This window comes from Dechloromonas hortensis (genome assembly GCF_009469765.1).
Taxonomy (GTDB): domain Bacteria; phylum Pseudomonadota; class Gammaproteobacteria; order Burkholderiales; family Rhodocyclaceae; genus Azonexus; species Azonexus hortensis.
This window is the reverse complement of sequence record NZ_SSSQ01000001.1, coordinates 1-55892: the sequence shown is the minus strand read 5'-3', so window position 1 is coordinate 55892 and position 55892 is coordinate 1. Positions and strand designations below refer to the sequence as shown.

Annotated in this window: 55 protein-coding genes, 1 tRNA gene and 1 pseudogene (1 of these 57 running past the window's edge); 37 read left to right on the top strand and 20 right to left on the bottom strand. The window is 62.3% G+C overall.

The features are described 5' to 3' along the window. The 5 genes in view from GH663_RS00285 to glyQ are tightly spaced (at most 2 nt apart) and all read right to left on the bottom strand, a layout consistent with a single transcriptional unit that may run on beyond the window. Positions 1-136, bottom strand: partial view of a M48 family metallopeptidase gene (locus GH663_RS00285; protein WP_153129766.1) — the 5' portion only. Its footprint begins 584 nt before the window's first position; the window shows 136 of its 720 coding nt (coding positions 1-136); its start codon is at positions 134-136; its stop codon lies beyond the left edge, outside the window. After that, positions 114-866, bottom strand: coding sequence for a lysophospholipid acyltransferase family protein (locus GH663_RS00280; protein WP_153129765.1), 753 nt, complete (start codon positions 864-866; stop codon positions 114-116). The genes GH663_RS00285 and GH663_RS00280 overlap by 23 nt, the downstream gene beginning before the upstream one ends. Further along, positions 863-1408 carry a D-glycero-beta-D-manno-heptose 1,7-bisphosphate 7-phosphatase gene (gene gmhB / locus GH663_RS00275; protein WP_066885192.1) on the bottom strand — a complete coding sequence of 182 codons (546 nt, stop codon included), beginning with the start codon at positions 1406-1408 and terminating at the stop codon, positions 863-865. The genes GH663_RS00280 and gmhB overlap by 4 nt, the downstream gene beginning before the upstream one ends. After that, complete coding sequence (gene glyS, locus GH663_RS00270; protein ID WP_153129764.1) at positions 1405-3540, bottom strand: glycine--tRNA ligase subunit beta; 2136 nt, start codon at positions 3538-3540, stop codon at positions 1405-1407. The genes gmhB and glyS overlap by 4 nt, the downstream gene beginning before the upstream one ends. Before the next feature lie 2 nt (positions 3541-3542). Further along, positions 3543-4487: a glycine--tRNA ligase subunit alpha gene (gene glyQ / locus GH663_RS00265; RefSeq protein ID WP_066885186.1), complete on the bottom strand. Its 945-nt coding sequence runs from the start codon at positions 4485-4487 to the stop codon at positions 3543-3545. 148 nt (positions 4488-4635) lie between these two features. Between glyQ and GH663_RS00260 the strand changes: the two genes are divergently transcribed. From GH663_RS00260 to GH663_RS00250, 3 genes are all read left to right on the top strand, one after another. Then, on the top strand, positions 4636-5250 hold the full coding sequence (locus GH663_RS00260) for a TetR/AcrR family transcriptional regulator (protein ID WP_211371028.1): 615 nt from the start codon (positions 4636-4638) through the stop codon (positions 5248-5250). After that, the gene (locus tag GH663_RS00255; RefSeq protein ID WP_153129762.1) at positions 5247-7466 is read left to right on the top strand and encodes a PEP/pyruvate-binding domain-containing protein; all 2220 of its coding nucleotides are present in this window, start codon (positions 5247-5249) and stop codon (positions 7464-7466) included. The genes GH663_RS00260 and GH663_RS00255 overlap by 4 nt, the downstream gene beginning before the upstream one ends. Positions 7467-7781: 315 nt before the next feature. Then, a complete protein-coding gene (locus GH663_RS00250; protein WP_153129761.1) occupies positions 7782-8477 on the top strand; it encodes a transglycosylase SLT domain-containing protein in 696 nt (231 codons plus the stop codon). A gap of 5 nt (positions 8478-8482) precedes the next feature. Here the strand turns inward: GH663_RS00250 and lnt are convergent, their stop codons facing one another. From lnt to miaB, 5 genes are read right to left on the bottom strand one after another with little or no spacing between them, the layout of a single operon-like run. After that, positions 8483-9919 carry an apolipoprotein N-acyltransferase gene (lnt, locus tag GH663_RS00245; protein ID WP_246181460.1) on the bottom strand — a complete coding sequence of 479 codons (1437 nt, stop codon included), beginning with the start codon at positions 9917-9919 and terminating at the stop codon, positions 8483-8485. Between the two features lie 10 nt (positions 9920-9929). Next, the gene (locus GH663_RS00240) at positions 9930-10781 is read right to left on the bottom strand and encodes a CorC family transporter (protein WP_066885172.1); all 852 of its coding nucleotides are present in this window, start codon (positions 10779-10781) and stop codon (positions 9930-9932) included. A 5-nt stretch (positions 10782-10786) separates the two neighbouring features. After that, a complete protein-coding gene (gene ybeY, locus GH663_RS00235) occupies positions 10787-11152 on the bottom strand; it encodes an rRNA maturation RNase YbeY (protein ID WP_343029819.1) in 366 nt (121 codons plus the stop codon). A gap of 55 nt (positions 11153-11207) precedes the next feature. After that, on the bottom strand, positions 11208-12230 hold the full coding sequence (locus GH663_RS00230) for a PhoH family protein (RefSeq protein WP_153129758.1): 1023 nt from the start codon (positions 12228-12230) through the stop codon (positions 11208-11210). Next, positions 12211-13548 (bottom strand): tRNA (N6-isopentenyl adenosine(37)-C2)-methylthiotransferase MiaB, encoded by a 1338-nt coding sequence (gene miaB, locus GH663_RS00225; RefSeq protein WP_153129757.1) that lies wholly within the window; start codon positions 13546-13548, stop codon positions 12211-12213. Before miaB ends, GH663_RS00230 begins: the two co-directional genes overlap by 20 nt. A gap of 128 nt (positions 13549-13676) precedes the next feature. Here miaB and GH663_RS00220 point away from each other — a divergent pair. Continuing rightward, positions 13677-13753, top strand: a tRNA-Met gene (locus GH663_RS00220). A gap of 99 nt (positions 13754-13852) precedes the next feature. On the opposite strand, the gene GH663_RS00215 is transcribed toward GH663_RS00220, so the two are convergent. From GH663_RS00215 to ahpC, 3 genes are all read right to left on the bottom strand, one after another. Further along, on the bottom strand, positions 13853-14344 hold the full coding sequence (locus tag GH663_RS00215; protein ID WP_153129756.1) for an acyl-CoA thioesterase: 492 nt from the start codon (positions 14342-14344) through the stop codon (positions 13853-13855). A gap of 110 nt (positions 14345-14454) precedes the next feature. After that, positions 14455-16008, bottom strand: a complete 1554-nt coding sequence (gene ahpF, locus GH663_RS00210) for an alkyl hydroperoxide reductase subunit F (protein WP_153129755.1) — start codon at positions 16006-16008, stop codon at positions 14455-14457. 138 nt (positions 16009-16146) lie between these two features. Next, entirely contained in the window at positions 16147-16710 is a 564-nt protein-coding gene (gene ahpC / locus GH663_RS00205; RefSeq protein WP_066884825.1) for an alkyl hydroperoxide reductase subunit C, read from the bottom strand. Positions 16711-17015: 305 nt separating this feature from the next. Here ahpC and GH663_RS00200 point away from each other — a divergent pair, with 305 nt between their 5' ends. The 25 genes from GH663_RS00200 (at position 17016) to GH663_RS00080 (ending at position 42169) form a co-directional block, all read left to right on the top strand. After that, positions 17016-17282, top strand: coding sequence for a chaperone NapD (locus GH663_RS00200; protein ID WP_066884822.1), 267 nt, complete (start codon positions 17016-17018; stop codon positions 17280-17282). After that, a complete protein-coding gene (gene napA / locus GH663_RS00195; protein WP_153129754.1) occupies positions 17279-19792 on the top strand; it encodes a nitrate reductase catalytic subunit NapA in 2514 nt (837 codons plus the stop codon). The genes GH663_RS00200 and napA overlap by 4 nt, the downstream gene beginning before the upstream one ends. A 70-nt stretch (positions 19793-19862) precedes the next feature. Next, positions 19863-20300, top strand: a complete 438-nt coding sequence (locus tag GH663_RS00190) for a nitrate reductase cytochrome c-type subunit (RefSeq protein WP_066884816.1) — start codon at positions 19863-19865, stop codon at positions 20298-20300. A 6-nt stretch (positions 20301-20306) separates the two neighbouring features. Next, complete coding sequence (locus tag GH663_RS00185) at positions 20307-20933, top strand: NapC/NirT family cytochrome c (RefSeq protein ID WP_439329134.1); 627 nt, start codon at positions 20307-20309, stop codon at positions 20931-20933. 223 nt (positions 20934-21156) lie between these two features. Further along, entirely contained in the window at positions 21157-21456 is a 300-nt protein-coding gene (locus tag GH663_RS00180) for an HU family DNA-binding protein (RefSeq protein WP_066884810.1), read from the top strand. Between the two features lie 57 nt (positions 21457-21513). Beyond that, entirely contained in the window at positions 21514-21888 is a 375-nt protein-coding gene (locus GH663_RS00175) for a hypothetical protein (RefSeq protein ID WP_153129752.1), read from the top strand. A 38-nt stretch (positions 21889-21926) separates the two neighbouring features. Continuing rightward, positions 21927-23090, top strand: coding sequence for a UbiH/UbiF family hydroxylase (locus GH663_RS00170; protein ID WP_153129751.1), 1164 nt, complete (start codon positions 21927-21929; stop codon positions 23088-23090). A gap of 9 nt (positions 23091-23099) precedes the next feature. Continuing rightward, a complete protein-coding gene (locus tag GH663_RS00165) occupies positions 23100-23804 on the top strand; it encodes a DsbC family protein (protein WP_153129750.1) in 705 nt (234 codons plus the stop codon). A gap of 774 nt (positions 23805-24578) precedes the next feature. Further along, complete coding sequence (mraZ, locus tag GH663_RS00160) at positions 24579-25025, top strand: division/cell wall cluster transcriptional repressor MraZ (RefSeq protein ID WP_066884799.1); 447 nt, start codon at positions 24579-24581, stop codon at positions 25023-25025. Next, complete coding sequence (gene rsmH / locus GH663_RS00155; protein WP_153129749.1) at positions 25022-25948, top strand: 16S rRNA (cytosine(1402)-N(4))-methyltransferase RsmH; 927 nt, start codon at positions 25022-25024, stop codon at positions 25946-25948. Before mraZ ends, rsmH begins: the two co-directional genes overlap by 4 nt. Beyond that, positions 25948-26226: a cell division protein FtsL gene (ftsL, locus tag GH663_RS00150; protein WP_066884794.1), complete on the top strand. Its 279-nt coding sequence runs from the start codon at positions 25948-25950 to the stop codon at positions 26224-26226. Before rsmH ends, ftsL begins: the two co-directional genes overlap by 1 nt. Next, on the top strand, positions 26226-27974 hold the full coding sequence (locus GH663_RS00145) for a peptidoglycan D,D-transpeptidase FtsI family protein (RefSeq protein ID WP_153129748.1): 1749 nt from the start codon (positions 26226-26228) through the stop codon (positions 27972-27974). The genes ftsL and GH663_RS00145 overlap by 1 nt, the downstream gene beginning before the upstream one ends. Next, entirely contained in the window at positions 27971-29455 is a 1485-nt protein-coding gene (locus GH663_RS00140) for a UDP-N-acetylmuramoyl-L-alanyl-D-glutamate--2,6-diaminopimelate ligase (RefSeq protein WP_153129747.1), read from the top strand. Before GH663_RS00145 ends, GH663_RS00140 begins: the two co-directional genes overlap by 4 nt. Then, entirely contained in the window at positions 29452-30822 is a 1371-nt protein-coding gene (locus GH663_RS00135) for a UDP-N-acetylmuramoyl-tripeptide--D-alanyl-D-alanine ligase (protein ID WP_153129746.1), read from the top strand. Before GH663_RS00140 ends, GH663_RS00135 begins: the two co-directional genes overlap by 4 nt. Beyond that, positions 30822-31925 (top strand): phospho-N-acetylmuramoyl-pentapeptide-transferase, encoded by a 1104-nt coding sequence (gene mraY, locus GH663_RS00130; protein ID WP_153129745.1) that lies wholly within the window; start codon positions 30822-30824, stop codon positions 31923-31925. Before GH663_RS00135 ends, mraY begins: the two co-directional genes overlap by 1 nt. After that, positions 31926-33278: a UDP-N-acetylmuramoyl-L-alanine--D-glutamate ligase gene (murD, locus tag GH663_RS00125; protein ID WP_153129744.1), complete on the top strand. Its 1353-nt coding sequence runs from the start codon at positions 31926-31928 to the stop codon at positions 33276-33278. Beyond that, on the top strand, positions 33275-34438 hold the full coding sequence (ftsW, locus tag GH663_RS00120; protein WP_153129743.1) for a putative lipid II flippase FtsW: 1164 nt from the start codon (positions 33275-33277) through the stop codon (positions 34436-34438). Before murD ends, ftsW begins: the two co-directional genes overlap by 4 nt. Then, positions 34435-35493 carry an undecaprenyldiphospho-muramoylpentapeptide beta-N-acetylglucosaminyltransferase gene (murG, locus tag GH663_RS00115; RefSeq protein ID WP_153129742.1) on the top strand — a complete coding sequence of 353 codons (1059 nt, stop codon included), beginning with the start codon at positions 34435-34437 and terminating at the stop codon, positions 35491-35493. The genes ftsW and murG overlap by 4 nt, the downstream gene beginning before the upstream one ends. Then, on the top strand, positions 35490-36881 hold the full coding sequence (murC, locus tag GH663_RS00110; protein WP_153129741.1) for a UDP-N-acetylmuramate--L-alanine ligase: 1392 nt from the start codon (positions 35490-35492) through the stop codon (positions 36879-36881). Before murG ends, murC begins: the two co-directional genes overlap by 4 nt. Continuing rightward, the gene (locus GH663_RS00105) at positions 36878-37783 is read left to right on the top strand and encodes a D-alanine--D-alanine ligase (RefSeq protein ID WP_066884770.1); all 906 of its coding nucleotides are present in this window, start codon (positions 36878-36880) and stop codon (positions 37781-37783) included. Before murC ends, GH663_RS00105 begins: the two co-directional genes overlap by 4 nt. A gap of 8 nt (positions 37784-37791) precedes the next feature. Beyond that, positions 37792-38532, top strand: coding sequence for a cell division protein FtsQ/DivIB (locus tag GH663_RS00100; protein ID WP_153129740.1), 741 nt, complete (start codon positions 37792-37794; stop codon positions 38530-38532). 4 nt (positions 38533-38536) lie between these two features. Next, positions 38537-39766 (top strand): cell division protein FtsA, encoded by a 1230-nt coding sequence (gene ftsA / locus GH663_RS00095; RefSeq protein ID WP_066884764.1) that lies wholly within the window; start codon positions 38537-38539, stop codon positions 39764-39766. 35 nt (positions 39767-39801) lie between these two features. Next, positions 39802-40977, top strand: a complete 1176-nt coding sequence (gene ftsZ, locus GH663_RS00090; protein ID WP_153129739.1) for a cell division protein FtsZ — start codon at positions 39802-39804, stop codon at positions 40975-40977. Between the two features lie 82 nt (positions 40978-41059). After that, a complete protein-coding gene (lpxC, locus tag GH663_RS00085; protein WP_153129738.1) occupies positions 41060-41974 on the top strand; it encodes a UDP-3-O-acyl-N-acetylglucosamine deacetylase in 915 nt (304 codons plus the stop codon). Positions 41975-41980: 6 nt separating this feature from the next. Then, positions 41981-42169 (top strand): hypothetical protein, encoded by a 189-nt coding sequence (locus GH663_RS00080; protein WP_153129737.1) that lies wholly within the window; start codon positions 41981-41983, stop codon positions 42167-42169. Here the strand turns inward: GH663_RS00080 and GH663_RS00075 are convergent. Next, entirely contained in the window at positions 42156-42590 is a 435-nt protein-coding gene (locus GH663_RS00075; protein ID WP_170291301.1) for a DciA family protein, read from the bottom strand. The two genes, GH663_RS00080 and GH663_RS00075, sit on opposite strands and share 14 nt — an antisense overlap. A 217-nt stretch (positions 42591-42807) precedes the next feature. Here GH663_RS00075 and secA point away from each other — a divergent pair, with 217 nt between their 5' ends. Then, positions 42808-45516 carry a preprotein translocase subunit SecA gene (gene secA / locus GH663_RS00070; RefSeq protein WP_153129735.1) on the top strand — a complete coding sequence of 903 codons (2709 nt, stop codon included), beginning with the start codon at positions 42808-42810 and terminating at the stop codon, positions 45514-45516. Positions 45517-45564: 48 nt separating this feature from the next. Beyond that, positions 45565-46791, top strand: a complete 1227-nt coding sequence (gene argJ, locus GH663_RS00065) for a bifunctional glutamate N-acetyltransferase/amino-acid acetyltransferase ArgJ (RefSeq protein WP_153129734.1) — start codon at positions 45565-45567, stop codon at positions 46789-46791. Here the strand turns inward: argJ and GH663_RS00060 are convergent. Further along, the gene (locus GH663_RS00060; protein WP_153129733.1) at positions 46788-47003 is read right to left on the bottom strand and encodes a hypothetical protein; all 216 of its coding nucleotides are present in this window, start codon (positions 47001-47003) and stop codon (positions 46788-46790) included. The genes argJ and GH663_RS00060 overlap by 4 nt on opposite strands. Positions 47004-47274: 271 nt before the next feature. On the opposite strand from GH663_RS00060, the gene ydiK reads away from it, so the two are divergent. Further along, positions 47275-48399: an AI-2E family transporter YdiK gene (ydiK, locus tag GH663_RS00055; protein ID WP_153129732.1), complete on the top strand. Its 1125-nt coding sequence runs from the start codon at positions 47275-47277 to the stop codon at positions 48397-48399. On the opposite strand, the gene GH663_RS00050 is transcribed toward ydiK, so the two are convergent. Next, positions 48355-48948 (bottom strand): class I SAM-dependent methyltransferase, encoded by a 594-nt coding sequence (locus GH663_RS00050; RefSeq protein WP_153129731.1) that lies wholly within the window; start codon positions 48946-48948, stop codon positions 48355-48357. The two genes, ydiK and GH663_RS00050, sit on opposite strands and share 45 nt — an antisense overlap. Further along, positions 48945-49328 carry a Co2+/Mg2+ efflux facilitator ApaG/CorD gene (apaG, locus tag GH663_RS00045; RefSeq protein ID WP_153129730.1) on the bottom strand — a complete coding sequence of 128 codons (384 nt, stop codon included), beginning with the start codon at positions 49326-49328 and terminating at the stop codon, positions 48945-48947. Before apaG ends, GH663_RS00050 begins: the two co-directional genes overlap by 4 nt. A 36-nt stretch (positions 49329-49364) precedes the next feature. Between apaG and rpe the strand changes: the two genes are divergently transcribed. The 3 genes from rpe to trpE all read left to right on the top strand — a co-directional run bounded on the left by rpe (position 49365) and on the right by trpE (position 52369). After that, entirely contained in the window at positions 49365-50066 is a 702-nt protein-coding gene (gene rpe / locus GH663_RS00040) for a ribulose-phosphate 3-epimerase (protein WP_153129729.1), read from the top strand. A gap of 11 nt (positions 50067-50077) precedes the next feature. After that, complete coding sequence (locus GH663_RS00035) at positions 50078-50758, top strand: phosphoglycolate phosphatase (protein ID WP_153129728.1); 681 nt, start codon at positions 50078-50080, stop codon at positions 50756-50758. Between the two features lie 123 nt (positions 50759-50881). Beyond that, positions 50882-52369 carry an anthranilate synthase component I gene (gene trpE / locus GH663_RS00030; protein ID WP_153129727.1) on the top strand — a complete coding sequence of 496 codons (1488 nt, stop codon included), beginning with the start codon at positions 50882-50884 and terminating at the stop codon, positions 52367-52369. Positions 52370-52491: 122 nt separating this feature from the next. Here trpE and GH663_RS00025 read toward each other — a convergent pair whose 3' ends face one another. The 3 genes from GH663_RS00025 to GH663_RS00015 all read right to left on the bottom strand — a co-directional run bounded on the left by GH663_RS00025 (position 52492) and on the right by GH663_RS00015 (position 54770). Then, positions 52492-53364, bottom strand: a complete 873-nt coding sequence (locus GH663_RS00025; protein ID WP_153129726.1) for a THxN family PEP-CTERM protein — start codon at positions 53362-53364, stop codon at positions 52492-52494. Positions 53365-53676: 312 nt separating this feature from the next. Further along, on the bottom strand, positions 53677-54300 hold the full coding sequence (locus GH663_RS00020) for an HAD hydrolase-like protein (protein ID WP_153129725.1): 624 nt from the start codon (positions 54298-54300) through the stop codon (positions 53677-53679). Then, a complete protein-coding gene (locus tag GH663_RS00015; protein WP_153129724.1) occupies positions 54297-54770 on the bottom strand; it encodes a GNAT family N-acetyltransferase in 474 nt (157 codons plus the stop codon). The genes GH663_RS00020 and GH663_RS00015 overlap by 4 nt, the downstream gene beginning before the upstream one ends. 226 nt (positions 54771-54996) lie before the next feature. Here GH663_RS00015 and GH663_RS00010 point away from each other — a divergent pair, with 226 nt between their 5' ends. Next, entirely contained in the window at positions 54997-55392 is a 396-nt protein-coding gene (locus GH663_RS00010) for a hypothetical protein (RefSeq protein ID WP_153129723.1), read from the top strand. A 327-nt stretch (positions 55393-55719) separates the two neighbouring features. Then, positions 55720-55892: pseudogene (locus GH663_RS21510) on the top strand (amino acid ABC transporter substrate-binding protein); the annotation flags it as partial.

Sequence of the window (55892 nt, the reverse complement as noted above, 5' to 3'; positions counted from 1 at the left end):
GTGCGCCGACGCGCAGGCCGCGATGGTCGATGGTCAGGCCGATGGTCCGCCGCTGGCTGCGCCGCAGCTGATAGGCGACGGGCTGGCCGTCGAGGACGATGCGGCGGGCGGCCTCAGGCGTTGCTGCGGGCGGCATCGCGGTAACGATGCGGCGAGATCCGGCGCATCTCGGCTTCAATCCAGGCTTCGGCCTGACGATTGACCTCGGCTTCGCTCATTCCGGTGGCGTCGAAAGCCGGGCCGATACTGACCGTGATGGTCCCCGGTTTTTTCAGGAAAGCCTGGCGCGGCCACAGTTCGCCGGCATCGTGGGCGATCGGCACGACCTTGCAGCCGACGTGGGTGGCGAGATAGGCGCCGCCCGGCTTGTAGCGTTTGGTCTGGCCGGGCGCAACGCGCGTCCCTTCCGGGAAGAGGATGACGTAGAAGCCCTGCTTCAGGCGCTCGCGGCCCTGGGTGACGACCTGGTCGAGCGCGTCCTTGCCGGCGGCGCGGTCGATCGAGATCATCTTCATGGCGGCCAGGCCCCAGCCAATCAGCGGCACCTTGAGCAGCTCCTTCTTGAGCACGAAGACGCAGTAGGCGCCGTTCGGCACATAGTCCTGCAGGGTCATCGTTTCCCAGGCCGACTGGTGCTTGGCGAGAATGACGCAGGGCTCTTTCGGCATGTTTTCCAGGCCGATCACCTTGGGGCGGATACCGAGCAGATTTTCGACGCCCCACTGGATGCCGAGCCGCCACAGCTTGCCGAGGCGGTAGCCCCACAGGCCACGCAATGCCAGCGCGGCGATGACGACCAGCGGCGCCGAGACGATGGACCACAGGATGGCCCAGGCCATGAACAGCGACGAGCGGATGACGGTCATGCCTTGCTTTCGTTCAGGATGAAGTCGACGGCGGCGGCCAGGTTGGCGAATTCCAGCGTGCCTTCCGGCAGGTTGCCTTCGGCCTTGGTCTTTTCGCCCTTGCCGGTATGCACCAGGATCGGCTGGCAGCCAAGCACGGCGCAGGCCTGCAGGTCGCGCAGCGAATCACCGATCGCCGGCACGCCCTTGAGGTCGGTGTTCATCGTTTCCGAAATACGCTTGAACATGCCGGGTTTCGGCTTGCGGCATTCGCAGTCGGAGTCGGCCGCATGCGGGCAGTAGAAAATGGCCTCGATGCGCCCGCCGACGGCGAACAGCGCCTTGTGCATCTTTTCGTGGATGCTGTTCAACGTATCCATGTCGAACAGGCTGCGCCCAACGCCGGACTGGTTAGTGGCGACGACGACGCGATAGCCGGCCTGGTTGAGGCGGGCAATCGCATCCAGGCTGCCGGGAATCGGCTTCCACTCGGCTGGGCTCTTGATGAACTGGGCGGAGTCGAAGTTGATGACGCCGTCGCGGTCGAGAATGACGAGCTTCATGCCGACAGTTTCGAAATGTCGGCGACCTTGTTCATCGCCGCGTGCAGCTTGGCGAGCAGGCCCAGACGGTTGCTGCGCAGGGCCGGGTCGTCGGCATTGACCATGACGCCGTCGAAGAAGGCATCGACCGGGGCGCGCAGCGCGGCCAGCGCCTGCAGCGACTCGGCATAGTCGCCGGTATCGAAGGCGGCATCGGCCTGCGGCACCACTTCGACCAGCGCCGCGTGCAGCGCGACTTCGGCGGCTTCCTTGAGCAGGGCGGCATCGACCCAGGCGTCAACACTGTCTTCGACCTTCTTCAGAATGTTGCCGACCCGCTTGTTGGCGGCAGCCAGCGCAGCGGCTTCGGGCAGCGCCGAGAAGGCGCGCACGGCGGCCAGGCGCTTGGGAATGTCGCCCAGGCGTTGTGGCCGTTGCGAGACGACGGCATCGACTTCCTGCGCCGTGTAGCCCTGCTCGCGCAGGCTGCCGGCGAGGCGGTCGTAGATGAAGTCGGGCAGTGTGCGAGTGGTGTGAAAACCAAAGTCAAGGGCTGCTTCGGGATGGCTCGCAATCCAGTCGTTAAAAGCTTGGCTGGCGCTATGAATCAATCGATCTACAGGCAGATCGAGATTGCCTTCGGCCAGCATACGGATGGTGCCCAGCGCATGGCGACGCAGCGCGAACGGGTCGCGGTCGCCGGTCGGGATCTGGCCGATGCCGAACATGCCGACCAGCGTTTCCAGCTTGTCGGCCAGCGCTACGACAGTACCAACTAGGTCGCGCGGTAATGAGTCGCCGGCAAAGCGCGGCTTGTAGTGGTCTTCGATGGCATTAGCGACATCCGGGCGAAGGCCATCATGCAGCGCGTAGTAACGGCCCATGATGCCTTGTAGTTCCGGGAACTCGCCGACCATGTCAGTCAATAGGTCTGCTTTCGAAAGCAGTGCTGCTTGGTCTACTTTGTGGGTCAACTCAACGTCGCGTAACTCATGTGCAATGGCGCGAGCAATTGCTGCAACACGTTGGGTGCGCTCGCCCTGGGTGCCCAGCTTGTTGTGATAGACGACCTTGGAAAGGCCGATGACGCGTGATTCCAGCGATTTCTTGCGATCCTGGTCGAAGAAGAACTTGGCATCGGCCAGACGCGGACGGACGACGCGCTCGTTGCCGCCGATCACGGCGGAAGCATCGGCCGGGCTGATATTGCTGACCACCAGGAACTTGTTGGTCAGCTTGCCTGCCGCGTCGAGCAGCGGGAAGTACTTCTGGTTGGCCTTCATGGTCAGAATCAGGCATTCCTGCGGCACGGCGAGGAATTCCTCCTCGAACTGCCCGACCAGCACATTCGGCCGTTCGACCAGCGCGGTGACTTCGTCGAGCAGCGCGTCGTCGTCGATCGGCTTGCCGCCGGCCTGGGCCGCTGCGGCTGCGAGCTGGCGGGCGATTTCGGCGCGGCGCTCGGCAAACGAGGCGATCACGGCACCGTCGCTCGCCAGCTTGGCGGCGTATTCGTCGGCGTGGGCGAAGACGACCGGATCGACCGTCGCTTCAAAGCGGTGGCCGTGCGTTTCGCGGCCCGAGTTCAGGCCGAGGATGGCCAGCGGCACGACGTCACTGCCGTGCAGGGCGACCAGGCCATGTGCCGGGCGGACGAAATTGACGCTGCTCCAGCCGTCCTGAAGCTGGTAGCTCATGACCTTGGGAATCGGCAGCGCCGCCAGTGCAGCTTCCAGCGCCTTCTGCAGGCCTTCGGCCAGCGTCGCGCCCTTGGCCAGGCTTTCGTAGAACAGCACATCGGCCTTGCCGTCATTTTCGCGGCGCAGGTTCGGTACGCAGGAGGCATCGGCGCCGAGGGCGGCCAGTTTCTTGAGCAGGGCCGGTGTGGCATTGCCGGCGGCATCGAGGCCGACGGCGACCGGCATCAGCTTCTGGACGACCGGCTTGTCGGCAGCCACTGCCGCGACCTCGGTGACGTGAGCGGCCAGTCGGCGCGGCGAGGCGTAGGCGGTGACGGCTGCGGTCGACGCGGCCAGACCGGCATTTTTCAGCGAGGCGGTCAGCGTCTGGGCAAACACTTCGCCCAGTTTCTTCAGCGCCTTCGGCGGCAGTTCCTCGACGAATAGTTCAACGAGCAGATTCTTGGCGGTCATGTTCAGGCAACTTTCTTTTCAATCTGGGCGAGCACTTCGGCGGCCCATTCCTTCGGTGCCATCGGGAAGCCGAGGCGGGCGCGGCTGTCGAGATAGGCTTGCGCCACGGCACGGGCCAGGTTGCGGATGCGGCCGATGTAGGCGGCGCGCTCGGTGACCGAGATCGCGCCACGGGCGTCGAGCAGGTTGAAGGTGTGCGCCGCCTTCAGCACCTGTTCGTAGGCGGGCAGCGCCAGTTGGGCGCCCATCAGGTGCTGCGCCTGCTTCTCGTGCGCGCCGAAGGCGTGGAACAGGAAGTCGACGTCGGAATGCTCGAAGTTGTAGGTCGATTGTTCGACTTCGTTCTGGTGATAGACGTCGCCGTAGGTCAGGCCGTCGGTCCAGACGAGGTCATAGACGTTTTCGACGCCTTGCAGGTACATCGCCAGGCGTTCGATGCCGTAGGTTATTTCGCCGGTGATCGGCTTGCAGTCGATGCCGCCGACCTGCTGGAAGTAGGTGAACTGGGTCACTTCCATGCCGTTCATCCAGACTTCCCAACCGAGGCCCCAGGCGCCCAGCGTCGGGTTTTCCCAGTCGTCCTCGACGAAACGGACGTCGTTCTTCTTGAGGTCGAAACCGAGGGCTTCGAGCGAGCCGAGATACAGCTCGAGAATATTGTCCGGCGCCGGCTTGAGCACCACCTGGTACTGGTAGTAGTGCTGCATGCGGTTCGGATTCTCGCCGTAGCGGCCATCCTTCGGGCGGCGCGAGGGCTGCACGTAGGCGGCTTTCCACGGCTCGGGGCCGATGGCGCGCAGGAAGGTGGCGGTATGGCTGGTGCCGGCGCCGACTTCCATGTCGTAGGGCTGCAGCAGGGCGCAGCCTTGGGCGCTCCAGTATTGCTGCAGACGCAGGATGATTTCCTGGAAGGTGGGCTTTTTCGTGGAACTGTTGCTGGTCGTCATCGGACGCACTCGAAAAGACGGAAGACCTTGAATTTTACAAGCTTTTAGCGGCCTTGGTCAGAGTGGCGCAAAGCTTGAAAAATAATGAACGTCGTTCAATAATTAACGAAGTTATTTTATTGAGGACGCCAATATGCCGATCCATCGCATGCCCCAAACTGGTGACGAGCCGCCTGGCCGCCGCGAGCGCAAGCGCCAACAACAACTCGACCATATTGCCGATACCGCCTGGGCGTTGTTCGAGGCCGAGGGCTTCGAGGCGGTGACGATGGAGCGCATCGCCGAGGCGGCCGATCTCTCCAAGGTCACGCTGTACCGGCATTTCCCGGTCAAGGAAGCCTTGCTGCGCCATGTCTTTCATCGCGAACTGCGCGCCGCCTGGCCGGACATCCAGCCGGAACTGGCCTGGGCGGCGCCGGGGCGAGCGCGGCTGGCCCGTTTTCTCGAATTGCAGGCGGCGTGGTGCGAGAGCCGGCGCGCATTTCTGCTGCCCTACACCCGCTTTCGCCTGAGTGATTCCCGGCTGCCGGCCGAAGGGCGCGAGCGCAGCGGCATGGAAGCGATCTTCAGCGAGCTGATCGCCCAGGGCCAGGCGGCCGGCGAATTCCGCGCCGACCTGCCGGTCGCGCTGCTGGCGATGCATTTGCAATTTGCTCATCTGGCGACGCTGCTGCGCTGCCTGACCGACGATCGCCTGGCGCTGGCCGACGAACTGGCGACCATGCTCGATCTGGTCTGCAACGGCATGGGAGGGCGGTCATGAGCCCGGAGATGGGGTTGGTTCCGGCGACGGCTGCCGCCGATGCGCCGCCGCAGGTGGTCGGTGGCAAGGGGCGCCAGCTCGGGCGGTTGCTGCGCTACGGCCTGCCGGTGCCCGACTTTTTCGTGATTCCCGCCGCCTGGAGCCGGCAGCGCGGCGCCGGTGTGCCGCTCGAACTGCAGCGGCTGTTGCAGGCCGAACTGACCGCACGCGGCTGGCTGGATAAGCCGCTGGCCGCGCGCTCGTCGGCGCTTGGCGAGGATGCGGCAGCGGCGTCGTTCGCCGGCATCTACCGCTCCTGTCTGAATATTGGCGATTTTTCGGCGTTGACCGCAGCGATTGCCGAGGTCTGGGCTTCGCTCGATACGCCGACCGCGGCGGCCTACCGGCAGCGGCTGGGCATCGCTGGCGACGTGGCGATGGCCGTCGTCGTCATGCCGCTGCTGGCGGCAGAGGCCTCGGGCATCGCCTTCACCTGCGACCCGGCCAGCGGCCGCGAGGATCGGATCATCGTGCACGCCAACTGGGGCCTGGGCGAAAGCCTGGTCGGCGGCGAGGCGGCGGGCGACGAGTATGTCTTCGCCGAGGACAGCAGCGATACCTGGCGCTTGATCGAAACGCGGATCGGCAGCAAGGCGACGATCAGCCGGCCAGCCGCGGCGGGCGGCACCGTGCGCGAGTCATTGCCACCGGCAAAGGCGCAGGCGGCAGTGTTCGACGCCGGGCAGGCGGAGCGCCTGGTCGCACTGCTGCGCGATGCGGCGGTCGCCTGCGATTTCGTGGCGCCGTTCTACGATTTCGAATGGGTCTGGGACGGTGGGCAATTCTGGCTGACCCAGGCCCGGCCGGTGACGCGGCGCCCGCACTACACCTACCCGGCCCTGCGCGGCCAGCCAGCGCTCTGGACGCGCGGCAATACCTGCGAAATCATGCCCGAGCCTCTGCAGGCGATGGACTGGAATTTCTCGCGGCGCGGCTGCAACGATCTGCTCGAACAGGGCTGGAAACTGGCCGGCTACCCGCTGCTGCCCGGCGTCCAGCGCGCCGGACTGTTCGATGGGCGGCTCTACCTCGAAGCCTCGATCCTGCAGTGGGAGGCCTGGGACGGCATCGGCCTGCTGCCCGAGCGCTTCAATGCCCTGATGGGCGGCCATCAGCCGGTTATCGCGAGCACGCCGCCGAACTGGCGCGAACGTCTGGGCCGGATCGCCAACACGCTGCGTTACCTGCGCCAGGCGCCGGCGATGGGGCGGCGGGGCGATGCGGAAGTCGCCCAGGCGCGGGCCATTGCCCGGCAACTACGGGATGTGCCCCTGCCGGAGTGCAATGAGGAGATCACGGCCTTGCTACTGCGCGTGCTCAAGCCCGCCCGTGAGTTTGCCGGCATGTTCTTCCTGCAAGGCTCGGGGGGCGGCAGCCTGAGCCTGCTGCTCGACACGCTGGAGCGCGCTTTTCCCGGCGAGAGCGCGGCGCTCGGGGCGGCGCTGCTGGCCGGTGGCGAGCCGAGCGTGACGGCCGAGCAGGGGTACGCCTTGCTCGACCTGGCCCGCCAGGCAAAATCGGCCAAAACCGGCGGTCGACCGCAGGACGACCCGGAATTCGCCGCGGCCTTCGCCGCCTTTCTCGACCGCTATGGCCATCGCGGCCATTACGAGACCTACCTGCGCAGTCCGCGCTGGCATGAGGAGCCCGAACAACTACTCGAGCAGTTGCCGGCGCTGGCCGAGGTCGACGCCGCCGCGCTGCGTGCCCGCATCGCCGAACGCAGCGCGCGGTTCGCCCGCTGGCAGGCGACCGAGGCGCGCGAATGGCTGGCACTGGCGCCGGCTGGCCAGGCGCTGCCGGTGCTGCGGTCGACCGATGAAAAACCGGCAAAACCGGACGAGGCGGGAGGTTTCCGTGGCGTCGCCACCGGGACCGGCGTGGCGCGTGGCCGGGTCCGCCGGCTGCGCCATCCATCCGAGGGGCTGGCGCTGCAGCCGGGCGAGATTCTCGTCGCGCCGTCCACCGATCCCGGCTGGACGCCGCTGTTCCTCAAGGCCGGCGGCCTGGTCGTCGAAACCGGCGGTTACCTGTCGCACGGCGCCATCGTCGCCCGCGAATTCGCCTTGCCGGCAGTGGTCAATCTGCCCGGTATCGTCGACCAACTGAGGGATGGCGAATTGATCGAGGTCGATGGCATCGCGGGCATGGTCCGGCGTCTGGTCGAGGTGGTCTGAGGGGCGGCGGGCGATCTTTTTTTGTCCGCGCCGAGATGCACCGGGAGCCTGTCGACATGCGGCCTGGCGCCCGGTGTGTTGGTGTTTGTGCAACATTTTTAGGCGATGCCTGGCCGGTGTTTGTTGACAATATTCAATTAAATCAATAGAGTGCGATTCGTGTTGCGGTGCAACATCGGTTTTTCCGGCGCCAGCCCTGGTGCCTTGCGGGTTTCGGCCTCTTGCCACTTTCCCCCGCCCTCGCCGATGTCGTACCCCCTGTAACCGTTCGCTGCCGGAGAAGTTTTCGGTAGTGGCAACAGTGAAGGAGGTCGCATGTTCGCTTCGACTACTCTCTCTCCCGCCGTACAGCGGGTCTCAACAGTCGTTTATGTCCTGCTCCAGAAATTTCTGATGGCGGCCGGGCTGGTTTTTGTGTTTGTGCTGCTCGGTTTGCTGAGCGGTTATCTGAATCTGTCGGACAGCCTGAAGTCGGCTGCCCCGGTCAGTGAAGCGGCAGCCGTTGCCGCCACCGAAGAGCCGGAAAGCCCGTCGCCCGAGGCAACGCCCTCGGCTCTCAATCCGCGGATGCGCGGTGCGCTGGATTACGTTTCCCGGCGCTACCGGGTGTCCACCGACGCCTTGCAGCCGATCTTCGCGACGGCGCAGACGGTCGGCCGCGAGTTGCACCTCGACCCGCTGCTGATCATCGCGGTGATCGGCGTCGAGTCCGGCTTCAATCCCTTTTCGCAGAGCGTGTTTGGCGCCCAGGGCCTGATGCAGGTCGTGCCGCGCTTCCATCTCGACAAGTTGCCGGATGAAGCGGCTCCCGCCGCCTTCCTCGACCCGGTGACCAATGTCCAGGTCGGGGCGCGCGTGCTGAAAGAATCGATTAGCCGTAACGGCGGGCTGGAAGATGGCCTGCAGCAGTTCGGCGGTGCCAGCAACGACCCGGAACGGCGCTACTCATTGAAAGTGCTGGCCGAGAAGCAACGCCTGGAACAGGCGACGCAACGCCTGCGGACGACCTGAGGCCGTCAGCGTCGGCGTGACGGCAGCTGGCTGAACAGCAGACAGAGGCCGGCGAGCAGCAGGAAGGCGTAGTTGCCGACGCGGGCGTAGGGCGTCAGGCCCTGATGGGCGCGCACTTCGCCGCGCAGCACGCCGGTGGTGAACGGCGGCAGCACCGCCTGCACCTTGCCGCTGGCCGAGACGATGGCGGTCATCCCGGTATTGGTCGCCCGCAACATCGGGCGGCCGGTTTCGGCGGCGCGCATCTGGGCGATCTGCAAATGCTGCGGCTGGGCCAGCGAATGGCCGAACCAGGCAGTGTTCGACAGGTTGGCCAGGATGCCGGCCTGGGTCAGCACGCCGATCAGCTCTTCGCCGAAAACATCCTCATAGCAGATGTTGACCGCCACCTTCTGGCCGGCGACGGCGAGCGGCGGCTGGTTTTCCGGGCCGCGTGAGAAGGACGACATCGGAATGTTGGCGTGCGCCATGAACCACGCAAAGCCGGGCGGAATGAACTCGCCGAAGGGCACCAAGTGGCGCTTGCTGTACACCTGGGTCGGCGAGATGCCGAGGCTGACGGCGCTGTTCCAGTAGGCATCGGGGTCGCCGCTCAAGGTGCCGGTAATCAGGTCGCCGCCATGCGCCCAGACGGCCTTTTGCAGGCGTTCGACATACATCGGCGGCAACTGGTTGAAGAAGATCGGCAACGCCGTTTCCGGCAATATGGTCAGTTGGGCCGGGTTCTGCTCGATCAGTTGCTGGTAAAGGCTCAGCGTGCGCAGGAAGGCTTCCGGCCGAAACTTCATTTCCTGCGGCACATTGCCCTGGATCAGCGCGACGCTGACCGGTTCGCCGACCGGCGTCGTCCACGGCAGCTGGCGCAGCACGAAGCCGCCGATGATCAGCAGTGTCGCGAAGATCACCCCGGTCCGCCAGCGGACGAGCAGGGCGCCACTCAGGGCGACGAGCAGTGACAAGCCATGGACGCCAAGCAGCGGCGCGAAGCCGCTCAAGGGGCTGGGTGCGGCTTGCGAATAGCCGAGGGCGAGCCAGGGAAAGCCGGTGAAAATCCAGCTTCTCAGCCAGTCGACCGCAGCAATCAGCGCCGCGAAGCAGAGCGCCTGCCGCCACAAGCCGTTCGGCTGCCAGCGTTTGAAAATGCCGCCGGCCAGCATCGGGAACAGCGCCATCACGGCACAGAACAGGAAGGCGGCCGGTCCGGCCAGCCACCACGGCATGCCGCCGAAGACGGAGAGGCTGACGTAAACCCAGGAAACGCCGGTCAGGAAGAAGCCGAGGCCGAACGCCAGGCCGCTCAGGGCCGCCTGTCGCGTCGTTCCGGCGCTGCGCAGCAACTGGAAGAGGCCGAGCCAGATCAGCGGGGCCAGCCAGAACAGGCCGAAAGGGGCGAAGCACAGCACGCCGGCGACCCCGGTGGTCGCGGCGATGAGGTAGCGCACTGCCGGGTGTCTAGCCAGTAAAGTCTTCAGCACCGGCTTCGGATTTGGGCGGCGGGGTAACGAGCAGCGTGTACAGGCGGCGGCTGTCGGCGCGCAGGACCTGGAAGCGGACGCCTTCGATGTCGACGATCTCGTTGCGTTTCGGGACGCGGCCGAGGTGACGGAGGACCAGGCCGCCGACGGTATCGAATTCCTCGTCGGAGAATTTCGTCGTGAATGCCTCGTTGAAGTCCTCGATTTCGGTCCGTGCCTTGACCCGGTAACGGCCGGAGGCGTCGAGGCGGATGTTGTCGTGCGCTTCATCGAAGTCGTATTCGTCCTCGATGTCGCCGACGATCTGTTCGAGCACGTCCTCGATGGTGACCAGGCCGGCGACGCCGCCGTATTCATTGACGACGATGGCCATGTGGTTGCGCGAAACGCGGAACTCGCGGAGCAGCACGTTCAGCCGCTTCGATTCGGGGATGAAGACAGCCGGGCGCAGCCAGTCGCGCAAATCGAAACTCTCTTCGGTGTGGATGCGCAGCAGATCCTTGGCGAGCAGGATGCCGAGCACCTTGTCGCGGTCGCCATCGACCACCGGAAAGCGCGAGTGGGCGGCTTCGATGACGACGGGGACGATTTCGCTCATCGGGTCATCGACGTCGATGACGTCCATCTGGGCCCGCGGAATCATCACGTCGGTCACCCGGGTGTCGGAAGCGGCCAGCGCACCTTCAATGATGGTCAGCGCATCGGCGTCCATCAGGTTGCGCTCGTAGGCGGCGTGCAATATTTCAAGTAGCTGCTCGCGATCTTCAGGTTCGCGCAGCAGCAGGGAGGTCAGTCGTTCGATAAAACTCGGTTTACTGTCACTATCCATGATGTTTAAACCGCATACGGGTCTGGATAACCCATCGCGGCGAGAATCTCCCTTTCTTTATTTTCCATGGCCTCGGCATCATCGTCATTGTCATGATCCCAGCCCTGCAAATGCAGCATACCATGCACCACCAAGTGGGCGTAGTGGGCGGCCAGCGGCTTGTTCTGCTCGGCCGCTTCGCGCGCCACGACGCTCGGACAGATGACCAGGTCACCCGTCACCAGCGGTTCGGTGTCATACGGAAAGGACAGTACGTTGGTCGCGTAGTCCTTGCCGCGGTACTCGTTGTTCAGTGCCTGCCCCTCGTCGGCGTCGACCAGGCGGATGGCGATTTCGCCGCCGCCGATCAGCGCGGCCCGTGCCCAGCGCACGAAATCTGCCCGTAAGGGTAAGCCCTCGCGGTTACAGGCATATTGCACCGACAGGTTAAGGCGTTTGCTTGGCGTGGGATTCATAGGCGGCAACGATGCGGGCGACCAGCGGGTGGCGGACCACGTCTTCCTTGGTAAATTCGGTAAAGGCCAGGCCGCGCACGCCCTTCAGGATGTCGTGCGCTTCGCGCAGGCCGCTCTTTTGCCCCTTGGGCAGGTCGATCTGGGTGATGTCGCCGGTGACGACGGCCTTGGCGCCGATGCCGATGCGAGTCAGGAACATTTTCATCTGTTCCGGCGTCGTGTTCTGCGCCTCATCGAGAATGATGAAGGCGTGGTTCAGCGTCCGGCCGCGCATGAAGGCGAGCGGGGCGATCTCGATGGCGCGCTTTTCGTAGAGCTTGCTGACCCGGTCGTGGCCCATCAGGTCGTACAGCGCGTCGTAGAGCGGGCGCAGGTAAGGGTCGATCTTCTGGGTCAGGTCGCCGGGCAGGAAGCCCAAGCGTTCGCCGGCTTCGACCGCCGGCCGGGTCAGGATGATGCGCTCGACCAGGTCGCGTTCGAAGGCATCGACGGCGGAAGCGACGGCAAGATAGGTCTTGCCGGTGCCGGCCGGACCGATGCCGAAGGTGATGTCGTGTTCCTGGATCGCCTTCAGGTAGGCGACCTGGCGCGGCGTACGGCCGTGCAACTCGGTCTTGCGGGTGACCAGTTGCGGCCCGTCGACCGGGCCTTCGGCCTTTCGCGAGATGCGGCGGACCGGGGCGTTGATCAGCTCGATCAGGCCGAGCTGGATTTCATCGACCGACAGCGGCTCACGCGCCATGCCGTAGAAATGGCGGATGGCGTCGGCGGTCAACGCGGCTTTTTCGCCGGAAATCGAAAAGCGCTCGTTGCGTCGGCGAATGACGACATCGAAGCCGGTTTCGATCTGCCGGATGTTCTCGTCGAGCGGGCCGCACAGATTGGCCAGCAACACGTTGTCGACCGGCGCCAGTGTGACTTCCGCTGGCTTGCTTTTCGGGGCGGTTCTGGTGCCAGCCGTTGGTTTTATGGCATTACTCTTCTCGGATGACAATTTCGCCCCTCAGGCTGTGCGGCAAGGCCGACGTGATGCGGACATCGACGAAGGTGTTGATCAGCCGCGGATTGCCGATGAAGTTGACGATACGGTTGTTGTCGGTGCGCCCGGCCAGTTCGTGGGCGTCCTTTTTCGAGACGCCTTCGACCAGCACGCGCTGGATGCTGCCGACCATGGCCTGGCTGATTACCTGCGCCTGCTCGTCGATACGTTTTTGCAAACGCGACAAGCGAGCCGATTTGACTTCGGCCGATGTCGAATCGTCCATCTCGACGGCCGGGGTGCCGGGACGCGGGCTGTAGATGAAGGAGAAGGAGTTGTCGAAGCCGACATCGTCGATCAGCTTCATCGTCTTCTCGAAGTCCTCATCCGTCTCGCCGGGGAAGCCGACGATGAAGTCGGAGGACAGCGAAATGTCCGGCCGCGCCGCGCGCAGCTTGCGGATGATCGACTTGTACTCGATGGTCATGTAGCCGCGCTTCATCGCCGCCAGCACGCGGTCCGAGCCGGCCTGGACCGGCAGGTGCAGGTGCGAGACCAGCTTCGGTACCTTGCGGTAGGTCTCGATCAGGCGATCGCTCATTTCGCGCGGATGCGACGTCGTGTAGCGGATGCGCTCGATGCCGGGAATTTCGGCGATGTACTCTATGAGCAGCGCCAGATCGGCCTTCTCGTCAGTTTCCGCCATGTCGCCGCGATAGGCATTGACGTTCTGGCCGAGCAACGTCACTTCGCCGACGCCGTTGGCGGCGAGGCCGGCCACTTCGGTCAGCACGTCGTCGAACGGGCGCGACACTTCGCCGCCGCGGGTGTAAGGCACGATGCAGAAGGTGCAGAACTTCGAACAGCCTTCCATGATCGAGACGAAAGCCGAGGCGCCTTTGACTTCGGCCGGCGGCATGGCATCGAATTTCTCGATTTCGGGGAAGGAGACGTCGACCGCCGCCTTGCCCTTCTCCTTGCGCTCGGCAATCAGCTGCGGCAGGCGGTGCAGGGTCTGCGGTCCGAACACCACGTCTACGTAAGGCGCACGAGCGACGATGGCGTCGCCCTCCTGACTGGCGACGCAGCCGCCGACTCCGATCACCAGATTGGGATTCAGCTTCTTCAGGTGCTTGACCCGGCCAAGGTCGTGAAAAACCTTCTCCTGCGCCTTTTCGCGCACCGAGCAGGTATTGAACAGAATGATGTCGGCCTCTTCAGGGTTGTCGGTTTTGACAACGCCTTCGGCGGCATTGAGAACGTCGGCCATCTTGTCCGAGTCGTACTCATTCATCTGGCACCCAAAGGTGCGGATGAACAGTTTTTTGGGCATGGATATTACTTCGCAGAATGGTGGGTGCCGCTTCGGCAACCCGGGTGCGGGAAAGTTTCGAATTATAACCGAGCACAAATTCGTTGACCGCCAATCAGAGCCACCCTATAATCCGCGCCCTCAAGCGTGGTGATGTAGCTCAGTCGGTTAGAGCGATGGATTCATAACCCATAGGTCGGCAGTTCGATTCTGCCCATCACCACCAGAAATGCAGAAGCCGCTGATCCGAAAGGGTCAGCGGCTTTTTCATTTGTTGGCCGCGCCATGTGCGGCACGTAGGTGTGGCACATGGCTGGCGTCGTACTTAGGCTTTTGGCGCGGCCGGCTTCAGCTGGCGTTGCCGGATCTCGAATTCCTTACGCAGGTCGCGCCGGATCTGGGCGGCCTGGTGGCGGCGGATTTCGTCGGGGGTTTGCGGGGTTAGGGCGGGGACCACGGTCGGCTGGCCTTGTTCATCGACGGCTACCATCGTGAAGAAGCAGCTATTTGCGTGGCGGATCACTTGCGCCCGGATGTCCTCGGTGAGGACTTTGACGCCGACTTCCATCGAGGTGTTGCCGGTGTAATTGATCGAGGCCAGGAAAGTGACCAGTTCGCCGACGTGGATGGGTTGGCGGAACATGACCTGGTCGACGGACAGGGTGACGACATACTGGCTGGCGTAGCGGCTGGCGCAGGCGTAGGCGACCTGGTCGAGCAGCTTGAGGATGGTGCCGCCATGGACGTTGCCGGAGAAGTTGGCCATGTCCGGCGTCATCAGGACGGTCATGGCGAGTTGATGTTTGGGGAGGTGCATGCGTGAATTTCCTATTGGTGTGGCGAAGGCAGTATAGCCATGCGTTCCCCAAAAAATAACAGCCCGCAGAAGCCAATTCTGCGGGCTGTATTTCGGGCGAGGCCGGATTCTCAGGCGGGGGCCGAGGTCCGGATCAGGTGGTCAAAGGCGGCGAGCGAGGCGGTGGCGCCGGCGCCCATGGCGATGATGATCTGCTTGTAGGGCACAGTTGTGCAGTCGCCAGCGGCGAAGACGCCGGGTACGTTGGTCTGGCCCTTGGCATCGATTTCGATTTCGCCGCGGTTGGACAGCCCGACCGTGCCTTTGAGCCAGTCCGTGTTGGGTAGCAGGCCGATCTGCACGAAGATGCCTTCGAGATCGATGCGCTTCACTTCGTCGGTGTCGCGATCCTTGTAGATCAGCCCGTTGACTTTCTCGCCGTTGCCGGTGACTTCGGTCGATAGCGCTTTGACGATGACCGTCACGTTGGGCAGGCTGTGCAGCTTTTTCTGCAGCACGGCGTCGGCGCGTAGCTGGCCATCGAATTCAAGCAGCGTGACATGGCCGACGATGCCGGCGAGGTCGATCGCCGCCTCGACCCCGGAGTTGCCGCCGCCGATGACCGCCACGCGCTTGCCCTTGAACAGGGGGCCGTCGCAGTGCGGGCAGTAGGCGACGCCTTTGCCGCGGTATTCCTGCTCGCCGGGCACGTTCATTTCGCGCCAGCGGGCGCCGGTGGAGAGGATGACGGATTTGCTTTTCACCGAGGCACCGTTGTCGAGCTTGATCTCGATGAGGTCGCCGGGGATCAGTTGTGTGGCGCGTTGCAGGTTCATCACGTCGACGTCGTAATCCTTGACGTGTTCTTCGAGGCCCATGGCCAGTTTCGGGCCATCGGTGGCCTTGACTGAAATGAAGTTCTCGATCGCCAGCGTGTCCATGACCTGGCCGCCGAAGCGCTCGGCCAGCAGACCGGTGCGGATGCCCTTGCGGGCAGCGTAGATGGCGGCTGCAGCGCCGGCCGGGCCGCCGCCGACGACGAGCACGTCGTAGGCTTCCTTGGCATTGATCTTTTCGGCATCGCGGGCGGCGGCGCCAGTGTCGAGCTTGGCGATGATTTCCTCGATGCTCATCCGGCCGGCGCCAAATTCGGCGTCACCCTGGAAAACGGTCGGTACGGCCATGATCTTGCGGCGCTCGACTTCACCCTGGAACATGCCGCCGTCGATCATCGTGCTGGTCACGTTGGGGTTGAGCACGGCCATCAGGTTGAGCGCCTGCACAACATCCGGGCAGTTGTGGCAGGACAGGGAGATGAAAGTCTCGAAATTGAAGCTGCCGGGCAGGGCCTTGATCTGCTCGATCACGGCGGCATCGACCTTGGGTGGGTGGCCGCCGGTTTGCAGCAGGGCGAGGACCAGCGAGGTGAATTCGTGACCCATAGGGATGCCGGCAAAGGTGATGCGCGGCGCTTCACCGGGCTGGCCGATGGCGAATGAGGGGCGCAAGGTGGCGTTGCCGTTCTCGCGCAGGCTGACTTTGCTGGAAAGGGCGGCGATGTCGACCAGCAGGCCGCGCATTTCCTGCGCCTTGGCACTGTCGTCAAGCGAGGCGACGAGTTCGATCGGGCGTTGCAGTTTTTCGAGGTAGGCCTTGAGTTGAGCCTTGATGTTGGCGTCGAGCATGATGTTTTCCTTGTGCTGAATTTCACTGATTTGCCGTGGTCATCGAAATATCGGCCAGTCCTGCGGTCGACCGCAGCAAATCGCTGAAATCCAGCCACGCCCGAGTGGGCGCGGCGGAATTCCTGGCAAACGGCGGGTTTAGATCTTGCCCACCAGGTCCAGCGACGGTGCCAGAGTGGCATCACCTTCGTGCCACTTGGCCGGGCAGACTTCGTTCGGGTGGGCGGCGGTGTACTGAGCGGCCTGCAGCTTGCGCAGGGTCTCGGAAATGTCACGGGCGATTTCGTTGGAGTGGATTTCGACGGTCTTGATCACGCCATCCGGGTTGATCACGAAGGTGCCGCGCAGGGCCAGGCCTTCGGAGTCGATATGCACGTCGAAAGCGCGGGTCAGCTGGTGGGTCGGGTCGCCGATCAGCGGGAACTGGGCCTTGCCGACGGCCGGCGAGGTTTCGTGCCAGACCTTGTGCGAGAAGTGGGTGTCGGTGGTGACGATGTACACCTCGGTGCCAGCCTTCTGGAATGCGGCGTAGTTGTTGGCGGCATCTTCGATTTCGGTCGGGCAATTGAAGGTGAAGGCGGCCGGCATGAAGATCACGACGGACCACTTGCCCTTCAGGCTGGCTTCGGTGACTTCGATGAACTTGCCGTTGTGGAAAGCCTGGGCCTTGAACGGTTGAACTTGGGTGTTGATGAGGGACATTGTTTTCTCCTGAGTGGGTGTTGGAAATTGAACACAACGCCATATTAGGAGCGAGGCGTCGATTGGGCTAATTGATTGCTTAAATATCGGGTATAGAAATTTGCTATCGATGGCCGCCTGGCTTGATAGTTGGCTCGTGGCCGGCTATGACGTAGATAGAAAGTACTAGTTATGGCTGCTATTGGTAGTAGGTTGATTCGGTCAGCGGTATGAAGTTGACTCATATCAATTGCTTGCTTTTCCAGATCGGGAAGATACGGTCCCGTATCGGTTTGTGGCCGATGTAATTTTGGAGGTAGGGCCGGATGAACATATCCAGTGCCATTTTGCATGTTGCACCCATACGTCTCGAAGAGGTCTGTGTGGCGTTGCAGAAAATGCCGGGGGTCGAGATTCATGCTCAAAGCCCGGAAGGAAAGCTTGTCGTCACTATTGAAGATAGCGACACGAATTCGGCTGCTGACAGTTACGCGGCCATGCATGGTATCCCCGGCGTCGCATCGGTAGCCATGGTTTATCAATATAGCGACGATGAATCAGATAAATCAGATACCGAGGAGGTAGAGGCGTGAAACTCAATCGACGGGATTTCATCAAGGCCAACGCAGTTGCCGCGGCCATATCAGCGGCCGGAATGCCTGGAGCCAGTGCGGTCGCCGCCACCGGCAAGGACGAAATTCGCTGGGACAAGGCTCCTTGCCGCTTTTGCGGCACCGGTTGCAGCGTGCTGGTCGGCACCCAGGGCGGCCAAGTGGTCGCCACTCAGGGCGACCCGGATGCGCCGGTCAATCGCGGCCTGAACTGCATCAAGGGTTATTTCCTTTCCAAGATCATGTATGGCAAGGATCGTCTGACCTCCCCGATGCTGCGCATGAAGGATGGCAAGTACGACAAGAACGGCGAATTCACGCCGATCTCCTGGAAGCAGGCCTTCGACATCATGGAAGAAAAGGCCAAGGCGACGCTCAAGGCCAAGGGCCCGAACGGTCTGGCCATGTTTGGTTCCGGCCAGTGGACGGTGTGGGAAGGCTATGCCGCCTCCAAGCTGATGAAGGCTGGCTTCCGCACCAACAACCTCGATCCCAATGCGCGTCACTGTATGGCCTCGGCAGTTGCCGGCTTCATGCGCACTTTCGGTATCGACGAGCCGATGGGCTGCTACGACGATATCGAGCATGCCGATGCCTTCGTGCTGTGGGGTTCGAACATGGCGGAAATGCATCCGATCCTGTGGACCCGCATCACCGACCGCAAGCTGTCGAACAAGGGGGTCAAGGTTGCCGTGATGTCGACCTACGAGCACCGCTCCTATGAGCTGGCCGACATCCCGATGATCTTTACGCCGCAGACCGATCTGGCGATCCTCAATTATGTCGCCAACTACATCATCCAGAACGGCAAGGTCAATCAGGCCTTCATCGACAAGAACATCAATTTCAAGAAGAGCGCGACCGACATCGGCTACGGCCTGCGTCCGACGCATGCTTTGGAAAAAGATGCGACCAGCAACGGTTATCCCGGTGCTGACGGCAAGCCGAAGGGCGACACCGGCAAGTCCGACCCGATTACCTTCGACGAGTACAAGAAGTTCGTTTCCGAATACACCGTCGAGAAGGTTTCCAAGCTCTCCGGCGTGCCGGAGAAGGACCTGAAGGCGCTGGCCGAGCTGTATGCCGACCCGAAGATCAAGGTCGTCTCGTTCTGGACCATGGGCTTCAATCAGCATACCCGTGGCACTTGGGCCAACAACCTCGTCTATAACATCCACCTGCTGACCGGCAAGATCTCCGAGCCGGGCAATAGCCCGTTCTCGCTGACCGGCCAGCCGTCCGCCTGCGGTACGGCACGCGAAGTCGGTACTTTCGCACACCGCCTGCCGGCCGACATGGTTGTCACCAACCCGGAACACCGCAAGCACACCGAAGAGCTGTGGGGCCTGCCGGAAGGCACGATTCCCGACAAGATCGGTTTCCACGCCGTGGCCATGCAGCGCGCTCTGAAGGATGGCAAGGTCAATTTCTACTGGCAGCAGTGCAACAACAACATGCAGGCCGGGCCGAACATCAACGAGGAAATGTTCCCGGGCTGGCGTAACCCGGCCAACTTCATCGTTGTTTCCGACCCGTACCCGACCGTTTCCTGTATGGCGGCCGACCTGATCCTGCCGACCGCGATGTGGGTCGAGAAGGAAGGTGCCTTTGGCAATGCCGAGCGTCGTACCCAGTTCTGGCGCCAGCAGGTCCGTGCTCCAGGCGAGGCTCGTTCCGACTTGTGGCAGCTGATGGAGTTCTCCAAGCGCTTCAAGATGGAAGAGGTTTGGCCTGCCGAATTGCTGGCCAAGGCGCCGAAGCTCAAGGGCAAGACCCTGTTCGACGCGCTGTACGCGAATGGCGTGGTCAACAAGTTCCCGGCCAAGGAAACCCAGCCCGGCTTCGACAACGACGAAGCCAAGCATTTCGGTTTCTATCCGCAGAAGGGCTTGTTCGAAGAATATGCCGCCTTTGGTCGTGGTCACGGCCATGACCTGGCTCCGTTTGAAACCTACCACCAGGCGCGTGGCCTGCGCTGGCCGGTTGTTGGTGGCAAGGAGACGCTGTGGCGCTTCCGTGAGGGCTATGACCCGTACGTCAAGAAGGGCGAGGGCGTTAAGTTCTACGGCCACAAGGACGGCAAGGCGGTCATCTTCGCACTGCCCTACCAGCCACCCGCCGAGTCGCCGGACAAGGAATACGACCTCTGGCTGTGTACCGGCCGCGTGCTCGAGCACTGGCATACCGGTTCGATGACCCGTCGCGTTCCCGAGTTGTATAAGGCTTTTCCGGATGCCGTGGTCTTCATGCATCCGGATGACGCCAAGGCGCGTGGCCTGCAGCGTGGCATGGAAGTCAAGATCGCTTCACGGCGCGGGGAGATCCAGTTGCGCGTCGAGACCCGCGGTCGCAACAAGCCGCCGCGTGGCCTGGTCTTCGTTCCCTTCTTCGATGCCGGTCGCCTGATCAACAAGCTGACGTTGGACGCGACTTGCCCGATTTCCAAGGAAACGGATTACAAGAAGTGCGCCGTCAAGGTTGTCAAGGCCTGACCGCCATCGCGCTCACACATAACGAAAAAGCGGCCGGGCTGTCCCGGCCGTCCATCGGAGGTAATAAACCATGAGATTTATCCCTGCTCTGGCCCTGGCTGCTGCCGTGCTCCTTTCCGGAGTCGGCAGCGCCTGCGCGCAGGAAAAGTTGTTGTCTGAACGGGGCGACGTCGCGATTGAACAGGAGTCCAAGGTCGATATGTTCCGTCCCGAGAAGGACAAGGACACCATTCCCCGGAATTTCCAGAAACAGCCGCCGCTGATCCCGCATAGCGTCAAGGGTTACAACATCACCCAGAATTTCAACAAGTGCATGGACTGCCATTCGAAGGCGCGCGCTGAAGAAACTGGGGCGACCAAGGTTGCCAAATCGCACTACCTGGACCGCGAAGACAAGAAACACGAAAACATCTCGCCGCGTCGTTACTTCTGCATGCAGTGCCATGTGCCGCAGTACGATGCCAAGCCGCTGGTGGAAAATACCTACAAGCCAGCTACCAAAAACTAAGGGGGAATGATGAGTCTCGAAAAATACATGCCCGCTTGGCTCAAGCGGATCGGTCTGGTCAGCGCGCTGCTGTTGTTCGTTGCCGGTATCGTCTTCTGGGGGGGCTTCAATTGGGCTCTTGAGGCGACCAATAAGGAATCGTTCTGTATTTCCTGCCACGAGATGGAAGAAAACGTCTTCAAGGAGTATCAGAACACCATTCACTATACGAACCGTACCGGTGTTCGCGCCACCTGCCCCGACTGCCATGTGCCGAAGGAGTGGGGGCCGAAGATGATCCGCAAGATCCAGGCTTCGAACGAAGTGCTGCACAAGATCCTCGGTACCATCGATACGCCGGAGAAATTCAACAAGAAGCGGCACGAACTGGCGCAGCATGAATGGGATCGCATGAAGTCGACCGATTCCCGCGAATGCCGCAACTGTCACCGTTACGATTACATGGACTATACGGAACAGGGCAATCGTGCAGCCCGGACTCATCCGGTGGCATTTGATCAAGGCAAGACCTGTATCGACTGTCATAAGGGAATTGCTCACCAATTGCCGGCAATTGACCAGCACATCGGCAAGCAGAACGAGGGGGCCGTGGAGATTTCCCATGGCGAAAAACCCAAGGATGAAAGCAAGTAATTAGGCGTTGTCATTTGAGCCCGACAACCCCGGCTGAAGGCCGGGGTTGTCTTTTGCGCCGTATGCTTGCGGTCAACGTATGTAAATTACAAATATTCACCTTGCCCCCGCGAAATATGGCTTTCCGCGCCAACACTAATCCTGCAAGGTGTGCTACTTTTATTGTGCTGCCGTCCCAACGGCCAGTTTTCTTACTAACTAACAGGTAACAGGAGGCACTTAGATGAATAAATCCGAGCTGGTCGAAGTTGCTGCAAAAGAAGCTGGTATTACCAAAGCCGCTGCCGATAAGGCGTTGTCGGCAATTATTGGTGCGGTTGTAAAAACCGTCTCAGAAGGGGAGTCTGTCACCCTCGTTGGTTTCGGCACATTCAAGTCCGCTCAGCGCGCAGCGCGCACCGGCAAGAATCCCAAGACCGGCGCTACGCTGAAAATTCCGGCCACAACCGTGCCGAAATTCTCTGCCGGTACCGCTTTCAAGGCGGCAGTCGCCCCCAAGAAGTCTCCTGCCAAGAAGAAATAATCTGGCATCTCCGAATGCGGGGCTCGCACTAAACGGGCTCCGCTTTTTACTTGTGCAATGAATAATCCAAACCCAGAAAACCCGCCTGTTACTCCGCCCGCCCCGCAGCCTGTCGACAACCGTCGCCGCCTGCGCGAACTGCTGTCCGTTCCCGAGCGGGACAGGACAGATGAACAGTGGGACGAAATCATCGAGCTTGAAATTCAACTGGCGCCCGGCAACCGCATTTCCGGCAACGAGCCGATGGGCGGTGGTGCCGGTGGCGGTCATCACCATGGCAAGTCAGCCGGTGGCGGCGGTGGCGGTGGCCTTGGTCAGCAGAAAAAGCATCGGCCGCGCACCAACACCAATAACAACAACCGTCGTCCGCGTCAGAACAAACCCTCGTCGGGCGGTTCGGGCGGTGCCGGTGGTGGCAATCCCGCTACCTGACATACTTTTCGCTCGGGTAAAGCGGCATAATTGCCGTCATGCAGCAATTTGATCTGATTATCGTCGGCGGCGGCCTGGCTGGAGCCAGTCTGGCCATCGCCTTGCGGGATAGCCGCCTGCGGATCGCCCTGGTCGAAACCCAGGCGCCGCGCCAGCCGGAGGGGTGGGATGCGCGCATCTATGCGATCAGCCCGGCCAACGCCCTCTTTCTCGAATCGATTGGCGCCTGGAAGCATCTCGATCCGGCGCGCATGGCCCCGATCCGCGCCATGCAGATTTTTGGCGATGCGGGTGGCAAGCTGGATTTTTCGGCGTTCGATACCGGTGTGTCCGAATTGGGCTGGATCCTCGAGTCGTCATTGATGGCTTGCGAGTTCTGGGAGAGTGCCAAGCGGCAAAGCAATCTCACTCTGTTCTGCCCGGTGCGACCGGCGCAGCTTGATTTTCGCCACGATGCGACCGTACTCAAGTTGTCCGATGGTGTGACATTGTCAGCCCGTTTGCTGGTTGCTGCCGATGGTCGTGATTCGTGGGTGCGGCAGGCGGCTGGACTGGCTGCGATCAATAGCCCGTATAACGAAAAAGGGCTGGTGGCCAATTTTTCGGTTGAAACGCCGCATCGCAATATTGCCTATCAATGGTTCCGCGATGATGGTGTTCTGGCTTACCTGCCCCTGCCCGGGAACCGTATATCCATTGTCTGGTCCACTCCCGATGACCATGCGGACCAACTTTGTGCGCTGGCTCCGGAAGCACTCTGTGAACGGGTTGCTGAAGCGGGGGGCTATCGTCTCGGGCAGTTGCAGTTGCTGACCCCGCCCGCCGCATTTCCGCTGCGTCTGATGCGTGTTCCGCAGACTGTTGCGCCGAGGCTGGCGCTGATCGGCGATGCGGCACATGGTATTCATCCGCTGTCTGGTCACGGTATCAACCTCGGTTTTCAGGACGCCAGCGTGCTGGCTGGTTTGCTGGCCGGAACGCAGCCTTGGCAGGACATTGGCGACGAACGCCTGCTCGGTCGCTACCAACGGGCGCGCCGGGAAGAAACGTTGTTGATGCAGGCAACGACTGACGGCTTGCGACGCCTGTTTCGCGAGAGTCCGCCCGGACTGCGTGCCTTGCGTAATGCCGGCCTCAATCTGACCAATGGCTTACCCTTTATGAAAAATGCCCTGGTGCGTTACGCGCTGGGGGCTCTTTAGGAGAACTGGATGTTCGTGAAACTTGTATCGCTTTCAATGGGGCTTCTCTTTAGTACAGCAACCCTGGCCGATGAGGCTGAGATCAGAAAGGGGATGGAGGCCAAATTGGGGGCGAAGGTGGAGAGTGTTGCCAAGTCCGGCTATCTCGGTCTGTACGAGGTTTACGCCGACGGCAATATCTTCTACACCGACGAGAAAATGAGCGCCATCATGGTCGGTGCGCAGTTGATCGATGCCAAGACCATGAAAAATGTCACCGACGAGCGGATGAAAAAGCTGACGGCGATCAAGTTCGGTGACCTGCCTCTCGACCGAGCGATCAAGCAGGTTCGTGGCGATGGCAAGCGCGTTCTGGCGACCTTCGAGGATCCGAACTGTGGTTACTGCAAGCGTCTGGCCAAGGATATTGCCAAGCTTGAAAACGTCACGGTCTATACCTTCCTTTATCCGATCCTGTCCGAGGATTCTGTCCGCAAGTCGAAGCAGATCTGGTGTGCGGCCGACCGTGCCAAGGCCTGGAATGACTGGATGATCGAAGGGCGGGCGCCGGCTGCCAAGGAGGATTGCGACACTGCGGCAATCGGCAAGAATCAGGAGTTTGGGCGCAAACTCAACATCACCGGTACGCCAACCATGTTCTTCATCGATGGGGAGCGGGTGCCAGGTGCGATGCCGCTGGCGAGGATCGAGCAAAAATTGAATCAGGCTAAATAGTTAGTCGCTGATTTCAGCCCGGGGCGACCATAGGTCGCCCTTGTCATTTGTGGAGCCCGCGGGCATGGCCGGGTGATAGATTGCTCTTCTGCGGCTTCGGGCTTGCCACGCATTTTTGCCCCAGCATCGCGGCTGGCGCTCGCGTTTCTGGCGTCCCTGCTCGCGATCGTGCTGTAGAAGAAGGCGGCAGGACGCACTCAATGCCCTGAATCTGGCCGGTGTGCTGAAGGTTCGCCTTGGCGACATCTTGCGCTGGGTGGGCTCCAGCCGGGAGGGGGGGGGCGAGTCTGTCGCGCCAGTTGCTATCCGTTGGGTAGGGCAACTTTTCGATTCGTTTCACGATTTCGCTCGGTGTTTCAGTCTACGCCGAGCATGGCAAAACGCCTGATGGGCTGACGTCTTATGCCGATCAATCACTGCATCGCGTCAAGCGCTAGGGGTGCAATCGCGTGGCAGCCAATTGTCCGTGATCTAGCTTTCGGCGGCTGCCCGGAAGCACTGTTTTTTCCCGTTTTTGAGTTGTCGTTTTACCACGACGGCATGCGCTGAACGGAAGGCAATTGATTTGCCTCAAATCCTTATAAGTCACTTTAAGTGTCCATTTCCGCGCTTTGATTTTTAAGGGTAATTTCCGTGGTTGCTCGTCGACAAAAGTGTGCGTAAGTCCTTGTTGCATAAGAAAAATTTCCCAATTTGTCTATTGACGGAGGTGGGTTGTTGTTCTAAAGTGGGAAAACGTGTTGAAAAGTGGGTAAACGGGGAGCGAGACGGGTAATGTTTGAAGGGGCTGCAGCACTCAGTCTGGACGCGAAGGGGCGGCTTGCCATACCGGCAAGGCACCGCGAGCCCCTGCTCGCGGCCGCCGAGGGTTCGCTCGTCCTGACCGCGCACCCGCACCGTTGCCTGCTGCTTTACCCGTCGCCGGCCTGGCAGCCGATCCGCGATCAGATTCTCAAGGCTTCCAGCCTCGATCCGCGGGCGGCCTCGATCAAGCGCGTACTGGTCGGTAATGCCCGGACCGAAGAACTCGATTCGGCCGGCCGCATTCTGGTCGCCAACGAATTGCGCGACTACGCCAACCTCGGCAAAACCGTCTATCTGGTCGGCATGGGCAGTCACTTTGAAATCTGGAGTGAGGCTGGCTGGAAGGAGCAGAACGATCTGGCTGCGGAGGCGCTTTCCGGCGATCTGCCGCCGGGCTTCGGGGATCTGGTGCTGTGACCGCGGGTAGCACCCACGTCACGGTGCTGCTCGAAGAGGCGGTTGAATCCCTGGCGGTAAAAACGGACGGCGTTTATATGGACGCCACCTTCGGGCGTGGCGGCCACAGTCGTCGCATTCTCGCGGCACTTGGTGAAAAAGGCCGTCTGGTGGCCGTTGACCGCGACCCTTATGCCATTGCGGCGGGTGCGGCAATTGATGATTCCCGTTTTCAACTGGTCCATCGTGCCTTTGGCCAAATCGGCGAGGCCGCGGCCGAGGCCGGGGTGCGGGACGTTGACGGAATTCTTTTTGATGTAGGGGTGTCGTCGCCGCAGATCGACGACGGGGAGCGCGGCTTCAGCTTTCGCTACGACGCGCCGCTCGATATGCGGATGGATACGACGCAGGGCGAGACGGCCGCCGAGTGGCTGGCGCGGGCCGAAATAAGGGATATCACGGAGGTTATTAGAAACTATGGCGAAGAACGGTTTGCTTTCCAGATTGCAAAGAAGGTTGTGGCTGCTCGGCTCGAACAACCTATTGTCACAACAGGTCAGTTCGCGGCCATCGTACGCGAGGCCGTGCGCACCCGTGAGCCAGGGCAGGACCCGGCGACGCGCAGCTTTCAAGCTCTACGGATTCATATCAATCAAGAGCTCCGCCAGCTGGAGGTAGCCCTGCCGCAGGCGCTCGAGCTGTTGAAGCCGGGTGGCCGACTGGTTGTGATCTCCTTTCATTCGCTGGAAGACCGTATCGTCAAAACTTTCATGCGGGCGCAGTCGACCGCCGATGACTTGCCGAAGGGCTTGCCGTTACGCGCCGACCAATTGCCGAAGCCGAAACTGCGTCTGCTCGGCAAGCCGTTCAAGCCGTCTGCGGCTGAAGTGGCGGCTAATCCGCGGGCACGGAGCGCCGTGATGCGGGTGGCGGAAAAACTGTAATGGTCCGTTTCAACATGTTCCTTCTCTTGATCGTGGTGGTTTGCGCGCTGGGTGTGGTCACCTCCCAGCACCGCGCGCGCAAGCTCTTTCAGGATCTGGAGGGAGAGCAGGAGCGGGCCAGGCAACTGGATGTCGAGTACGGCCAGTTGCAACTTGAACTGTCGACCTGGGCAACCCATCCGCGGGTCGAAAAAATTGCCCGTGACCGCTTGCATATGGTGACGCCGGATGCCATCGGTCGTGTCGTGCCGCCGGCCGTCAAGAAAGCGGGGCGCTGATGGTCGTCCGCCGCCGCCCGCAACGGGGTCATCGCTTTACCGAAAGCCCGGTGCTGCAACTGGCGCTGCAGGGCTGGCGTTCGCGCATGGTCGGCCTGCTGTTGATGGGTGCCTTTCTGGCGCTGGTCGCCCGCGGCTTCTATTTGCAGGTGATCAACAACGATTTTCTGCAGGAAAAGGGCGATTCGCGCTATCGCCGTGATATCGAGGTTTCCGCCTCGCGCGGCAAGATTACCGACCGCAACGGCGACATGCTGGCCGTGTCGACGCCGATGAAGTCGATCTGGGCGATTCCTGGCGATGCGCGGACGATGGCGGCGCCGCAGAAACAGCAACTGGCCGGCCTGCTCGACATGAGCGTGCGCGAATTGGACGGCAAGATCGCTTCCGAGAAGACCTTCGTTTTCGTCAAGCGTCAGGTGGCCCCGGAAACGGCCGACCGCATCGCGGCGCTGAAGCTGCCCGGCGTTCATCAGGAAAAGGAATATCGCCGCTATTACCCGACTGGCGACATGACCGCCCACATCGTCGGCTTCACCGGGGTTGACGACAAGGGCCTGGAGGGTGTCGAACTGGCCTTCCAGCAAAGTTTGCTCGGTCATGCCGGCAGCCGGACGGTGATCCGCGACCGGCGCGGTAGCATCGTTGAGGATGTCGGGGCGACCAAGCCGCCGCAGGATGGCAAGGAAGTCCGCCTGGCGCTCGATTCAAAAATCCAGTATCTCGCCTACAGCCATTTGAAGGCGGCAGTCGATACCAATAATGCCAAAGCCGGGGGGGCCATCGTCATCGATGCCCGGACCGGCGAGATTCTCGCGCTGGCCAATTGGCCGACCTACAACCCGAATAACCGGCAACACCTTTCCGGCGCCCAACTCCGCAATCGTGCCATCACCGATACCTTCGAGCCGGGTTCGGTGATGAAGCCGTTTACGGCGGCGCTGGCGCTGGAGCGGGGCAAGGTCCGCTTCGATACGGTGATCAACTGCGCCCCCGGGCGCCTGACCATCGGTACGGCGACGATCTCCGATGCGCACCCGCATGGCGCCCTGACCGTAGCCGAAGTGATCCAGAAGTCGTCGAACGTCGGTACAGCGAAGATTGCCCTCGGCTTCCCGCCGAAGGAAATGTGGGAAATGTTCGATAGCATCGGTTTCGGCCAGGCGCCCAACCTCGGTTTTCCGGGGGAGGTCAATGGTCGCCTGCGGCCGTGGAAGAACTGGCGGCCGATCGAACAGGCGACGATGTCTTACGGCCACGGCATTGCGGTCAGCCTGGTCCAGTTGGCCCGGGCCTATACCGTGTTTGCCCGCGACGGCGAACTGATGCCGCTGTCGCTGACTCGCGTCGATGATGGTCCGGTGCGCGGCACCCGCGTCTTCTCGCCGCAGACCATGCGCGAAGTACGCGCCATGCTCGAAATGGCCGTGCAGCCCGGTGGTACGGCCCCGAAGGCGCGCGTGCCGGGCTACCGCGTCGGCGGCAAGACCGGTACGGCCTACAAGATCGAAGGCGGGGTGTACGCCCGCAAGTACATAGCCTCTTTTGTCGGCCTGGCGCCGATCAGCGAGCCGCGTCTGGTGGTCGCCGTGATGATCGATGAGCCGACTGGCGGCGCGCACTACGGTGGCGACGTAGCCGGTCCGGCTTTCTCGCAGATCATGGGCGGCGCCTTGCGGACGCTGGGCGTACCGCCGGATGGCGCGCTGCAGGTGGCTGAAGCCGAAGCCGGAAAGGGGCGCCTGTGAGCACGCCGCGCGAACTCCTCGACCGTCTGGAAAGCTTGGGCATCGTGCCGACCGGTGTCGCCGACGATAGCCGCCAGGTCCAGCCGGGCGATCTCTTCCTGGCCTATCCGGGCGATCTGGCCGATGGCCGCCTCTATATCGCCGATGCGCTGCGGCGCGGTGCCGTTGCAGTGTTCTGGCAGCCGGACGGCGATTTTGCTTGGAATGCGGCGTTGACCGTAGCCAACTTCCCGGTGGGCGCCCTGCGCCCGCTGGCCGGGCCGCTGGCCCATGCCGTCTACGGTCATCCAAGCGAAGGCTTGTCGCTGATCGCGATTACCGGCACCAACGGCAAGACGACAATCAGTCAGTGCCTGGCCAAGGCCTACCCGAAGCCCTGTGCCATCATCGGCACCCTGGGCGCAGGTTTCCCCGATGCGCTGGTCGAGACCGGCTTCACGACGCCGGAAGCGACGACCCTGATGCGCTATCTGGCGCAGTTCCGCGGCGAGCGCGCCGCCGCCTGCGCCCTCGAAGCCAGTTCGATCGGCATCGAGGAAGGGCGGATGAACGGGGCGCGGGTCGATGTCGCCGTATTCACCAATTTCACGCGCGACCATCTCGATTACCACGTGACGATGGAAGCCTATGCCGCGGCCAAGGAAAAGCTGTTCGCCTGGCCGCGCCTGCGTACCGCAATCATCAATCTCGACGACGAACTGGGCCAGAAGCTGGTTCGTGAAACGACCGCGCTGCGCGTGCTGGGTTACGCCATCGGCGAGCCGAAGCGCGATTTCCCGGCCCTGGTCCGCGCCGAGCAACTGGTCGATACCCCCTTCGGCCAGCGTTTCGAACTGGTCGTGCCGAATGGCCGGGCCACCGTCGATACCGGCCTGGTCGGTCGTTACAATATTCATAACCTGCTGGCCGTGGCCGCTGTCCTGCACGACACCGGCTTGTCGGCCGCCGAGGTGGCGCGCCGCCTCTCCGAACTGACGCCGCCGCCGGGTCGCATGGAGCGGCTGGGTGGTAATGGCGAACCGCTGGTCGTCGTCGACTATGCCCATACGCCGGATGCGCTAGCCAATGCACTGAGCGCGCTGCGCGATGTGGCGACGCCGCGCGGCGGTCGCCTGTGCATCGTCTTCGGTTGCGGTGGCGACCGCGACAAGGGCAAGCGGCCGCAAATGGGCGCCCTGGCCCAAGCCCAAGCCGACCGCGTGCTGGTCACCAGCGACAACCCGCGCAGCGAAGAACCGCTGACCATCATTGAAGACATTCTGGCCGGCATGACCCATGCCGAAGTTGAAGCCGACCGCGCCGCCGCTATTCGGCGAGCCGTGCTGGAGGCCGATGCGCGTGATGTCATTTTGCTCGCCGGGAAGGGCCACGAGCCTTACCAGGAAATTGCCGGCGTCCGTTATCCGTTTTCCGATGTCGAGCAGGCGCAGGCTGCGCTGACGCTCCGTCGCACCGAATCCAAGGAGGGGTCTGCCGCATGATCTGGCTGCTCTCACAAGTTGCACATGCCGTCGGTGGCCGCCTGCTCGGCGCCGATGTTGCTCTGACTGGCGTTTCCACCGACACCCGGGCGATTGGCCCCGGCCAGTTGTTCATTGCCTTGCGCGGTGAACGCTTCGATGCCCACGATTTCCTTGCCCAGGCCACGGCCAGCGGCGCAGCCGCCTTCCTGGTCGCCGCTGCCGACAAGCTGCCGGCCGGCGTCTCTGCCGTTGTCGTCAGCGATACGCGCCTCGCTCTCGGTGCCTTGGCTGCTGCCTGGCGGGCCAGCTTTACGTTGCCGGTAATCGCGGTGACCGGCTCGAATGGCAAGACGACGACCAAAGAAATGATCGCTGCCATCCTGCACGCCCAGTTCGGTGGCGACGTACTGGCGACGCGCGGCAATTTCAATAACGACATCGGTCTGCCGTTGACGCTGCTCGGCCTGAACGCGACGCATCGCGCCGCCGTCATTGAGCTGGGCATGAACCATCCCGGCGAAATCGCCTATCTAGCGCCGATTGGCGCACCGAGCGTGGCGCTGGTGACCAATGCCCAGCGGGCCCACCTCGAAGGCATGGGCGACATGGACGAAGTGGCGCGCGAGAAGGGCAGCATCTTCGCCGGCCTGACCGCGGGCGGTGTTGCCGTGATCAATGCCGACGACTGCTACGCCGAGCGTTGGCGCGGCATGGCCGGTTTGCACACGGTGCGCACCTTCGCCATCGATCATGTCGCCGATGTGCACGGCAAGGTGCGCCAGCATGGTCTGGAAACCGAACTTGAACTGAACGCGCCGGAAGGCGAAGCGCTCATTCGCCTGCGCATTCCCGGGCGCCACAATGCTCGCAATGCGGTGGCCGCAGCGGCGGCCTGCCTGGCGGCGGGCGTCCCGATGGCGGCCGTGCAGGCCGGTCTGGAAGCCTTTTCCGGCGTCAAGGGCCGCTTGCAGCGGCGCGCCGGGCGCAAGGGGGCCGAGATTCTCGACGATACCTACAATGCCAACCCGGATTCGGTGCGGGCAGGTATCGACGTGCTGGCCTCGACCATCGGTCGCAAGCTGCTGGTGCTCGGTGACATGGGCGAGATCGGTGAGGCCAGCGGCCAGTACCACGACGAAATCGGCGGTTACGCCAAGAGCCAGGGCGTCGACCGCCTCTATGCGCTGGGCGATGCCGCGCAGCAGGCGGTACGCAACTTCGGCGAAGGCGCCAAGCACTACTGCAACGTCGAAAAACTGATTGCTGCGGTCGACAAGGAATTGGGGCCGGAAACCACCGTCCTCGTCAAAGGCTCGCGCTTCATGAAAATGGAGCGGGTGGCCGATGCTCTCGCCGCGCCTGCCACTCCCGAGGAGAACAACTGATGCTGCTGGCTCTTGCCCAATGGCTCGCCCAGGACGTGCGCTTCTTCAACGTCTTCAACTACATCACGCTGCGCGCCGTGCTTGCCGCGATGACCGCGCTGCTGCTGTCGCTGGCCGCCGGGCCACGCGTCATCCGCTGGCTGGCGGCGAAGAAGATCGGCCAGGCGGTGCGCAATGACGGACCGCAGACCCACCTCGTCAAATCGGGAACGCCGACCATGGGCGGCGTGCTGATCCTGATCGCCATTGGCGTCACAACGCTGTTGTGGGGCGACCTGACCAACAAGTACGTGTGGACCGTGCTGGTCGTCACGCTCGGCTACGGCATCGTCGGCTGGTACGACGACTGGAAGAAGGTCGTTTACCGCGACCCGAAGGGCCTCTCCGCCAAGTGGAAGTATTTCTGGCAGTCGGTGCTCGGCCTCGGCGCCGCGCTGTTCCTGGCCTATTCGACCAAGTCATCGGCGCAGACCGAACTGATCGTGCCTTTCTTCAAGAGCATCGCCTATCCGCTCGGTGTCGTCGGCTTCATCACGCTGACCTATTTCGTCATCGTCGGGACCAGCAATGCGGTGAACCTGACCGACGGCCTGGATGGCCTGGCCATCATGCCGACCGTGATGATCGCCGCCGCCTTCGCGCTGATCGCCTACGTCACCGGCCATGCGGTGTACGCCAAATACCTGCTGATTCCCTACGTGCCGGGCGCCGGCGAACTGTGCATCCTGCTCGGCGCCATTGCCGGGGCGGGGCTCGGCTTCCTGTGGTTCAACGCCTATCCGGCCGAAGTCTTCATGGGCGATGTCGGAGCGCTCGCCCTGGGCGCTGCGCTCGGTACGGTCGCCGTCATCCTGCGTCAGGAAATCGTGCTGTTGATCATGGGCGGTGTCTTCGTCGTCGAAACCCTGTCGGTGATGCTGCAGGTCAGTTACTTCAAATACACCAAGAAAAAATTCGGCGAGGGCCGGCGCATCCTGCGCATGGCGCCGCTGCATCACCATTTCGAACAGACCGGCTGGAAGGAAACCCAGGTCGTCGTTCGCTTCTGGATCATCACCATCATGCTGGTGTTGATCGGTCTCTCTTCGTTGAAGCTGCGCTAAATGGAACTTCGGGGCAAACGCGTTGTGGTCGTCGGACTCGGTGAGTCCGGACTGGCGATGGCCAAATGGCTGCATCGCCAGGGCGCTCGCGTCCGTGTCGCCGATTCGCGCGACAACCCGCCGAATCTGGAGGCCCTGCAGCGCGTTGCACCGGGTGCCGAACTGATGGCCGGTGCATTTGCCGAATCGACTTTCGCTGCTGCCGATTGCCTCGCGCTGTCGCCGGGCGTACCGAAGGCGACGCCTCAGATTGCTGCGGTGAACGTGCCGGTGATCTCGGAAATCGAACTGTTCGCCGCCGGCGTTCGTGCCCAGGTGCCGGCTTCGCAGATCATTGCCATTACCGGCAGCAACGGCAAGACGACGACGACGGCGCTGACCGCTCACCTGTTGAACGAGGCCGGCGTGCCGGCTATCGCCTGCGGCAACATCTCGCCGTCGGCGCTCGACGCGCTGATGGATGCGCAGGATGCCGGTGTTTTGCCGGAAGTCTGGGTGGTCGAACTGTCCAGCTTCCAGCTCGAAACGACGCATCACCTGAATGCCGCCGCCGCCACCGTGCTCAATGTTTCGGAAGACCATCTCGACCGCTACGAAGGCAGCCTGGCCAATTACGCCGCCGCCAAGTCGCGCGTTTTCCAGGGCAAGGGTGCGATGATCCTCAATCGCGACGACGACTGGTCGATGGCCAACGGCCGCTGCGGCCGCAAGATTGTCACTTTCGGCCTAAATGCCGCACCGCGCGGCATCGATTACGGTCTGGCCGACGGCATGATCTGCCGCGGAAAAGAGGCCTTGGTCGCGGTCGACCGCCTGAAACTGGCCGGTTTGCACAATGCCGCCAACGCCATGGCCGCGCTGGCGCTGTGCGAAGCGGTTGGCGTCGCCCCGGCTCGCCTGGTCGAACCACTGCAGGCATTCGCCGGTCTGCCGCACCGGGTCGAAACGGTGGCCGAGATCGGCGGCGTGGTTTACGTCGACGACTCCAAGGGCACCAATGTCGGCGCGACGCTGGCCGCCATCGAAGGCATGGGCCGCAAGGTCGCCATCGTGCTCGGCGGCGACGGCAAGGGGCAGGATTTTTCGCCGCTCAAGCCGGCACTGGAAAAACATGGCCGGGCCGTCGCCCTGATCGGCCGCGATGCGGCGGCGATTGGCATGGCGCTTGAAGGCAGCGGCGTGCCGACCCGGATCCTCGGCGACATGGAAGCCGCGGTGCGCTGGCTGGCCGCTCATGCCGAAGCCGGCGATTGTGTGCTGCTCTCACCGGCCTGCGCCAGTCTCGACATGTACAAGAACTACGCCCACCGCGCCCAAGCCTTCATCGACGCAGTGCAGGGGTTGTCGTCATGATGATCGGTGCTCTCGACGCCCCGCGCCGCCAAGTGGCGGAGATCGACTACGTGCTGCTGTGGAGCGTGCTGATCCTGCTCTTCTCCGGCATGGTGATGGTCTATTCGGCATCGATTGCGATTGCCGAAGGCGGTCGTTTCACCGGACACCAGCCGGCCTACTATCTGGTTCGCCATGGCATTTTCCTGTGCATTGGCCTGATTGCGGCGGCGGTCGCTTTCCAGGTGCCGTTGGCGCTGTGGCAGAAATCGGCGCCCTACCTGTTCATGGCCGGCGTCGTTCTGCTCGCCATCGTGCTGATTCCCGGTATCGGCCGCGACGTCAATGGCGCCCGCCGCTGGCTGCCGCTCGGCTTCGCCAACCTGCAGCCGTCCGAGCTGATGAAGATGTTCGCGGTGCTCTACGCCGCCGACTACACCGTGCGCAAGATCAACGTCATGCACGACCTGAAGCAGGCCTTCCTGCCGATGTTCGGCGCCATGGCCATCGTCGGCATGCTGCTGCTCAAGGAGCCGGACTTCGGCGCCTTCGTCGTCATCATCTCGATTGCCATGGGCATCCTCTTCCTCGGCGGCCTCAAGGCGCGCCTGTTCGCCATGCTGATCGTCGGCCTGCTGCTCGCCTTCACGGTGATGATCATCGTCTCGCCCTATCGCCGCGACCGTGTCTTCGGCTTTATGGACCCGTGGGCCGATGCTTTCGGTCGCGGCTACCAGTTGTCGCATTCGCTGATCGCCTTCGGCCGCGGCGAACTGTTCGGCGTCGGCCTCGGGGCCAGCGTCGAGAAACTGTTCTATCTGCCGGAAGCGCACACCGACTTCCTGCTCGCCGTGATTGCCGAGGAACTCGGCTTCTTCGGCGTGCTGGCCATCATCGCCCTGTTCGCACTGCTCGTGCAGCGCGCCTTCGCCATCGGCCGCCAGTGCGTCCAGCTCGAACGCCTCTACCCGGCGTTGGTCGCCATGGGGATGGGCATCTGGTTCGGCGTGCAGTCCTTCATCAACATGGGCGTCAACATGGGCCTGCTGCCGACCAAGGGCCTGACCCTGCCGCTGATGAGCTTCGGCGGCTCCGGTATTTTCGCCAACTGCGTGGCGCTGGCGATTCTCTTGAGGGTTGACTGGGAAAACAGGCAACTCATGAGAGGGGGCAAACTATGAGCAAAACCATCCTGATCATGGCCGGTGGGACCGGCGGTCACATCTTCCCGGCGTTGGCTGTCGCCGAAAAAATGCGCGGGCGGGGTTGGCAGGTTGTCTGGCTGGGCAATCCGGAAGGCATGGAAGCGCGCCTGGTGCCGCAACATGGTTTCGAGATGGTCTGGCTGAACTTTGGCGCCTTGCGGGGCAAGGGGCTGCTGCGCAAGCTGCTGTTGCCGTTCAACCTGCTGCGCGGCTTCTGGCAGGCACAAAAGGCGATTCGCCAGGTGCAACCGGAAGTCGTGCTCGGCATGGGCGGCTACATCACTTTCCCGGGCGGCATGATGGCCTCGCTGCTCGGCAAGCCGCTGGTCGTCCATGAACAGAATTCGGTGGCCGGCCTGGCCAACCGTGTGCTGGCCGGCGTTGCCGACCAGATCCTCACCGGTTTTCCGGAGGTGCTGGACAAGGGCGTCTGGGTCGGCAATCCGGTGCGGCCGGAAATTGCCGCTCTGGCGCCGCCGGCCGAGCGCTACGCCGAACGGACGGGCGCCTTGCGCCTGCTGGTCATCGGCGGCAGCCTGGGAGCCCAGGTGCTGAACGAAATGGTGCCGCAGGGCATGGCCTTGCTGACTGCCGAGCAGCAGCCGCAAATCGTCCATCAGGCCGGCGAGAAGCATATCGAGGCCTTGAAGGCCAATTACGCGGCGGTTGGCGTCCAGGCGCACTGCGTTTCCTTCATCGAGGACATGGCCGGCGCCTACGAATGGGCCGATCTGGTGATCTGCCGGGCCGGTGCGCTGACCGTTGCCGAACTGGCGGCGGCCGGTGTCGCTAGCATCCTGGTGCCCTTCCCGCATGCGGTGGACGACCACCAGACCGGCAATGCCAAGTTCCTGGTCGATGCCGGTGGCGCCATCCTGTTGCCGCAAAACGAACTGACGGCGGACGCCATTGCGCTGATCCGCAACTATTCCCGCGGTCAACTGCTGGAAATGGCCGAAAACGCCCGCAGCCTGGCCAAGCCCGATGCCACCGAAGAAGTGGCGAATATCTGTGCAGAGAGCGCGAAATGAAACACAAGGTCAAACACATCCACTTCGTCGGCGTCGGCGGCTCGGGCATGAGTGGCATAGCCGAAGTGCTAGCCCACCTGGGCTATACGGTCAGCGGTTCCGACATCGCAGCCAGTGCGACGACCCGTCGCCTGGAGGCTGAGGGGGTCAAGGTGATGATCGGCCATGCCGCCGAGCATGCCGCCGGTGCAGAGGCAGTGGTCGTTTCCACCGCCGTCAAGGAAGACAATCCTGAAGTGGTCGCTGCCCGCGAACGCAAGATTCCGGTCGTGCCGCGGGCGCAGATGCTGGCCGAGTTGATGCGTCTGAAGCGCGGCATCGCCATCGCCGGCACGCATGGCAAGACGACGACGACCAGCCTGGTCGCCAGCATTCTGGCTGAAGGCGGCATCGACCCGACTTTCGTCATCGGCGGCCGACTGAATGCCGCCGGGGCGAATGCCCGGCTGGGCAGCGGCGATTTCCTGGTGGCCGAGGCCGATGAATCCGATGCCTCCTTCCTGTTCCTGTCGCCGGTCATTTCGGTGGTCACCAATATCGATGCCGACCACATGGAAACCTACGGCCACGATTTCGAGCGCCTGAAAGGCGCCTTTGTCGAATTCCTCAACCGCCTGCCGTTCTACGGCGTGGCCGTGCTCTGTGGCGACGATCCCAACGTGCGCGCCATTATGCCGCGCGTTGCGAAACAGATCGTTACCTACGGCTTGAGCCCGGATTGCAATTTCCATGCGGAAAACGTCGTCGCCGTCGATGGTCAGATGCGCTTCGATTGTGTCCGCGTCAATGGCTCTGTTTCCCGCTTGCCGATTACGCTGAATACGCCGGGCATGCACAACGTGCTCAACGCCCTGGCAGCGATTGCCGTGGCGACCGAAGTACAGGTGCCGGATGCCGCGATCATCAAGGCCCTGGCCGAATTCAAGGGGGTCGGGCGCCGCTTCCAGCGTTATGGCGAAGTGGCCTTGCCGACTGGCGGCAGTTTCACGCTGGTCGATGACTACGGTCATCACCCGGTCGAAATGGCGGCAACCTTGGCTGCCGCTCGCGGCGCCTTCCCCGGCCGCCGCCTGGTGCTGGCTTTCCAGCCGCACCGCTACACGCGGACGCGCGACTGCTTCGAGGACTTCGTCAAGGTGTTGTCCACGGTCGACGCGTTGTTGCTGGCCGAAATCTACGCCGCCGGCGAAGCGCCGATTGTGGCCGCCGACGGCCGCTCGCTGGCCCGTGCCCTGCGCGTTAGCGGCAAGGTCGAACCGGTGTTTGTCGAGGATATTGCGGCCATGCCGCAAACGATTATGGATGTCGCCCGCGATGGCGACGTGGTTCTGACGATGGGTGCCGGCTCGATCGGCGCGGTGCCCGGCAAAGTGGTGGATATGCAATGAGCGGTTTTGGCAAAGTCGCGGTTCTTTTCGGTGGCACCTCCGCCGAGCGCGAAGTCTCTCTGAATAGCGGTTCCCGCGTGCTGGCCGCCCTCCTGGGCCAAGGCATCGATGCCCACGCCTTCGATCCGGCCGAGCAGCCGCTCGATGCGCTGAAGGGCTATGACCGTGCCTTCATCGCGCTGCATGGCCGGCACGGCGAGGACGGCACGATCCAGGGCGCCCTCGAAGTCATGCACATTCCCTACACCGGCTCCGGCGTGCTGGCCTCGGCGCTGGCGATGGACAAGTTTCGCACCAAGCTGATGTGGCAGGCGGCCGGCCTGGCCATTCCGGAATATGCGCTACTCACCGCCGATTCCGATTTTGCCGATATCGAGGAAGAACTCGGCCTGCCTCTGTTCGTCAAGCCGGCCCGCGAAGGCTCGTCGATCGGCGTCACCAAGGTCAAGGCGCACGACACTCTGCATCTGGCCTACGCCGAAGCGGCCCGCCACGACCCGCTGGTGATCGCCGAAAAGGGCGTCATGGGCGGCGAATACACGGTCGGCATTCTGGGCGACGAAGCGCTGCCGATCATCAAGATCGAGCCGGCCACCGAGTGGTACGACTACGAAGCCAAATACAACCGCGACGATACCCGTTACCTGTGCCCCTGCGGTTTGCCGGAAGCCAAGGAGATGGAAATCCGCAAGGGGGCGCTCGAAGCCTTCCGCATCCTCGGCGGCCGGGGCTGGGGGCGGGTCGATTTCCTGATGGACGAGGAGGGCAATCATTACTTCCTGGAAGTGAATACGGCGCCCGGCATGACCGATCACTCGCTGGTGCCGATGGCGGCGCGGGTAGCCGGCATGGACTACCCGACACTGGTCCGTCGGGTGCTCGAACTGGCTGCCAACGACTGAGTCGATGAATGTGGAACAAACCGCACCTGTTGAATGCGCTGGCCGACCTGCTGATTCTCGCAGCGTCGGCCGCGTTGCTGGCCGCCGCGGCGGTCTGGCTGGTGCGCGTACCGTCGTTGCCGGTGCAGCAGGTGGTTTTTGCCGAGCCGCTGGCCCATACGCGGCGGGGCGAGGTCGAGCAGGTATTGCCGGCCGCCCTGAAAGGGAATTTCTTCAGCCTGAATCTGGAAACCGTGCGTGGCGCGCTGGAAAAGCTGCCCTGGGTGCGCAAGGTGGAAGTCCGCCGAATCTGGCCGGCCCGCCTGGAAGTGAAGGTCGAGGAGCATCGTCCGGTCGCTCGCTGGGGCGAGTCTCGGGGCGAACTGGTCAACAGTTACGGCGAGGTTTTTGCGGCGCTGGCCGGCGAAACGGAACTGGCCGCCTTGCCGCTGCTGTTCGGGCCACCGGGGACGGCCGCCGAGGTGCTGAAGCGTTATGGCGAACTGGTCGGCAGCTTCAAGGTGATCAGCGAAAAGCCGGTGCAGCTCATCCTGTCGCCGCGTCTGGCTTGGCAGTTGAAGCTGGAGAACGGCATGTTGGTGGATATGGGGCGCGAGCAGCCGAAGTCGCCGATCGGCGTGCGCCTGCAACGATTTATCGAGGTTTATCCGGAAACGGTCGCCAAACGGGCGGTCCGGCCGGCAGTGGTGGATTTGCGGTATCCGAATGGTTTCGCGGTGCGTACAGCGGCCGAGGGGAAGGGAAAGTAAGCATATGAGCAGGGATAACAAGGATCTGGTGGTCGGGCTGGACATCGGGACGTCGAAAATCGTCGCGCTGGTCGCCGAGATCAATCAGGAAGGCCATTTGAACGTCATCGGCATGGGCTCGCAGGATTCGCGCGGCCTGAAAAAGGGCGTCGTGGTCAATATCGAGGAAACGGTGCACACGATCAGCCGTGTCGTGCAGGAAGTCGAGCTGATGGCCGACTGCAAGGTGAAGGATGTCTATACGGGCATCGCCGGCAGCCACATCAAGAGCTTCAACTCGAACGGCATGGTGGCGATCAAGGACAAGGAAGTGACGCCGAGCGATGTCGAGCGCGTCATCGAAACCGCCAAGGCGATGCCGATTCCGGCTGACCAGGAAATCCTGCATATCCTCACCCAGGAATTCGTCATCGATGGCCAGGATGGCATTCGCGAGCCGATCGGCATGAGCGGCATGCGTCTGGAAGTCAAGACGCACATCGTCACCGGCGCCGTCTCGGCGGCCCAAAACATCGTCAAGTGTGTCCGCCGCTGCGGCCTGGAGGTCAATGACCTGGTGCTGCAGCCGCTGGCTTCCAGCTACGCCGTGCTCTCCGAGGACGAGAAGGATCTAGGCGTCTGCCTGATCGACATCGGTGGCGGCACGACCGACATCGCGGTGTGGACGCAGGGCGCCATCCGCCACACCTCGGTGATCCCGATCGCCGGCGACCAGATTACCAACGACATCGCGATGGCGCTGCGTACGCCGACCCGCGAGGCCGAGGATATCAAGTGCAAATACGGTTGCGCCCTGTCGCAACTGGCTGACGCCGCCGAGAACATGGATGTCGCCGGCGTCGATGACCGTCCGAGCCGCAAGCTGAGCCGCCGCGCGCTGGCCGATGTCATCCAGCCGCGCGTCGAAGAGCTTTACGAATTGATCCAGAACGAACTGCGCCGGGCCGGTTTCGAGGAGGTTTTGTCCTCCGGCATCGTGTTAACCGGCGGCGCCAGCGTGATGCCGGGCATGGTCGAACTGGGCGAGGAAATTTTCCACATGCCGGTTCGCCTGGGCAACCCGAAATACAGCGGCAGCCTGGCCGACGTCGTGCAGAGCCCGCGTTTTTCGACCGCTTTCGGCCTGCTGCTCGAAGCTCAGGCGCAGCGTAAGCGCGGCCAGAAGATCCAGGAAAAGCAGGGCTTCAAGGACGTCTTCGACGGCATGAAGTCGTGGTTTGCCAAGAATTTTTGATTTGTTTGTGAACAGTTTTTTCAGAGGAGGTAGTCATGTTTGAAATCATCGAGAAAGACGAAGAGGCGGGCACGATCATCAAGGTGTTCGGGGTTGGCGGCGCCGGTGGCAATGCCATCGAGCACATGATCCGCGAAGGTGTGAACGGCGTTGAATTCATCGCCGCCAATACCGATGCCCAGGCGCTCAGCCGCAATGCCGCAGCCTCCAAGCTGTCGCTCGGCAAGACCGGCCTGGGTGCTGGCGCCAAGCCGGAAAAGGGCCAGGAAGCGGCGCAGGAACATCGCGACGAAATCCGCGCCAGCCTGGAAGGGGCCCACATGGCCTTCATCACGGCCGGCATGGGTGGCGGCACGGGTACCGGCGCTGCTCCGGTGGTGGCCGAGATTGCCCGCGAAATGGGCATCCTGACCGTCGGCGTGGTGACCAAGCCGTTCAGCTTCGAAGGCAACAAGCGGATGAAGTCTGCCGAAGCCGGTATTGCCGAATTCTCCAAGCACGTCGATTCGCTGATCGTCATCCTCAACGACAAGCTGATGGAAGTCATGGGCGACGACGCCGATGTCGACGATTGCTTCAAGGCGGCTGACGACGTGCTGAAAAATGCCGTCGGCGGGATTGCCGAAATCATTACCTACCCGGGCCTGGTCAACGTCGACTTCGAAGACGTCCGCACAGTGATGGGTGAAATGGGCCGCGCCATGATGGGTTCTGCTGCTGCCGCCGGCGTCGACCGCGCCCGCATCGCCGCCGAACAGGCCGTTGCCTCGCCGCTGCTCGAAGGCGTCAATCTGTCCGGCGCCAAGGGCGTGCTGGTCAATATTACGGCCGCCAAGGGCGGCCTGAAGATGAAGGAAGTCAATGAAGTGATGAACACCGTCAAGGCCTTCGCGGCCGAAGACGCGCACATCATCTTCGGTGCCGTGTACGACGAACTGATGGACGATGCGCTGCGCGTCACCGTGGTTGCCACCGGCCTCGGCCAGGCGGTTGCCAAGCGCCAGACCTTCGAAGTCATCAACACCCCGGTCCTGCAGGCAACCGGTACGCATGATGCCGTCGCCTTCTCGAACGGGCCGGCCATCGACTACAACCAGATCGCCGATGTCCCGGCCGTGGTGCGCAAGCGCAACGTCACCGTCGAAGCGCTGGCCAACAGCGGTGTCGACCGTTACGACATTCCGGCCTTCCTGCGCAAGCAGGCGGACTGAATGTAAGAAAGGCTCACTCTGAAAAAGGGCGGCGGTGCATTGTGTTACAATGCGCCGCTCCCCAAATTATTCAAGCACTTGCATGCTAAAGCAACGCACGCTCAAGACCCTTATCCGCGCCTCAGGCGTCGGCCTGCATGGTGGCGTCAAGGTCAATATGACCCTGCGTCCGGCCGCTCCGGATACCGGCATCGTCTTTCGCCGCGTTGATCTGCCGGAACCGGTGGATATCCCCGCCAAGGCCTTCATGGTCGGCGATACCCGGATGTGCTCGTGCCTGGAAAAAGAGGGGGTCAAGGTAGGAACCATCGAGCACCTGATGTCGGCTTTCGCCGGACTCGGTATCGACAATGCCTGGGTTGATCTGGATGCGCCGGAAGTGCCCATCCTCGACGGCTCGGCTGCCCCGTTCGTCTTCCTGATCCAGTCCGCTGGCATCGAAGAGCAGAATGCGGCCAAGAAATTCATCCGCGTCACCCAGCCGATCGAAGTGCGCGACGGCGACAAATGGGCGCGCTTCGAGCCTTACGACGGCTACCGTCTCAGTTTCTCCATCGTTTTCAATCATCCGGCCATCGACAAATCGGCGCAAAAAGCCGAAATCGATTTCGCCGAGCAGTCCTACACCCGTGAAGTGGCGCGCGCCCGCACCTTCGGCTTCATGCAGGAAGTCGAATACCTGCGCGAAAACGGCCTGGCCCTCGGCGGTGGTCTGGAAAACGCCATCGTTCTCGACGAATTCCGCGTGCTAAACCAGGATGGACTGCGTTATGGCGACGAGTTCGTCAAACACAAGATTCTCGATGCCATCGGCGACCTCTACCTGCTCGGTCATCCCCTGCTTGCCGCCTATTCTTCGCACAAGGGCGGTCACGCGCTGAACAACCTGCTCGCCCGCGAGTTGCTGAATCACCAGGAATCCTGGGAGTTCGCCAGCTTCGAAGAGGCTGAGCATGCCCCGGTCGGCGTCACGCGCTGGCTGAACCAGCCGGCCTAAGATTGCATGTGGCTGCTGCGCTTGCTGGCAGTCATTCTGGTGGTGGCGATCGGCGCCAGCTTGCTGATTTATGTCGTTAGCGGCAATCGCGCCTACCTGGCGTTTTCCTGGCGCCTCTTCCGCTACGGCATCATCTTTGCCCTGATCGTCTTTGCGTTGATGATCATCGAGCGCATCGCCGTCATCCCCGTTTAGCGGCGCGCTCCAGCAAGTGGTCGAGGGCGGCGCGCAGCGGTCCTTTTGGCAGTTTTTCGGTGGTCGACCGCAGCGCTACGCAGGCCTCTTCCGAAATCGGCTTGAGCGTCGAGGCGATAGGCTGGCGAAGAATTTCGCGCGGCTGCACCCTGACTTCCATGACGATGCACTCGGCCCCGCTTTTCGATAACTCGCCGCACAGGCGCTGGCTCATCTGGCGGATTTTGGCGGCAACCGCGCCGTTGTCGGTGTGGATGACGATGGTTCCCGACTTGTAGTTGGCGACGTGTGCCGTATAACGAAAGGCTGCCGGGGCAACCGCTTCGAAGCGGCGGGCGAGCTTGAGCAGGAGCCGGGCGTGGGCCATGACCCGGCCGGCAGCGGCGTCGCGGTCAAGAAAATACTCGGGCTCGTAGTGCATGGCGGCAGCTTCTGTGCAGGTTGTTCCAGTCTTGCGCCATGCCAACACGGCGCCTCCGGTCCGCATTATGCCTTGTCGCATCCAGCGGTGGCTTGCTTGGATTGAAGTGGCTGGCCTGAGCGGCAAATAACTCCTTGATTTAGGTCGCCCTCGTCGTCTGGGGGCAGCGTGTTAGAATCGTCGCTTTCCGGCTGTACGCAACCAACATTCCATCGCGATGATTTCTGGCCTACTCAAAAAGATTTTCGGCAGCCGCAACGATCGGCTGATCAAGCAGTACTCCCAAACGGTCAAACGCATCAATGCCCTCGAGCCGACGCTCGAAGCCCTGAGCGACGAGCAGCTGCGCGCCAAGACGGACGAGTTCCGCCAGCGTCACGCCAATGGCGAGTCGCTCGACGACCTGTTGCCGGAAGCCTTTGCGGTGGTTCGCGAAGCGGGCAAGCGCGAACTCGGGATGCGCCACTTCGACGTCCAGATGATCGGCGGCATGGTGCTGCATTACGGCAAGATCGCCGAAATGCGTACCGGTGAAGGCAAGACGCTGGTCGGCACGCTGCCGGCCTACCTCAATGCCATCTCCGGCAAGGGCGTCCATGTCATCACGGTCAATGATTACCTGGCGACCCGCGACTCGGAATGGATGGGGCGCCTGCACCGCTTCCTCGGCCTCAGCGTCGGCGTCAATCTGTCGCAGATGGACCACGAGGCGAAACAGGCGGCATACGCCGCCGACATCACCTACGGCACCAACAACGAGTTCGGTTTCGACTACCTCCGCGACAACATGGTCTATACGGCCGGCGAACGGGTGCAGCGCGGCCTGAATTACGCCATTGTCGACGAAGTGGACTCGATCCTGATCGACGAAGCACGGACGCCGCTGATCATTTCCGGCCAGGCCGACGACCAGACCGACCTCTACGTCCGCATGCGCGCCGTCGTGCCGCTGCTCAGCCGGGCGCAGGAAGAAAATGGCGAGGGTGATTACTGGGTCGACGAAAAGGGCCATCAGGTTCACCTGTCCGAAGCCGGTTACGAGCACGCCGAGCAACTGCTGGCCGAGCACGGCATCCTCAAGGAAGGCAGCAGCCTTTACGACGCCGCCAACATCACGCTGATGCATCACCTGAACGCCGGCTTGCGGGCGGCCTCGCTGTTCCACAAGGACCAGCATTACGTCGTGCAGAACGGCGAAGTGACCATCGTCGACGAATTCACCGGCCGCCTGATGGCTGGCCGCCGCTGGTCGGATGGTCTGCACCAGGCCGTCGAAGCCAAGGAAGGCGTGCAGATCCAGGCCGAGAACCAGACGCTGGCCTCGATCACTTTCCAGAATTACTTCCGCATGTACGGCAAGCTAGCCGGCATGACTGGCACGGCGGATACCGAGGCCTACGAATTCCACCAGATCTACGGCCTGGAAACCGTCGTCGTGCCGACGCATCGGCCGATGGTCCGCAAGGACATGAACGACCTGGTCTTCAAGACGGCGGACGAGAAACACACGGCGATCATTGCCGACATCCGCGAGTGTGCCAAGCGTGGCCAGCCGGTGCTGGTCGGCACGACCTCGATCGAAGCTTCCGAGCTGCTCTCCGGTCTGCTCGACAAGGAAGGCCTGGCGCACAACGTGCTCAATGCCAAGCAGCATGCCCGCGAAGCCGAGATCGTTATCGAAGCCGGTCGCCCGGGCGTCATCACCATCGCCACCAACATGGCCGGTCGCGGTACCGACATCGTGCTCGGCGGCAGTATCGAGAAGGCCACTTCGGCCATCAAGCATGACGAGTCGTTGCCGGAAGCCGAGCGCGAGGCGAAGATCGCCGCCATGCGCGCCGAATGGCAGAAGGTGCACGATCAGGTGCTGGCCTCTGGCGGTCTGCACATCATCGGTTCCGAGCGGCACGAATCGCGTCGTATCGACAACCAGTTGCGCGGCCGGGCCGGGCGCCAGGGCGATGCCGGTTCTTCGCGCTTCTACCTGTCGCTTGACGATCCGCTTTTGCGCATCTTTGCCGGCGAGCGTCTGCGCGCCATCATGGACAAGCTGAAAATGCCGGAAGGCGAGGCGATCGAGCATCCGCTCGTCACCCGCTCGCTGGAATCGGCACAGCGCAAGGTCGAAGCCCGCAACTTCGATATCCGCAAGCAATTGCTGGAATACGACGACGTCGCCAACGACCAGCGCAAGGTGATCTACCAGCAGCGCAACGAACTGCTGGAAACCGACGACATCTCGGAAACCATCACCGCAATGCGGCAGAGCGTCATCGCCGAAACCTTCCGTACCTACGTGCCGGCCGAATCGGTTGAAGAGCAGTGGGACATGGAGGGGCTGGAGCGTGCGCTGGCCGCCGATCTGCAAATTTCAGCACCGGTTGCCGAGTGGTTCAAGAACGAGCCGACGCTGTCCGACGAAGAAATTCTGGCCCGTATCCTGAAAGAGGCCGACGAGGCCTACCAGGCCAAGGTCGAACTGGTCGGGGCCGCGACTTTTCACCAGTTCGAGCGCAATGTCATGCTGCAGAGTCTCGACTCGCACTGGCGCGAACATCTGGCGGCGCTCGATCATCTGCGCCAGGGTATCCACCTGCGCGGTTACGCGCAGAAGAACCCGAAGCAGGAATACAAGCGCGAAGCTTTCGAGCTCTTCGAAGGCCTGCTCGACCTGGTGCGCAAGGAAGTCACCCGCATCGTCTTCACCGTGCAGATCCGTTCGCAGGAAGATGTTGCGGAAACCGCGCCGCACGCCGATGTCCAGAACGTCCAGTACCAGCACGCCGGTTACGACGAGGCGCTGGGCACGGAAGGCGAGGCCGCGGCTACACCGGCGGCCGATAATGGACCGAAGGTGGGGCGCAACGATCCCTGTCCCTGCGGATCCGGCAAAAAATACAAGCACTGCCACGGAAAACTGTCCTGACCCGCCAAGGCACCCCAGCGGTGCCTTGATGCTTTTGGAGCCAAGAGAATGCCTGTCAATTACGCTACCCCTGCTGCCGATCAACTCTTTCCGGTGGCAGGTGTTCGCCTCGGTGTCGCCGAGGCCGAGATCCGCAAGAAAAACCGCCGCGACCTAACGCTGGTCGCGCTCGATGCCGGCTGCACGGTAGCCGGCGTGTTCACGCAGAACCGCTTCTGCGCGGCGCCGGTCCAACTCTGCCGCAACCATCTGGCGGCGGGCAAGGAAATCCGTGCCCTGGTGGTCAATACCGGCATCGCCAATGCCGGTACCGGTGAGCCCGGTCGGCAGGCGGCGCAGGCGACCTGCGAGGCGGTGGGCGAGTTGCTCGGCGTCGCGGCCGACCAGGTGCTGCCGTTTTCGACCGGCGTCATTCTCGAATTGCTGCCGGTGGAGCGCATCAAGGCCGGCTTGCCGGCCGTCTTTGCCGACCTGAAGGCCGACAACTGGCATGCGGCGGCACACGGCATCATGACCACCGATACGGTGGCCAAGGCAACTTCGCGCACCCTTGCGGTCAACGGTAAAAAAGTGACCATTTCCGGCGTTTCCAAGGGCGCCGGCATGATCAAGCCGAACATGGCGACCATGCTCGGCTTTCTCGCCACCGATGCCGGCATCGCCCAGCCGCTGCTCGAGGCGCTGGTCAAGGAAGCGGCCGACGCCTCCTTCAACTGCATTACCGTCGATGGCGACACCTCGACCAACGACTCCTTCGTGATGATCGCTTCCGGTCAGTCCGGTGCCCGCTTTGCTGCGGAAACCGATGCCGGCTGGGCCGAGGTCAAGGCGGCGATCATCGCTGTGTCTGTCGAACTGGCCCAGGCCATCGTCCGTGACGGCGAGGGCGCCACCAAGTTCATCACCGTTGCCGTCGAAGGCGGCAAGGATGTCGAGGAATGCCGCAAGGTCGGTTACGCCATCGGCCACTCGCCGCTGGTCAAGACCGCCTTCTTCGCCTCCGACCCGAATCTCGGCCGGATTCTGGCGGCGGTCGGCTATGCCGGCATCACCGACCTCGATGTCGATGGCGTCAAGGTCTGGCTGGATGATGTGCTGGTGGCCGAAAAAGGCGGTCGCGCTGCGGCCTACAAGGAAGAGGATGGCGCCGGTGTCATGGCGCAGGCGGAAATCACCGTCCGCGTCGATCTCGGTCGGGGCGCTGCGCAAGCCAGCGTTTATACCTGTGATTTTTCCTACGATTACGTGAAGATCAACGCCGACTACAGAAGCTAGTCGGTTGCACTACCCAGTTGATTCGAGGCCCGCTCCGTGCGGGCCTTTTCATTTTCGTCGTTGTGCCGTGCCGGGCAGGCAGAGCCCTTGCTCCGGCACTTGGAACTACAGTTGCGCTGGTTGCACTGGGGTACCAAGGCGACCAGCATGCCAATGCCGAGCAGGGCGACAAGCAGCGAGGCGATCAGCAAGGTCAAGATAGATGCATCCATGATTTGTTAGTTTTCGTCTATTCAGTATTAATTTTACAGTTTTATGATTCATTGTTTTTGGCTTGCCGCTGGTTTAACCAAACTTTACATGCGTCGCTCGATATTAATGCGACATGGCTGACGACCAGGCTTGACGCTACAATCGTTTCGACGGATTGCGCAGCCACCGGTGCTAGGAATTCAGCTGGGGGCTACTGCGCAATTAGAGCAGTCGGCAGGGGCTTCTCCTTTGATCCTGATTAGCTAAATGTCCTTCTACCAGGGGATTGAAATGACCGAAATTCGCCGTGACTTGACCAGAACGACGCTGGCCATCTTTTGCATCATCGGGCTGGCCGGCCTCTCCTTGTGGGTGCTGCGCCCCTTTCTGGCGGCGACGGTGTGGGCGACGATGGTCGTCGTCGCCACCTGGCCGCTGCTTCAGTCGCTGGAAGGTCGTTTCGGCCAGCGACGAGCACCGGCTGTCGCGGTGTTGACGCTGGCGATGCTGTTGCTGCTGGTGCTGCCGTTGTGGCTGGCGATCAGTACCATTTCCGAGCATTCCGAACAGTTGACCGCAGCGGTCAAGTCACTGGCGGAAAATGGCCTGCCTTTGCCGCCGGCCTGGGTGGCCACGCTGCCCCTGGTGGGTGAGAAGCTGTCGATGGGGTGGACGCAACTGGCGACCAGCGCTACCAGCGAAATCATTACCCAGGTCGCACCCTATGCGGCGGATACCGGAAAGTGGGCGCTCGCTCAGGTGGGTGGCTTCGGCGGCATGTTGATCCAGTTTCTGCTCGTCGTCGTCATCGTCGCCATCCTTTACTCCAGCGGCGAAACGGCGGCCCGGATGGTGCGTCGGTTTGGTCGTCGGTTGGCTGGTGAGCGGGGTGAAAACTCCATCATCCTGGCCGGACAGGCGATTCGTGGCGTGGCGCTTGGTGTCGGCGTCACCGCCATTGTCCAGACCGTGCTCGGCGGCCTTGGCCTGGCCGTGGCCGGTGTGCCGTTTGCCTCCTTGCTGTCGGCTGTGATGCTGATGCTTTGCATCGCCCAGATCGGGCCGACGCTGGTATTGCTGCCCGCCGTCGGCTGGATGTACTGGTCGGGCGATAACGGTTGGGCGACAGCTCTGCTCGTCTGGAGCCTGGCCGTCGGCAGTCTCGACAATATCCTGCGCCCGATGCTGATCAAGCGCGGCGCCGATCTGCCTTTGCTGCTGATTTTTTCCGGCGTCATCGGCGGTATGCTGAGCTTTGGTTTGATCGGCATTTTCGTCGGGCCGGTCGTCCTGGCTGTGACCTACACACTGCTGCAGGCCTGGGTCGAGGATGGGCTGGGCAAGGACGACGGCGACGTCCAGCCCTCGGTCTCAGCGCTTGCCGAGCCGGATCAGGCGGAACCAGCCGCCGGCTAGGGCGGGCTGATCGTCTTCGAGGATCAGTCCGGGCTCCGCCGGCAGCAGGTCTTCAAAGACCACGTCGAGGCGGGTCGCGATGCGCCGCAGTAGCGGGTTGGCCAGCCGGCGCAGCACGGCAGGCTGGCCGCGACGCAGGAATTTGTCGAAAACCAGCAGTCGACCGCCCGGTTTGAGAACTCGCGCCACCTCGGCGAAACAGTGGGCCGGTTCGGGAACGACGGCCAGGATCAGGTGCAGTACCGCGCTATCGAAGCTGTCGTCGGCAAAAGGCAGGCGCTGGGCATCGCCCTGCAGTGGCAGGAAGTCGACCGCGCCAGCCCGGGGCAGGGCCCGGCGCAACATGGTCAGGTTCAGGTCAAGGCCGACGTAATGGTGTTGTGGCGGTAAATGCGGCAGATCAAGGCCGGTGCCGACACCGGCCAGCAGCACGCGGCCGGGTGGGGCGGGTAGCGCCGATAAACTGCGTTGCCGCGCCGCCAGGGTGGCGCGGGCAATGGCCGCGTCGTAAAACGGCGCGATCAGCGTGTAGCTGTGCTTCAGGCTCAATGCAGGGCGCGCGGGCTGGCCAGCACGAACTCGGGAATCACCGCCTCGAAATGCGTGCCGTCCTCGGCCACCATCTGATAAGTGCCCTTCATCGTGCCGATCGGCGTGGTCAGCGCCGAACCGCTGGTGTACTGAAAGCTCTCGCCGGGTTGCAGCAACGGCTGTTTGCCGACGACGCCGAGGCCGCGCACTTCCTGCACCTCATTGTTGCCGTCGGTGATGATCCAGTGCCGGGAAACCAGTTGGGCGGCGATTTCGCCAATATTCTTGATGGTCACCGTGTAGGCGAAGACGTAGCGATCGTTTTCCGGGTCGGACTGGTCCGGGATGAACTGCGGCATCGGCTGAATTTCGATTCGGTACTTGTTGGCGTCGGGCATGGGATAATTTCGTCTGTTTTTGTTTAGGGAAGCATCATGTCAGCCAAAGATTTCATTATTGCACCGAGCATTCTTTCAGCCAATTTCGCCAAGCTGGGCGAAGAAGTGGCCAACGTCATCGCCTCGGGGGCCGACTGGATTCATTTTGACGTGATGGACAACCATTATGTTCCCAACCTGACCATCGGACCGCTGGTTTGCGAGGCAATTCGCCCGTGCACCGCAGCGCCGATCGACGTGCATCTGATGGTCAAGCCGGTTGATCGCATCATCCCCGATTTTGCCAAGGCCGGGGCCAATATCATTACCTTCCATCCGGAAGCTTCCGAGCACGTGGACCGCAGCCTGTCGCTGATCCGCGATGCCGGTTGCCAGGGCGGCCTGGTCTTCAACCCGGCGACGCCGCTCGACTACATGGATTACGTGCTCGACAAGATCGACGTCATCCTGCTGATGAGCGTCAATCCGGGTTTCGGCGGCCAGAAGTTCATTCCCGGCACGCTGGCCAAGGCAAAGCAGGCGCGCGCCAAGCTCGATGCCTATGAGCGCGAAAGCGGCCGGCGCATCCGTCTGGAGATCGATGGAGGCGTCAATACCGCCAATATTGCCGAAATCGCCCGGGCCGGGGTCGATGCCTTCGTTGCCGGTTCCGCCGTCTATGGCGCCGGCCAGGATAGCGATCCGCATCGCTACGATTCGATTATCGGCGCCCTGCGCAGCGAGTTGGCGAAAGTCTGAGGGGAGTTCAGATGTATTTCCAGTCGGTTACCTTCGATCTCGATGGCACCCTGCTCGACACCATCGCCGACCTGGCCGAAGGCTGCCGGCTGATGCTGGAAGAAATCGGCGAGCCGCCGCGCAGCCAGGCCGAGGTGCATAGTTTCGTCGGCAAGGGCATGGCGGTGCTGGTCGAGCGTTGCCTGACCCACGCCAAGCCCCCCACTGCCGACCGATTGCACGTCGCCATCGAGTCGTTCAAGCGCCACTATGCTGCGGTCAACGGGCGGTCGGCCCAGATTTATCCGGGCGTACTCGAAGGCTTGCAGGCCTGGAAGGTGAGTGGCCTGAAAATGGGGGTCGTCACCAATAAACCCGGCATGTTCACCGAAACACTGCTCGACCGGATGGGGATGACCGACTATTTCGACATCATCGTCTCCGGCGACACCACGGCGCACAAGAAGCCGCATCCGGAACCGATCCTGCACGCCTGCCGCACCTTCGGTGTGCGGCCGGACCGCAATCTGCACATTGGCGACTCGAAAAACGACATCCATGCCGCCCATGCCGCCGGCTGCCTGGCCTATGCAGTGCCCTACGGCTACAACGAAGGGGAGCCGGTGGACAGTGCCGATTGCGATGCGCTAGTATCCGATCTGCTTGTTGCCTACCAGCAAGCCCTCACTTTCAAAGACCTCAAGAACAAATGACGACTCTGCGTATCTGGAACGAATGGCACGGTTGGCGTCGCTGGCGCCCCTGATCTCCCTTTCGCGCGCCTTTGCGGCGCAACGCACCAGTACGCATTACCCCTGTCATTTCGAGGCTTTCCCATGACTGAAACTGAATTCAACGCGCTCGCCGCGCAAGGCTACAACCGTATTCCCGTTACGCTGGAAACGTTTGCCGATCTCGACACGCCGCTCTCCATCTACCTGAAGCTGACCAGCGGCCCGAACGGCGCGCATTACTCCTACCTGCTCGAATCGGTGCAGGGCGGTGAGCGCTTTGGTCGCTACTCGATCATCGGCCTGCCGGCGTCGACGCGCATCGTCGTGACCGGCCACCAGGTGCTGGTGCTGACCGGTAACCGTGTCGCCGAGCGCGAAGACGATACCAATCCGCTCGAATTCATCGGCAAGTTCATGCAGCGCTTCCGGGCGCCGCCCAGCTCCGGCCTGCCGCGCTTCTGCGGCGGCCTGGTCGGCTGCTTCGGCTACGACACCGTGCGCTATGTCGAAACCCGCCTGACCCGGACCAATAAGCCGGACGAGATCGGTACGCCGGACATCGGCCTGCTGCTCTCCGAGGAAATTGCCGTCGTCGACAACCTGTCCGGTAAGCTGACGCTGATCGTCTATGCGGAACCGGGGTTCCCCGGCGCCTACCAGAAGGCGCGGGCCCGCCTCAAGGAACTGCTCGGCAAGCTGCGCACCCCGGTTTGCATTCCGGCCGAACAGCCGGTGCACTCGGAGCCCGCCGTTTCCATCTTCGGCGAAGGCGCCTTCAAGCAGGCAGTCCGCAAGGCCAAGGAATACATCACTGAGGGCGACATCATGCAGGTCGTCCTGTCGCAACGGATGACCAAACCGTTCAATGCCAGCCCAATGGCGCTCTACCGGACCCTGCGCAGCCTGAACCCGTCGCCCTACATGTTCTACTTCGATTTCGAGGACTTCCATGTCGTCGGCGCTTCGCCGGAGATCCTGGTCCGTCTCGAAGGCGACCGCGTCACCGTGCGGCCGATCGCCGGCACCCGCAAGCGCGGCGCCTCGCCGGAAGAGGATGCCGCCCTGGCCACCGAACTGCTGGCCGATGAAAAGGAACGTGCCGAGCACACCCAGTTGCTCGACCTCGGGCGCAACGATTGCGGCCGTGTCGCCAAGGTCGGTAGCGTCAAGCTGACCGAGAACATGCTCGTCGAGCGTTACTCGCACGTCATGCACATTGTTTCCAACGTCGAAGGCAAGTTGCAGCCGGGCCTCAATGCGCTCGACGTGCTGAAGGCCACTTTCCCGGCCGGCACCGTTTCCGGCGCGCCGAAAGTGCGGGCCATGGAAATCATCGACGAACTGGAGCCGGTCAAGCGCGGCATCTACGCCGGCGCCGTCGGCTACCTCGGCTTCCATGGCGACATGGATATCGCCATTGCGATACGGACCGGCGTCATCAAGGACAAGAAGCTCTATGTCCAGGCCGGCGCCGGCATCGTTGCCGATTCCGACCCCAATTCGGAATGGACGGAAACCCAGAACAAGGCCCGCGCCGTGCTCCGTGCCGCCGAACTGGCCGAGCAGGGGCTGGACACCAAGGCCGACTGAGCGGTTTCCTCCTGTGCCATAGAAAAAGCCGCCTGCAAACAGGCGGCTTTTTTGCGTCAAACTCAGGTGGCTGGCGTGTGGCGTCTGAGTCGGGCGCTCCCCCTTTCTTGACGCACGTGTTGTTAGATTTCCTGCAGCTTGCGGCGACGGCTGACCCAGGCCAGCGCAGCCAATGCGCCACCCATCAAGGCCATCGAGCCGGGCTCGGGAATTATTTGAACTCGTTCGGTGGTGATGATCGCGCCAAACTGAACCGTGGTGTTTGCCGCTTCTGGCGTCAGGAAGCCCAGGCAGACCGTATTTCCTGGGCCGAGAACGGATTCGCACGCCACGCTCGGCAAAGGATTCAAGCCGCTGGTGAGTTCAAGGAAGCTGATGAAATACTGTTGGGCAGGGTCTCCGCCCGCGCCATCGGTGTCATAGAAAAACGGAAAATTGAGTGACTCTTTATCCATGACGAAAATATCGGCACAGCCGTTGGCGTTCAATGGACCGACGCCGCTGGTGCCGCCACCGGCACAGGCACCTCCTACCCCACCCGCGTTAGGCGTCTCCAGGAAATCGATCACGAAAGTCAGGCTTTGCGAAGGGAGTCCAGGCAGAGCGGGTACGAATGGGGTAAGTGTCAGTACTGACTGTAGAGACACTCTATCAAGGCTGGGGGCTGTAATCGGTTGGTTTAAATGAGTTATCGAGATGTTCGCAACGGCGGGCAGGATTGTATTGATGCCGGTAGGGACTGTCGTCGAGACGGGCGTGTTGGTAATATCCAAGCCGCTTTGTCCATTGCCGATGTCGGTACCCCAGCGCAGAGAGGTGTTCGTGCCGTTGATCGTTACTCCGCCAGGCGTGCCGCCGTTGGAGTCGACGATAGTGCCTGGAAGAAACGTTGCGTCGACACCCACTGTCCATTGGCTGACGATCGCTGCGTTTGCGCTACTGGCTGCCAGTGCGGCAAATGCGGTAGCGAGTATTGTCTTGGAAAAAGTTTTCATGACCCTACCTCCGTATTTACATAGAGAGCGCTTCTGCACAGAGACAAAGGATTAATTAATCTGTTCTTTGGTTTCTGTTATCTGCATTCAGCATGCTATGTGCCAGGCTTGTGAGTTTGTGTAAAAATCTAATTAATTCAATTGGTTGTGTTTTCGTTCTTGGCCCTCGCTGGACGGTTGTTGGCCGCCGGCTGTCCGAATGTAAAAATTACCGACATTGCCAAAATGGTTTTACCCATTGAGGACGGGTATGGTCCCGAATCTGACTTGGCGCTTGTCGTCGAATTGGCCTGACTGAGTGAAAGCCTTTATTCAGGCGAGGCGCAGCAGATCGGTGAATTGAGCGAACTCTTCATCGGGGGCGTGCCGTCTGAGCGATTCGATACTGCCGTAGCCCCAGGTCACGGCACCGAAGGCGACACCTTCTTGGCGGGCGGCTTCGAGGTCGGTGATCTGGTCGCCGATGTAGACCACCTGGCTGGCCGGCGTGCCGGTCAAGCGCAGGATCTTGCGGATGCGACTGGCCTTGCCGAAAATCGACATGCCGCACTCGAGGTGGCCGAACAAGCCGATGTTCGAGGCGCCCAGGATTTGCTCGACGTTGTGGCGGGCGTTCGAGCTGACCAGCGCCAGCCGGAGTTGTGCCCGCGCCAACTGTTGCAATACCGAGTCGACGTTGGCAAAGAGCGGCGTTGCCTGCGGGTTCTGCTGCATCAGGGTCATGAAACTCTGGGCGACGAGCGGCAGCTTCCAGGCCGGCAGTTCGAGATGACGCATCATTTCGCGGGCGCTGTAGTGGCGAAAGGCGGGCACGGCGTCGAGGTCGATCGGCCTGAAAGCATGCCGCTCGGCCAGCTTGTTGACCACGCTGAGCAAGAACGGCAGCGAGTCGGCCAGGGTGCCGTCGAAGTCGAAGATGGCGAGCCGGTATTTCATTGCTCTTCGGCCAGTGACAGGGCAAAGAAGCGGGTGCCCGGCACCGGGTTGGCGTAGTAGGGCGCCGTTTCCTGAAAGCCGAGGCGCTCGTACAGTTGCTGGGCGACCGTGGTTTGCGGCACGGCATCGAGAATGAGCCGCCGCACGCCGAGTTGGCGGGCGCGTTCGATCAGCACCCCGATCAGCTTTTCTCCCAGGCGCTGGCCGCGAAATCCCGGCCGGACATAAAGCCGTTTCACTTCGGCCGTGGCGTTGGCATGCTGCAACAGGCCGACGCAGCCGGCGATCGTCTGTGCCGAGTCGGCGATCAGGAAAAGGCCGCTGGGCAGCGTGAAGCGTGCGTCGAAGCTGGCCATTTCCTCGGCGAAGCCACGGTAGGAGAGGTCCATGTCCAGCCAGGCGACGTACTCGCGAATGACCGATTGCAGCGCTTCACTGTCGGCGGGGAAGGTGGCGGTGCGAATATGCATGGGAATGGCGGCGGGCTGGTTTTTTTACGGGATGTGGACAATAGCCGAGCCAGGCCGGCCGGGGAACGTCAGGCCATCGCTCGGGGCCGCGCGCTTACGCTAAAATTCGGCCCTCGCCGTATTGCTGGTTTCGTTTTCGATGTCGAGTTTCAACATAGCAACACATTTTTCCAACGCACCGCCTTACTTCATCTGGCTGCTGATTTGGCGCGCGTTGTGGGCCTGCATGGCCCTGGTCGTTGTCATCAAACGGCCGGTCGATGTGCCCTTGCTGGTTGCCCTGAGTTTTCTGGCCGGGCTGCTGATGATGGGTGAGGCGGCTTACCGCAGCAAGGTGTACCTGGAACAGGAAAGACTGCGCAAGGAGCGTGACCGCGAACTGCGCGAACAGCGGGCGGAAGAAGCCCGCCAGCGTCTGGAAGCTTTCCGGGAAGCACAGCGGGATGCCGACAGTAAGTACATGAACCTCGATCTCGACGAGGTCGATGCGGCCGATATGCACACCGGGGCCGCCGGCAAAATGTCGGCCAAGGATTTCGAGCTGGCCAGCATGGCGCGCGACAGCGGGGGCGCTGCGCCCGGTGGTGCCGGCCCATCTTCGCAGGCCAGCCTCACTGCCTGATCGTTCGCCGTCAGGGGCGCCCCAAAGCCCCAAAATACCCTTTTTTTGACAGTCGACCGCAGCACAGCCCGGTTTGGCCGCGCCCGGGATTTCCGGCGCCGGTGCCGGCCAATACAGGCGGGATGGGCGTGCCTGGTGTCGGAAATCCGATGGCTGGTCAGGGCGGTGTGACGGAATTTCGGCGACTCTGATTGTCGCGGCTTTTCAAAAGGCAATAGAATCAACGGCAATTCGTTCGTAATCGAGCTGGCTCAGGCTGGCACGGCATCTGCGTAGTAATTGGCACCGAAGCCACTCAGCGGCTTCTTCCCCAACACAGGAGATGACATGAACCGATTTGCCGTTGTTGCCGCACTCGCCGCCGTTCTGAGCACCGCCGCCGTCATGCCGGCCCAGGCCCAGGAGTCGCTGACCCTGAAGAAGATCAAGGACACCGGCACGATCACGCTGGGTCACCGTGAATCCTCTATTCCGTTTTCCTACTACGACGACAAGCAGCA

Bases quoted from the DNA above. Each gene is read 5' to 3' on its own strand.
- GH663_RS00280 (WP_153129765.1), bottom strand. From the start codon at position 866: ATGACCGTCATCCGCTCGTCGCTGTTCATGGCCTGGGCCATCCTGTGG.
- gmhB (WP_066885192.1), bottom strand. From the start codon at position 1,408: ATGAAGCTCGTCATTCTCGACCGCGACGGCGTCATCAACTTCGACTCC.
- glyS (WP_153129764.1), bottom strand. From the start codon at position 3,540: ATGACCGCCAAGAATCTGCTCGTTGAACTATTCGTCGAGGAACTGCCG.
- glyQ (WP_066885186.1), bottom strand. From the start codon at position 4,487: ATGACGACCAGCAACAGTTCCACGAAAAAGCCCACCTTCCAGGAAATC.
- GH663_RS00260 (WP_211371028.1), top strand. From the start codon at position 4,636: ATGCCCCAAACTGGTGACGAGCCGCCTGGCCGCCGCGAGCGCAAGCGC.
- GH663_RS00255 (WP_153129762.1), top strand. From the start codon at position 5,247: ATGAGCCCGGAGATGGGGTTGGTTCCGGCGACGGCTGCCGCCGATGCG.
- GH663_RS00250 (WP_153129761.1), top strand. From the start codon at position 7,782: ATGTTCGCTTCGACTACTCTCTCTCCCGCCGTACAGCGGGTCTCAACA.
- GH663_RS00240 (WP_066885172.1), bottom strand. From the start codon at position 10,781: ATGGATAGTGACAGTAAACCGAGTTTTATCGAACGACTGACCTCCCTG.
- miaB (WP_153129757.1), bottom strand. From the start codon at position 13,548: ATGCCCAAAAAACTGTTCATCCGCACCTTTGGGTGCCAGATGAATGAG.
- GH663_RS00215 (WP_153129756.1), bottom strand. From the start codon at position 14,344: ATGCACCTCCCCAAACATCAACTCGCCATGACCGTCCTGATGACGCCG.
- ahpF (WP_153129755.1), bottom strand. From the start codon at position 16,008: ATGCTCGACGCCAACATCAAGGCTCAACTCAAGGCCTACCTCGAAAAA.
- ahpC (WP_066884825.1), bottom strand. From the start codon at position 16,710: ATGTCCCTCATCAACACCCAAGTTCAACCGTTCAAGGCCCAGGCTTTC.
- GH663_RS00200 (WP_066884822.1), top strand. From the start codon at position 17,016: ATGAACATATCCAGTGCCATTTTGCATGTTGCACCCATACGTCTCGAA.
- GH663_RS00190 (WP_066884816.1), top strand. From the start codon at position 19,863: ATGAGATTTATCCCTGCTCTGGCCCTGGCTGCTGCCGTGCTCCTTTCC.
- GH663_RS00185 (WP_439329134.1), top strand. From the start codon at position 20,307: ATGATGAGTCTCGAAAAATACATGCCCGCTTGGCTCAAGCGGATCGGT.
- GH663_RS00180 (WP_066884810.1), top strand. From the start codon at position 21,157: ATGAATAAATCCGAGCTGGTCGAAGTTGCTGCAAAAGAAGCTGGTATT.
- GH663_RS00175 (WP_153129752.1), top strand. From the start codon at position 21,514: ATGAATAATCCAAACCCAGAAAACCCGCCTGTTACTCCGCCCGCCCCG.
- GH663_RS00170 (WP_153129751.1), top strand. From the start codon at position 21,927: ATGCAGCAATTTGATCTGATTATCGTCGGCGGCGGCCTGGCTGGAGCC.
- GH663_RS00165 (WP_153129750.1), top strand. From the start codon at position 23,100: ATGTTCGTGAAACTTGTATCGCTTTCAATGGGGCTTCTCTTTAGTACA.
- mraZ (WP_066884799.1), top strand. From the start codon at position 24,579: ATGTTTGAAGGGGCTGCAGCACTCAGTCTGGACGCGAAGGGGCGGCTT.
- ftsL (WP_066884794.1), top strand. From the start codon at position 25,948: ATGGTCCGTTTCAACATGTTCCTTCTCTTGATCGTGGTGGTTTGCGCG.
- GH663_RS00145 (WP_153129748.1), top strand. From the start codon at position 26,226: ATGGTCGTCCGCCGCCGCCCGCAACGGGGTCATCGCTTTACCGAAAGC.
- GH663_RS00135 (WP_153129746.1), top strand. From the start codon at position 29,452: ATGATCTGGCTGCTCTCACAAGTTGCACATGCCGTCGGTGGCCGCCTG.
- mraY (WP_153129745.1), top strand. From the start codon at position 30,822: ATGCTGCTGGCTCTTGCCCAATGGCTCGCCCAGGACGTGCGCTTCTTC.
- murD (WP_153129744.1), top strand. From the start codon at position 31,926: ATGGAACTTCGGGGCAAACGCGTTGTGGTCGTCGGACTCGGTGAGTCC.
- ftsW (WP_153129743.1), top strand. From the start codon at position 33,275: ATGATGATCGGTGCTCTCGACGCCCCGCGCCGCCAAGTGGCGGAGATC.
- murG (WP_153129742.1), top strand. From the start codon at position 34,435: ATGAGCAAAACCATCCTGATCATGGCCGGTGGGACCGGCGGTCACATC.
- murC (WP_153129741.1), top strand. From the start codon at position 35,490: ATGAAACACAAGGTCAAACACATCCACTTCGTCGGCGTCGGCGGCTCG.
- GH663_RS00105 (WP_066884770.1), top strand. From the start codon at position 36,878: ATGAGCGGTTTTGGCAAAGTCGCGGTTCTTTTCGGTGGCACCTCCGCC.
- GH663_RS00100 (WP_153129740.1), top strand. From the start codon at position 37,792: ATGTGGAACAAACCGCACCTGTTGAATGCGCTGGCCGACCTGCTGATT.
- ftsA (WP_066884764.1), top strand. From the start codon at position 38,537: ATGAGCAGGGATAACAAGGATCTGGTGGTCGGGCTGGACATCGGGACG.
- ftsZ (WP_153129739.1), top strand. From the start codon at position 39,802: ATGTTTGAAATCATCGAGAAAGACGAAGAGGCGGGCACGATCATCAAG.
- lpxC (WP_153129738.1), top strand. From the start codon at position 41,060: ATGCTAAAGCAACGCACGCTCAAGACCCTTATCCGCGCCTCAGGCGTC.
- GH663_RS00080 (WP_153129737.1), top strand. From the start codon at position 41,981: ATGTGGCTGCTGCGCTTGCTGGCAGTCATTCTGGTGGTGGCGATCGGC.
- GH663_RS00075 (WP_170291301.1), bottom strand. From the start codon at position 42,590: ATGCACTACGAGCCCGAGTATTTTCTTGACCGCGACGCCGCTGCCGGC.
- secA (WP_153129735.1), top strand. From the start codon at position 42,808: ATGATTTCTGGCCTACTCAAAAAGATTTTCGGCAGCCGCAACGATCGG.
- argJ (WP_153129734.1), top strand. From the start codon at position 45,565: ATGCCTGTCAATTACGCTACCCCTGCTGCCGATCAACTCTTTCCGGTG.
- GH663_RS00060 (WP_153129733.1), bottom strand. From the start codon at position 47,003: ATGGATGCATCTATCTTGACCTTGCTGATCGCCTCGCTGCTTGTCGCC.
- ydiK (WP_153129732.1), top strand. From the start codon at position 47,275: ATGACCGAAATTCGCCGTGACTTGACCAGAACGACGCTGGCCATCTTT.
- apaG (WP_153129730.1), bottom strand. From the start codon at position 49,328: ATGCCCGACGCCAACAAGTACCGAATCGAAATTCAGCCGATGCCGCAG.
- rpe (WP_153129729.1), top strand. From the start codon at position 49,365: ATGTCAGCCAAAGATTTCATTATTGCACCGAGCATTCTTTCAGCCAAT.
- GH663_RS00035 (WP_153129728.1), top strand. From the start codon at position 50,078: ATGTATTTCCAGTCGGTTACCTTCGATCTCGATGGCACCCTGCTCGAC.
- trpE (WP_153129727.1), top strand. From the start codon at position 50,882: ATGACTGAAACTGAATTCAACGCGCTCGCCGCGCAAGGCTACAACCGT.
- GH663_RS00025 (WP_153129726.1), bottom strand. From the start codon at position 53,364: ATGAAAACTTTTTCCAAGACAATACTCGCTACCGCATTTGCCGCACTG.
- GH663_RS00020 (WP_153129725.1), bottom strand. From the start codon at position 54,300: ATGAAATACCGGCTCGCCATCTTCGACTTCGACGGCACCCTGGCCGAC.
- GH663_RS00015 (WP_153129724.1), bottom strand. From the start codon at position 54,770: ATGCATATTCGCACCGCCACCTTCCCCGCCGACAGTGAAGCGCTGCAA.
- GH663_RS00010 (WP_153129723.1), top strand. From the start codon at position 54,997: ATGGCCCTGGTCGTTGTCATCAAACGGCCGGTCGATGTGCCCTTGCTG.